Source organism: Paraburkholderia bryophila (genome assembly GCF_013409255.1).
Taxonomy (GTDB): Bacteria; Pseudomonadota; Gammaproteobacteria; order Burkholderiales; family Burkholderiaceae; genus Paraburkholderia.
Window position 1 is genome coordinate 4,365,202 of the sequence record NZ_JACCAS010000001.1, and the last position, 55,852, is coordinate 4,421,053.

Genomic DNA, 55,852 nt, shown 5'->3' on the forward strand with positions numbered 1-55,852 from the left:
GCGGTCACCTGGTGGGACGACTCGGTGTATCGCGACATGGGCACGCTGGTGCATGAGCATGGCGTATCGAGCTTCAAGCACTTCATGGCCTACAAGAACGCGATCATGGCCGACGACGAAGTGCTCGTGAACAGCTTCTCGCGTTCGCTCGAACTCGGCGCGCTGCCCACCGTGCATGCGGAGAATGGCGAGCTGGTGTTCCAGTTGCAGCGCCAGTTGCTGGCGAAGGGCTTCACGGGTCCGGAGGCGCATCCGCTGTCGCGTCCGCCGGAAGTGGAGGGCGAAGCGGCGAACCGGGCGATTCGTATCGCGCAAGTACTGGGCGTGCCGGTGTATATCGTGCACGTGTCCTCGAAAGACGCGGTCGACGCAATCGCGCGAGCGCGCAGCGAGGGCTTGCGCGTATTCGGCGAAGTGTTGCCGGGCCATCTGGTGATCGACGAAGCGGTGTATCGCGATCCCGACTGGACGCGTGCGGCGGCGCACGTCATGAGCCCGCCGTTCCGTTCCGCCGAGCATCGCGAAGCATTGTGGCACGGTCTGCAAGCGGGCCAGTTACACACTACCGCGACCGATCACTGCGTGTTCTGCGCGTCGCAGAAGGCGATGGGCCGCGAAGACTTCACGAAGATTCCAAACGGTTGCGGCGGCGTGGAAGATCGCATGGCGGTGCTCTGGCATCACGGCGTGAATAGCGGACGTCTCACGCCGAATGAATTCGTGCGTATCACGTCGACCAATGCCGCGCAGATCTTCAACCTCTATCCGCGTAAGGGCGCGGTGCAGGTCGGTGCGGATGCCGATCTCGTGGTGTGGGACCCGAACGCGAGCAAGACGATTTCGGTGAAGACGCATCATCAGAAGGTCGACTTCAATGTGTTCGAAGGCATGACCGTGCAGGGCGTCGCGATGCACACGCTGACGCGCGGCGCGCTCGCGTGGACCGATGGCGAGTTGCGCGCGGTGCGCGGCGCGGGGCGTTATCTGAAGCGGCCGCCGAATCCGGCTTACTTCGACGCGATCCGCGTGGCCAACAAACGCAAGGAGCCGCATCCGGTGGAGCGGTAGTCTTTCTGTAAGCCCACCAGGGGCAGTGCCGTGGTTTTCCACGGCACTGCCCTTTCTTTTGCCGCCGTGCGGTTAGTCGCCTTAGCCGCGTTAGCCGTGGCAGCACCCCTCCCGTGTTTTCCCCGATGGCGTCCTGCCCGCGTTCCATGATGCGATGCATGCCGTTCGTCCTATCTGCTATAACGTCGTATTCGACAATATGTCGGCGGTCACGGCTGTCGCCTTAGCACGTATGCGCATATTGATCGGAAACCTGATCCTTTGTAAAAGCATGAGCCCTTTGCTACAGTCCGCCCACTCTGCCGGGCGCAAGCGCGGCGGGCCCTGCCCAAGCATCACTGATGCAGCAAACCTGACGGAGCCACCTGATGAAGTCGAAGTCGATTCGTTCCATTCTGCTGATCGCGCTGTTTCAAGCCGTCGCCGTGACCTCGGCCTTCGCCGCCGATGAGCTCGCGCAGATCAAATCCGCCGGCGTGTTCAAGATCGGCACCGAAGGCACCTACGCGCCGTTCACATATCACGACGAGTCCGGCAAGCTGACCGGCTTCGACGTGGAGATCGGCACCGCGATCGCGCAGCGCCTGGGCGTCAAGCCGCAATTCGTGGAAGGTAAGTGGGACGGGTTGATCGCCGGTCTCGACGTGAACCGCTACGACGCGGTGATCAATGAAGTGGCCATTACCGACGCGCGCAAGGTCAAATACGATTTCTCGGACCCGTACATCACGTCGCACGCGGCGCTGATCGTGCAGTCGAATAACACGACGGTGAAGAATTTCGACGACCTGAAGGGCAAGAAGTCAGCTAATACACTGACCAGCAACTTCGGCAAGATCGCAGCGGCGCATGGCGCGGAAGTGATCCCCGTGCAGGGCTTCAATGAGTCGATCGATCTGCTGACCTCGGGCCGTGTGGATGCGACCGTCAACGATTCGCTGTCGTTCCTCGACTTCAAGAAGCACAAGCCGGACGCCAAGGTGAAGATCGTCGCGCTCGATACCGCGTCGGACAGCAGCGACAAATCCGCCGTGCTGATCCGAAAGGGTAGTCCGGAACTGGTGGCAGCGATCAACAAGGCTCTCGCCGACATGAAGAAAGACGGCACCTACGAGAAGATCTCGCAGAAGTACTTCGGCAAAGACGTTTCCAAGTAAGCCCCCACCGCGAGTCTGAATCATGCCGGCATGGTTGCATCTGATGGCGCATTCGCTGTGGCCCCTGCTGTATGCGGGGCTTGTGTTCACCGTGCCGCTGACGCTGGCGTCGTTTGCGATCGGTATCGTGCTCGCGTTCGTCGTCGCGCTGGTGCGGCTGTTCGGGCCGAAGTGGGCGGTGGCGATCGTGCGTTTTTACGTGTGGCTGTTTCGCGGCTCACCGTTGCTCGTGCAACTGTTCGTGATCTTCTACGGCTTGCCGAATGTGGGCATCGTGCTCGATCCGTTGACGGCGGCGATCATCGGCTTTTCGCTGAACGTGGGCGCGTATAACTCCGAAGTGATTCGCGGCGTGATCGAATCGATTCCGAAAGGACAGTGGGAAGCCGCCTATTCGATGGGGATGACGCGCAGTCAGGCACTGCGTCGCGCGATCCTGCCGCAAGCGGCGCGCGTGGCGCTGCCGCCGCTGTCGAATTCGTTTATCGCGCTGGTCAAAGACACGTCGCTGGCCGCGGTGCTGACGGTGCCCGAAGTGTTTCAGGCGGCGCAGCGGATCGCCTCGGTGACCTACGAACCGCTGATTCTCTATACCGAAGCGGCGCTGGTGTATCTGGTGTTCAGTTCGGTCTTGTCGTCGGCGCAAGTCAGGCTCGAACGCAAGTTCGGCCGTCACGCACTTTTCCAGGCAGGTAACTGATGATCCGACTGGAAAAAATCGACAAGTATTTCGGCGGCTTGCGCGTGCTGAATTCGGTGGATCTGAAACTCGAGCCGGGCAATGTCACGGCGCTGATCGGTCCATCTGGCAGCGGTAAAAGCACGCTGTTGCGCTGCGTGAATCTGCTGGAAATTCCTGAAGCGGGTTCGCTCGAACTGGGCGATCAGCGGCTCGAATTCAGTCGCGACAAAAAACCGTCGCGAGAAGCGGTGCTGACGATTCGCCGTCGCACCGGCATGGTGTTTCAGAACTTCCAGTTGTTTCCGCATCTGACGGTGCGGCAGAACGTGATGGAAGGTTTGCTGACCGTGCAGAAGTGGGACAAGGAAAAAGCGCGGGTGCGTGCCGATGAATTGCTGGAGAAGGTCGGCATTGCGCACAAGGCGGACGCGTGGCCGGCCACGCTCTCCGGCGGCCAGCAGCAGCGGGTGGCGATTGCGCGAGCGTTGGCGCCGTCGCCGGAAGTGCTGTTGTGCGACGAGCCGACCTCGGCGCTCGATCCGGGTCTCGCCGCCGAAGTGGTCGAAGTGCTCAAGCAACTCGCCACCGAAGGCATGACGATGCTGATGGCCACGCACGACCTGCGGCTCGCCGCGACGATCGCGCGCGACGTGGTGTTCCTGAATAACGGCGTGGTGAAAGAAGCGGGACCGTCGCGCGAGATCTTCATGCAGCCGCGTGAACCGGAAACGGCGCGTTTCGTGTCGACGTTGACGCACAGTCTGCCGGACTCGTGGACTGAACGAGGTTGAGTGCGAGGTTCAGAGACGGGCCAGACTCTTAAAGACGGCGCAACTATCGCAGGCTCGCTTTCCCGCTGAAAGAGAGTGGAGTGCAATTCGGTATTACAGACTGAGCACGACGTGTTTCGCGGGCAACAATCGCGGCCGATAAAAAAGGGGCGTCCGAAGTGAACCGAACGCCCCTTCAACGACACCAGCCATCAATTGCAAGCTAGCTATTTCACACGGCTACGTCTTGCGCCGCATCGTTCAATGCCGCGTCGAAGAAGCTTGCCTTCGCCTCCGCATTCGCGCGTGCATAGGCACGATTGACGCCGCTGATCACCGCGCGAATCGATGCGGTCACCAGATTGGCATCGATACCGACGCCGAACGCGCTACCTGCCACCTCCGCGCCGGCCATTTCGGCGACGGCCACCGCGCGTGCATCCGCGCCTTGCGTCAACGCGCGTTCTTCATAGTGCTGGATCCGCACCGGTGCGCCGATGGCGTGCATCAGCGCATCCAGCGGGCCATTGCCTTCGCCGCTCAACACGCGGCGCTCGCCGTTGATCTCGACCGTGAGCTTGATGTGTTCACGTCCGTCGCGCTCGGACAGGTTGTGGCCCATGTAATGAATCGGCGCGACGTTCTGGACATACTCTTCCTGGAACAACGCCCAAATTTGCGCGGGCGTGACTTCATGGCCGCTTTCGTCAGTAAAACGCTGCACCGCCGAGCTGAAATCCACCTGCAGGCGGCGCGGCAATACCACGCCGTAGCTCTGCTCGAGCAGATATGCAATGCCGCCTTTGCCCGACTGGCTATTCACGCGGATCACCGAGTCGTACGTACGGCCGAGATCGCTCGGATCGATCGGCATATACGGCACTTCCCACAACGCGTCCGGCTTCTGTACCGCGAGCCCCTTCTTGATCGCGTCCTGATGCGAACCGGAGAACGCGGTGAACACCAGATCGCCGACATACGGGTGACGCGGATGCACCGGCAACTGCGTGCATTCTTCCGCCGTGCGCGCGACTTCGTTGATGTTCGAGAAATCGAGCTCGGGATCGACGCCTTGCGTGTACAGATTCAACGCGAGCGTAACGAGGTCGACATTGCCGGTGCGTTCGCCATTACCGAACAGGCAGCCTTCGACGCGATCCGCGCCGGCCATGACCGCGAGTTCCGCCGCCGCGACCGCGGTGCCACGGTCGTTATGCGGGTGAACCGAGACGATCAGCGAATCGCGGCGCGCGAGATTGCGGTGCATCCATTCGATCTGGTCCGCGTAGACGTTCGGCGTGGCCATTTCGACGGTGGCGGGGAGGTTGACGATCGCCTTGTGGTCCGGCGTCGGTTGCCAGATGTCGAACACGGCGTCGCAGACTTCCTTCGCGAAGTCGAGTTCGGTGCCGCTGAAGACTTCCGGGCTGTATTGCAGCGTGAAGTGCGTTTCCGGCGATGCATCGGCGAAACGCTTCATCGTGCGTGCGGCCTTTTGCGCGAGTTCCTTCACGCCGCTCTTCTCGAGACCGAAGACGATCTTGCGGAATTCCGGCGCGGTCGCGTTGTACAGATGGACGATCGCACGCGGTACGCCACGCAAGGATTCGAAGGTGCGTTCGATCAGGTCGTCGCGGGCTTGCGTCAACACTTCGATGGTGACGTCGTCCGGAATATGGCCGCCTTCGATCAGCTCGCGCACGAAATTGAAGTCGGTCTGCGACGCGGACGGAAACGCGACTTCGATTTCCTTGAAGCCGATCTGTACCAGCGTCTTGAACATGCGCATCTTGCGCTGTGCGTTCATCGGCTCGAACAGCGCCTGATTGCCGTCGCGCAGGTCGGTGCTCATCCAGATCGGCGCGCGCGTGATGGTGCGCGACGGCCATTGGCGATCCGTCAAGTTGATCGGCTTGAACGAGCGGTATTTGGTAGCAGGGTTCTTCAACATTTTCATCATCCGAGGGTGAGACCAGATAGCTGGGAATCGACCGGACGACGAACAGATGCAACAACGCGCCGGTCGGAAACCGGGGCTGGGTCAGTTACTGGGGAATTGAGCGGTGCTTCGGGTGTAGCAGATTCAGATGGAAGCGCGCAGCAGCAGACCTAGCCCGGTAGAGGGGGCTAGTAGTAGCGATAGGATGGTCTGGGCGCGGTACATAGTGCGCAATAGGAACATATTATTGGGATGGCGTCAAGCGCCATCCCGCCTGCGGCTCGTGTGGACGCCGCTGCGGACGCCCTTGCTGGCGCCGCGGATTTATTGCGCCGGTTTTACGAAGCGCAAGGTCATGCGGTCCGATTCGCCGATGGCCGCGTATTTTGCCCGGTCGACATCGCCGCCCTCGTAGGTGGGTGGCAGCGACCAGACGCCGTGCGGATAGTCTTTCGTGTCGCGCGGATTGCTGTTCACTTCGCTGCGGCCGATCAACTGGAAGCCGGCCGCGCGCGCGTGTTCGATCACGTAGTCTTCGGTCACGTAGCCGCTATCGATGGTTTGTTGCAGCGAGGTGCCGGGCGCCGCGCGATGTTCTTCGACGCCGAGTATTCCGCCGGGTTTGAGCGCGGCGTAAAACGCGCGCAGGTTGACGTCGATCTGGCCGTCCTTGATCCAGTTGTGGATGTTGCGGAAGGTCAGCACGCGGTCGAAGCGAGCGTCCGCCGGAATGCCGGTGAACTCGCCGGCCTTCAGCTTGCCGACCACCACGTTGCCGTACACGGCGGGCGCGGCGGCGAATTTGCGCGCGAACGCGGCCCGGTTGGCTTGCGTTTCCGCCGATGGCACGGCTTGCGGGCCGTCGTATTCGGCCTCGTAGAGCTTGCCTTGGCCGCGTAGGTACGGCGCGAGGATTTCCGTGTACCAGCCGCCACCGGGCGCGATCTCCAGCACGGTTTGCGACGGCGTCAGTTCGAAGAACTGCAAGGTTTCTTGCGGATGACGGTAGAGGTCGCGCTGGCGAGCTTTGTCGCCGCGTTGCGGGCCGGCCACTGCGGCTTGCAGTTGCGCCGCGTTGGCTGGGGTGGCGGCCGGGTTCGATGCGGATGACGTTGCCGATGACGTCGACGTGGTCGGGCCGGCGCATGCCGCCATGAGCAGCGCGGCGCTGAGTGCCGCGAGCGTGCCAGACAGCGCGCGGGCTTTCGGATTGGGGTTGGCGTTCATGAGATCCATTATCGGGGCGTTCGCGCTGCGGGGAAATCGGCAATCGGAATAAAGATAGGCGCTTGCGGAATTTAGCGCTGGTGAAGTTACCGAATCCGAACCGGACAGCGGCGCGTATAAATAAAGGGATCAGCGTTGGCCGCGCGCTGGATTGCCGGATAGCTGGATCGGATACCGCGGACAGGATCAATTCTTTTCACTTTGCCGGAGGCAGCCATGAAACGAACGTCGAGGACATTGAAGGCAGTACGGATCTTGCTGTGCGCCGCTGCGTGCGGGATCGCTGCGCAGGCGGGCGCTCAGGGCCTGAGCGTGCAGGACGACGTCAACGCGCCACAAAACGGCTTGCGTCTGATGCCGAACGCCGCGCGCGGCAGCGAATACCCGACGCACGGCAACCAGCAGGCCGGCGAGATGAACCTGAATCCGACCGACCCACGCGCGCAACTGGTCAACGGCTTGCCGAACAACACGAATGCGGGCGGCTACGGTTCGCCGCTCGCGGGCGTGCGCACGTATGTCCAGCCGACGGCCATGCCGTCGATGCCGGCCAATTGAGGGTTCAGATGGAGAACGGCCGTGCCGCATCGCGCGCTGGAGCGCAGCGCATCTCCGCACGGGCCCGTTTGCCGACTCATTGAAGCTTTGCGCCTGTTAGAGGCCGAATACGATCCGCAGCGTGTCGTTCTGCACGATCACGGACACGCCGATCACCAGCAGGATCAGCGGCAGCAGTGCCGTGCCGTAACGCCGGATCGGCGCGCCGAGTAACGGATGTTCGACGAGCCACACCGCTCCGACGCACCACAGCCCGATCATCACGATAAACACCAGCGAGATGAACATGCCGTCAGCATACGAATGGCTGGCGTACAACGGCACGTAGACGGCGATGTTGTCCGAACCGTTGGCGACCGCCACGCAGGCGACCGTCCACCAGGATGAGCCACCGCGCACCGTGGCGGGCGGTGCGGATGCGCTTGCCGGGTTGGCGCTGGGCGGGCTCGCCGGAGTGGTTGGCGCAGTATTGCCCGGCCCAAACCGTTCCCATGCCTTGGCGAGCCCGACGCCGATCGGCAGGATGCCGAGCAGACCGACGTAACCGGTGGGCAAGCGCGTCAGCAGTGCCGCCAGCAGAATCGCCGCCACGATCAAGGCGAGCGAGCCGGCAAATTGCCCCACGATCACGCGACGCCGCTCACGTCCCGCTTCCGCGAGAAAGGCGAGCAACACGAACAGATTGTCGATGTTGGTGGCGGCGTAAGCCGCAATGGCGAGCAGGGCAAGGCTAAGCATGCGGGAAAGCCGGTCGATACGGGGTGAGGAAACCGGCCTGCGTCCCGTGAAGGACGCAGGCGGGAAAGAAAGCCGCGCGTCGCAACAGCGGCGGCCGGTCAACACGATGCCGATACGCGCCTACGAGGTCAAGGTTTTGAGGTGTCGCATACCGTTTTGCGCGAGGTTCACTTCTCCCGGACCGCGTGTCACACAGACAGTAGCGGCCGGCGTCGAGTGTCCGCCCCGTAAGCTACAATTGCCGACGGCTTGAAAAACGGAACATCAATGAAGATTCGGATTCTCTCCCTCGTCTGCGTCACGACCGCTGCCACTTTGCTGGCCGGCTGTGCCGTCTATAAGAACCCGAGCGCATGCGAGCAGTTGATGCGAAGCAAGCTGGCCGAAACCTCCACGGATAAGCTGAAGATCGATCACGCAGGCGCGGCAATCGACGGTACACGCGTGGTGGTCGAAGGGTCGATCGAACATGTGATGACGGCGTCGGAAGTGGCGGCCGCTACGCCGCCTGTCGTGCCGAAGGCGGTTGCGCCGGTTGCGGCTTCAGCGGGGCAGATGGCGCAGATGGCATCTGCGGCTTCGGGCGTGCAAGCGGTGTCGACGGCTTCGGCCGGATTGTCGGCTTCGACTCCTGTCGCGGCGGCAAATGCCTCCGGCGCATCGGAAACAGCGCCGGCAGCCGTGGCCGCAGCAGCCTCGAACGCCGACGCGCTTTCGCTCAAAAACGCCAAGCCGAAGAAGACGACAACGGCCGCCGCTGCCGAGTGCACATTCCATGGCGAGACGCTGGGTGTGTTCACCTGGCTGGCGCCTGCCAAGCTTGCCACGCCGCCTGCCGAAGCCGCCGAGGAGTAAATCTCTCCGGTGCGTTGGCGTGTCGTGACACTGGCGAGCGTGCCATCAGCCGGTGTCTCGGCCGAGCCGCCTCAGGATCGAGCCCGAGCCTCAGCCTCGATCCTCTAGCCAAACCGCAAATTCTCAACCAACGCTAAGCCCAAACAACTGAACCACCCTCAAGCCATCGCCTCCGCGCGATGGCTTTTCTTTTCCCGCATCAGTTTCCGCACACACTCGCTAAACGCCTGCGGCCGTCCCTCGAAGCAACGCTCCACCGCCCGCGTATCGATCAACTGCTGCCGCAACAACTCGCGTTCGTCGCGCGAGTCGATCATCCGAACTGCGGCGGCGATGTAATCCTCGACGCTGTCAGCCGTGGTCCATGACGGCATGCCTACCCGCTCGAACAGCGCGCCGTCGATCCGCTCGAACACCTCCGCACCGCGTTTGCAGACACCCGGCAAACCCAGCGTGAGCGCGTCGACGATGCCATTGGTGTTGCCGAACGGAAACGGGCTGAGAAACAGATCGGCGCGATTGACGCGCGCCAGATAGCTCGCGTAATCGTGAAAACCATGCACGACGGCGCGCGGCAGCGCCCGGCCGATCACGTCGCGGATTCGATCCAGTGGCAAACCTGCGGGCACGCCGCTCATGAAATGAAACTCGACCGGCGTCGCGGCGCGCGCGCCGATCTCGCGGCAAGCGTCGAGAAAGCCGGGATTCAGCTTCATCGCGCTGGCCGTGACGACGACCTCCAAAGTCTCGCGCGACGGCGGAATCCGCGCGACGATTTCCGGCAGCGACACCGAAGGGCGATACGGCTGGCCGTCCTTCGGCAGCTTCATCAGGCGCTCGCTAAAGCAGGCGGGGTCGCCGACGTAATCTTCTTCGACACTCACATAGTCGATCTTGTCGGAGTGCGTGGTGGCCGGGTGGCCCAGGCCGGCGATCTGCAGCGGCGCGACGCGCAGATTCGACATGAACACGCTCAGCACAAACATGCCCACGCTCGGCATATACAACACGTCCGCCTTTTCGGCCTCGGCAAAGTCGCGAATCGTCTTCAGGCATTCGCCGATGTATTCCGGCTGCTCCAGTTCAATGAAACGATCGAACACCGCGCGCCCGATGTCGTCGATCGCGTAACCGAAACCGAAGCCGACCACCTCGAAATGTTCGCGCGCCGCTTCCAGCGTACGCGAGTGCGTGCGGTAGATCGAATGAGCGCCGCCGAACCACTCCAGCACGACCAGCATCAACGGTTTCCTGCCGCTCCGCGTACGGTTTTTCGCCGAGGCTGAAGCCCGTGCCGGTTTTGCCGCCTCCGCCTCCGCCGGCAGGTCCGTCAGTCCCAGTTGAGCCAGTTTGCGGCGCACCAGTACGTTGATGTCCCGCTTGATCTCATGCCGCCGTGGCGAGTCCGCGTAGCTGCAGAACATGTAGGCGTTATGCAGTAGGGCGGTGGGCAAGTCGTCGAGGTCGTCGATCTGCCGCAGCTTGCCGGGCAGCCATTCGATCAGCGCTTCGCGTTTGACATGCGCGCTCGGCGAGCCCTTGAAAGTCGGCGCCAGCAGCACGAGTGCGAGACTGGCCGCGAGGGTTTTGTCGTAAGCCCACAGCGCGGCGAAGTCGATCTCCAGTTCGGACTCGGTCGAATAGAGCACGCACAGTTTCTCGACGAAGCCGTCGCCGGTAAGAAACTGCGTGTTTTCCGGGCCACGTGGGTTCAGGTGACGGCTTACCGGATCGGCGTTGCCGAACGGGGTGGTGGAGAACACCAGGCCGAGCCATTCGTGCAGCGTCAGAAACAATCTGAAGCACTCGGCGGGCAACTTGAAATCCGGGTCGACGAACAGCGCGGACGACGCGCTCGCGAGACGGCTGCAGAAGCGTTGGCGCTGCTCGCTGGGCGTGAGGTCGAACATGCCCGACGCCACGAAGCTGTGGTCCAGCTTGCCGCGCTTCTGCTGCAAAAGCGCCAGCGCGGCGACGAGTTGGATCGACGCCTTGACATGCTGACGCGTGTAGACGAGTTGCTCGAAGTGGTCGAGCGAAAAGGTGGCTTCTTCCATCGGGCTAATTTCTCGAAGTACGCATGACTAACTAAATCGAAGCGACGTTAGTCGAAGCCGAGGATTATCGCAGCCGACAAATATCAAATTGACCTGTCCCACGGATTCGAGAAGTTTCCGCATCTGAAAGCGCCGTCTCGATGCCGCGCGTAAGGCGAATCTGTCAGAACCGCCCCCAGGTTCAGAAAGCGTAATAAGGCCCCGGTCCCGCCGACGTCACGCGTGCCGAGATGGCGGTGTAGACACGTCGTCCGAAGAAGAACGGCAGGCCCCAGCCGAAGCCGCTGCCGGCCACGCCGGCCAGGTTGTCGAAAGCGTTGTTCGCCGAGGCGAACAGCACGTTTGAATTGCCGATTTCGAACGACACCGGGTTCGACGCGCCGTTCGTGCCGGAAATCGCGGCGCTGGCGGCCTGCGTTGCGCTAGGGCAATACCAGAAGCCACACTGCGGCAATTGCGTATTGCTGAAGAAGAGCCCGTTCGAGCCGCTGTCGATATAGCTTTGAGAGTACGTTTGTCCGGCGCTCGTGGTGACCACGAAGCCGGTCTGCGAATCGGCTTTGACGACGCTCGCGCCGCCGAGCGTGTTGTTCGCCTGGGTGTCGATCCCGAAGATCAGCGAGCCGGCGACGTTGGCCGCACCGCTGTCGGCGATGGCCGGCAGGTCGATCACGACGCCGTTGTTGTCGAGCGCGAAGCGGCTGACCGGGTTGGTCACCTGCTGAGCGAGGGCCTGAGCGCTCGCTACGCAGGCGCCGTTCGCGTCGCAACTGTAGTACCAGCGCGGCAAGGCGGCATTGACGCAGGCGGCGCCGCAGTCGGCCGCGAACAGGCCGACGCCGAGAATGCCGTTGGAGCGCAGGCTCGCGACCGTCAGCATGGCCGGGCCGGAGGCGGCGCAGTCGGTGGGGACGGTCGGCGCCGCCGGGTCGGAGATCAACTGGATCGGGATCGACGCGGCTAGCTGGCCGGCCATGCGCACGTCCGCGCTGCGCACCGCGCCCCACGCGTAGCCGCCGCCGAACACCGCGCACTCGCCGGCAATGCCGTCGCCCGATGCGATCGCCGCGAGCAGGAGGCTCGCCGGCAGCGCCGAGGCCAGAATCCGCAAGCCGTGCGAGCCGGTGTCGACCTGAATATTGTCGACGGTCGCGCAGTTGTCGGTGCCGGGCTGGCAGACGGTGACGCTCGTCGTCAGCATGTTGCGCGTCAGGCCCGGCGCGGTGGTGACGGCGATCGGCTGGACGTTGGGAAGGGTCGATTGCGGCACCGACGTGCTGGCGGCGGGCGTGGACGCGCTGGCCGGTGCGCTGGCGCCGAGCGGGGCAACTGCGCCCGTTTGGGTGGCGCTGGTCGGCGTGCTGCTGCCGCCACCTCCGCCGCCGCAACCCGCGAGCGCGGCGGAAACGAGGACCAGCGTGAGCAAAGAGAGGGACGGGGTCATGGTGCGAGAGGTCTCCGGCGCGTTGTTTTTTGTGAGTGCTGGCTTGGGGCTTCGGGCTTGGGGCTTGGGGCTTGATGCACGGCGGGCGGACACATCGCCCGCCACCGTCCATTACCGAAAGTCATCCGCCGCGACGCCGGCCGGCAATGCCGATGGCAGCCACGCCCGTCCCACATAGCCGCGCATGGGACCGCCGGACTCCACGATCACGTCCGGGCGGACCACGCGCGACGCGTGCAGATTGCCGCTCGCCGTCGACGCGGCGGCGCCGCTGCGGTACGACGCCGCGTACGGCCCCAGCAGCGCCTGCAGATCCGGCATGGTCGGGCCTTGCCACGCATAGGCGACGATCCGCCCGGTGCTGGTGGCGTACTCGTTGACGGTCGTCGTGCCGGCATCGGTCAGCGTGCGCAGGCGCAGCGCGCCGTTCAGCAGGGTTTGCGGCATGGCGCCGGTCGAATCGGCCTGGAGCGGCATCGCGCCGCCCAATTCGGCGTGCGCAGGGACATTCGCGCAGAGGAGGGGAAAAGCCAGCGCCGAGACGGTCAGGGCCTGACAAACACGCGTTTTTTGCATAGCAGTCGATCTCGCGATGGAAGCGCTCAAACTTTATTGAGACGTCCAATTCAAGATAACACTGAGGTTTCCTGATCTTCTTCTGGCGGGCGATTCGCTGGATCGAGCAGTCTCAAAATTGGCGTGCGAGACGAGCAAAAAAGGCCTTTAAAACAGGGATCTGACGCAGATGTCGGATACGTCTGACAACGATTTAGGAAACGTTGCGGATTGTTAAATATGCTGCATGGAAGCCGGTTGAAAACGATCGCGGCCGAGTTTTTTTCCGTGACAGAAAACGCTTCGCGAGCGTCGCAAAGACGTAGCGCGAACGTGCTGCCCCAGCGGCTCGACGAGACCGCGCACGCTGCTCATTTCTCAGGCAAACCCCAGTTTTTGCACACGACTCGCCGGGATCGGTAAAATGTTGGGTTGATCCACGGAAACTTGCCGTGGCGTAGCGGAAGGATTCCCCGAACATGACTGATCTTCGTCTTACCAAGCGGTTTGCAGTAATGCTGATGGCAGGCGGTCTGGTCGCCGGCTGCGGCACGTCGTCGCCGACCAAAATCGACTACAAGAGCGACTCGAAATCGAAGCAGGTGTCACTTGCCGTCCCGCCGAACATGATCGACGAGACGGCCGATCAGCGTTCGTTGCCTCCGCAAGGCGGCGAAACCTCGTTGTCCACGCTCAAGCAGGTTCAGGCGCAAGCCCCGTCGGCCAATACCACGGTGGTGGTGCCGCCGGTCACCGGCATGCACATCCAGCGCGACGGCACGGAAAGCTGGCTGGTGATCGACAACAAGTCGCCCGAGCAGGCCTGGGCGCAGATTCGCCGCTTCTGGCAGGAGCAGGGCTTTCTGCTGGTGGTCGACCAGCGAGACAAGGGCGTGATGGAAACCGACTGGAACGAAACCCACGCGCAGATCAACGACGGCCTGATCCGCAGCACGCTGTCCAAGGCCATGGGCAACAGCTACGTGAGTTCGGAGCGCAACAAGTACCGCACGCGCCTCGAAACGGCGCCGAACGGCGGCACGTATGTGTTCATCAGCCAGAAGGGGCTGCGCGAGGCGATCACCGGCACGAACAACGATTCGACCAAGTGGGAAGCCAAGCCGAACGATCCGGGCCTCGAGCAGGAATACCTGAAGCGGCTGATGGCGGCGCTGGCGCTGGCCGACTCGCGCAAATCGGGCGACACGCAAAGCGCGGATCTGTCGCCGGCCGGCACGCAAACCGCGCCGAACGCGGCTACCGCAGGCGCCAAATCGGCGGCAGCGGCCACCGCGGCGCAAAACGTCGCGCTGTCGGCGCAGCAGCCCATGCCGGACGCGGACACGCCGAACACGCAGGCGCAGTTCTCGTCGACCGAGCTCACGCTGGGCGAGCCGTACGACCGCGCGTGGTTGCGCGTGGGCCTCGCGCTGGATCGCAGCAACTTCACGGTTGACGACCGCGATGCGAGTCGTGGCCTGTACTTCGTGCGCTATGTCGATCCGAAAGATCTGACGTCGGCGGAGCAGGGCTTCTGGAGCCAGATTTTCCACGGCAAGAAGGAAAAGGTTGCCAAGCAGTATCTGGTGAACGTTCGCGCGGTCACGCCTAACCAGACTCGAGTAGCCGTGGTCAACGACAAGGGCGATGTCGATCAGACACCGCAGGCCAAGCAGATCATGAGTCTGATGGTCGACCAGTTGCACTGAGTCGTAGCTGCTGTGCCTGCCGCGAGTGGCGATAAGCCGCGATAAACCGCGGTAAGCCACGGCAGGCGGCCACAGCACTCCAAAAACCCGTCCGGAATTCGTCCCGGACGGGTTTTTTTTCGCCCGCGAATATTGCCGGGTACTCACCCACCGCCGGGCGAGTCCGCATCCGACACCGACCCGACGGTGGCCTGACGACGAGCACGTGTTTTGCTTGACTCCGACATGCCGGGATGAGCCGGCAATCAACCGGAGTTGGCCATGTTCGACGTGATTCCTTACTGGATGTGGGCGGCGAGCTTGCTCGTCCTGGCGCTTGTGTGCGGCGCAGCGTTGAACCCGCGTGAATTGCGGCCGCCGGCGGGGCTGCGTCTGCGACACAGTACGGCGCAACGTCCGAAGTGGCCTACCCATTGAGCGCCGACGTGCCGGCCGCGTATGAATCGAACGTATGCGGTCGCCATGTGCGGCCGCATGTAACGTGACGTTACCCCGGTGACGTAACTGCCGAAGCCTGCTTTGCCACCTTCCTCCGTCTCACCCTCTCGCCATAAATTCCAATAAAAATCAAACGCTTGCGAGATTTATCCGCTGACTTCCAGAAACTGGCACACAAGCTGCTTTTATAGATTCATGGGGCCGGATTGGTTGAGCCGACGTGGTTTTCCAAGCAGGGGTTCCAGACGATTCCAGCATCGGACGATGAACCGGTGCTGAGCCCGATGATGGCCTGCGCAACGCGCGCGCGGCCTCGGTGGCCCCGTCGCCTATCCTCGTAGGGCGACGGTTTCGCCCGCACTCCGAAAGAGTGCGGGCTATTTTTTTGGCGACGCGCAATACGTGGCCGATGAAGACGCAAACAACGAGACAACGCGACGAGCGCCGAACTTTGTTCTAGCCCGAGCCCATTCCTGAGCCCGAGCCCATTCCTACTCAGGTATCGGCGCGACGCGGCCCGACCCACGGCAGCCGCTTGATGACGCCGGTAGCGAGCGCGGTGCCGACCAGAATCACGCCGCAGCCTTCCAGCATGCCGGGCGACACGCTTTCGCCGAGAAACAGCGCGCCCCACAAGATGCCGAAAATCGGAATCACGAAGGTCACCGTGATGGCGCGCGCCGGTCCGGCCACCGCGATCAGATGGAAGAACAACATATACGCGACGCCGGTACATGCGACGCCCAACGCGATCACCGCGCCCCACGCATGCAGCGAGATCGGCGCGGCCGGCCAGTAGATCACCGCGAGCGGCAGCAGCACGATGGTGGCGCCGGTCATCGTGCCGGCGGCGACGGTGAGTGCATCGACGCCGGTCAGGTGGCGCTTGGTGTAGTTGGCGGCGATGCCGTACAGCAGCGTGGCGCCGAGCGCCGCGCCGGCCGCCAGCGCGGTGGTCAGCGGCGTGGCCGCCGAACTGCCCGGCGCGGCGATCTGGTCCCACACCAGCATCAACACGCCGAGAAAGCCGATCACGAGGCCGAGTGTGCGCAGTCCGCTCAGCCGGTCGCGCAACCAGACGAACGCGACCAGCGCGCCCCACAGCGGCGTGCTCGCATTGATCACCGACGTGACGCCGGCCGACAGCGTCAGCTCGGCGTACGCGAACAGGCAGAAGGGCGCCGCCGAATTCAGAATCCCGACCACCAGCAGCGGAAAGGCGCGCGTGCGCAGGATCGTCGCCGATTGCTGCAACGGCCGACGCGCGATCAGCACGATGATGAGGAAGGCCGCGCCGATGCCGACACGCAGCGCCATTAGCGGCGCGACGCCGAAATCGGCCACGCCGACGCGGATAAACAGAAAGGACGCGCCCCATAGGGCGGCGAGAATCAGCAACTGGAGCAGGTTTTTAGCATTCATCGAAGTGGCGCCGCGCGCGGTTGAGTCGAGACGCCAGCGCATCGTAGCAGCGCGATCGCGCGAAACGTTTCAGCCTGGAATGAAACGGCAAGATGCGGGAGAGTGGGGGGCGTCGGATAAAGGGGATCGTAAGCGCTGGAGCGGCGTATGCAAAACGAGCAATTCTCACGCTGATGTGAGAAAAATTACGATGGCGATGGCTGCGCGGATGGGGAGGTGCACGCGGGGTGGCGCGCATACGGCGAGATCGTGAATTATTTTGCGGTAGCGCCGAGTCGCGGAGTACGGGAATACGGAGGTACGGAATCACGGAAGTCGGCCGCAGGTAGGCAGCGGCCGACTGCCTTCCCATCTTCCTAATGCGGAATCATCCCCTGCAACACATTTTGCTGCAGCCACACCAACACCCCGAGCAGTACCGTCAACAGAATCGAATGCTTGAAGGTCCGCGCGAACACCACGCCTTCCTTGCCTTTGAGCTCGGTGGTCGCCACGCCGGTCGAGATGTTTTGCGGCGAGATCATCTTGCCCATCACGCCGCCCGACGAATTGGTCGCCGCCATCAGGATTGGATTGAGATTCAACTGATGCGCCGCCACCACCTGCAGGTTGCCGAACAGCGCGTTGCCCGATGTATCGCTACCCGACAGAAACACCGCGACCCAACCAAGGAACGCCGACACCAGTGGAAAGAACGCTCCGACCGACGCCGCGCCCAGACCGAGCGTGTAGGTCAGCCCCGAGTAGTTCATCAGATACGCGAGCCCGACGATGGTCGCCACCGTCAGGATCGCGATCCGCGTCTGCACCCAGGTGTCGGCGATCGCCTTGCCGAACTCGCTCGCGCTCAGCCCGACCACGAAAGCGGTGATGATCGCCGCGACCAGAATGGCGGTGCCGGTGGCCAGCGGCTGGAAGTCCCACACGGCGCTATACGGCGTGTTGTACAGGGTAATGAACACGGCCTTGTCGAGTCCGGGCCACGGCACCTTGACGTCGCCGATCAGGAAGATCTTCGCGATGGTCCAGATGATCACCACCACCGACACGATGATCCACGGATACCAGCCCTGGCCGCCGCCGATCTTGCCGCGCACCTCGCCGACCCGGTCGATGTTGATCGCGAACTTCGGATCCACCGCCGGCCGCCAGACGCGCAGGAACGCGATAGTCAGGATCAGCGACACCATCGACGACAACACGTCGGTCAGGCTGTAGTTCACGTAGTTCGACGCGACGAACTGGGTCAGCGCGAAGCTCGCGCCCGACACCAGCAGCACCGGCCACACGCGCAGCATGTTGCGAAAGCCGGCGTACACGCCGATCACATAGAAGGGCAGCAGGAACGCGAAGAACGGCAACTGGCGGCCGACCATCTTGGCGAGCGTATCGGCCGGCAGATGCGTGACCGCGCCGAGCACGGTGATCGGCACGCCCAACGCGCCGAACGCGACCGGCGCGGTGTTGAAGATCAGCGTGAAGGTGAGCGCTTCGAGCGTCGGAAAGCCGAGCAGGATCAGCAGCGAACTGGTGATCGCGACCGGCGTGCCGAAGCCGGAAATCCCTTCGAGCAGCGCGCCGAACGAGAAGCCGATCACCACCAGTACGACGCGCCGGTCGTTCGGCAGATTGTCGATCATCCACATGCGGAAGGCCGCGAAGCGCCCCGAGCGCTGCGAGATGTTGTACAGCAGGATCGCCGTGAACACGATCCACATGACCGGCCAGCAGGCGAACACGGCGCCGTTGGCGACCGAGTCGAAGGCGAGTCCCACCGGGAATTGCCAGACGAAGATCGCCACGATCAGACCGACGATCAGCCCCGCGAGCGACGCCTGCCAGGCCGGGCGTCGTGCCCAGCCGAGCAGGAGCAGCACCACGATGATCGGCAGCGCGGCGACCAGGAATGAGGGCAGCAAAGCGTTGCCGACCGGAGTGAGTAGTTGATGAAACATCGCGTCTCCTTCGTTGTTGTTCGGACTCGACGCGGGACCACACACTAAGGGGCGCGTCGTTAGGACGGATGGGCGCCGGAGGCAACGGTGAGGTCGGCCGGGGCGCTTATTTAAACGGGTACTGCGTGCGGTTCTACAGAAGCATAGAACTCGGCTGGGGCAGGTCAAGAGGGGAAACTACGGGCGCGGGACGAAGGCGGGGCAGCGTTGCGCGTCGCCTGACGGATCGGGCGACGCGTTGAGCATGACAGGGGTGTCGCGCGGCGCTTGAGACGGTCGCGCGAGCGTATCCGGTCGAGGGTTCACGAACGGAACCGGCGACCCGATACGCGAGCAGAAGCGGAGAAAGGGAGAAGCGGAGAAGACCGGCGCCAATCAGTGTCAATCAGCGCCAATCAGCACAAATCAATGCCAGTGGCCGTGCCCGCCGCCGCCCCAGCCGCCATGGCCGCCCCAGTAGCCGCCGAAACCGAAGCCGATCGACACCGACGGCCCATACCAGCCCGGATAGCCGCCGTAATAGGCCGGGTAGGCCGGATAGACCGGCGGCGCATAGTAGGCGGGATAAGCCGGCGCGACATAGACCGGCGGAGGCGGAACTACTGCGGTCGCGTAGGTGGCCGGCGGTACCTGCTGGGCCGCCCGCGCTTGTTGTGCCTGTTGTGCCTGCAGTTGCTGCTGTTGTTGTATTGCTGCGGGATCGTTTTGCGCCACGCCCAGATCCTGCTGGGTCGCGCCGGCGGGGACCGTCGCGTAGTACGGCGAGTAAGCGCCCGGATAATAGCCGTACGGGTAATAGCAACCGGACAGCGTCAGCACGCAGACGGCGCCGCCGAGGGCGATACCGGTTTGCGAAAGACTGGACAGGCGACGATAAAAACCGCGCGGCAGCCGTTGGCCGAACGCACGGAACGAATTGACGACGCGGGACTTCATGACGCGCTCCTGGTTATATCGAACGCCGGCCGGCGGCGTTATCCCATGAGCTTACGCCGCGTAGGATGCGTGCAGGATTGCAAAACCGTAACGGCTTATTTCAGGTCATTGCAAAGCATGGGCGAGGCGGCCGACCGGTGTCGCCGATGTCGGCCGCTCGCGCGAAACCGTTACTTGCCCACCTGATTACCGATGATGCCGCCCGCCGCCGCACCGCCCACCGTCGACAGCGCATTGCCGCCGATCGCCGCGCCCGCCGCGCCGCCCAAGCCCGCGCCGATGGCCGTATCGCGGCCTTGCCGACTCATGTCGTCACAGGCGGAAAGGCTGGCCACCACGGCGATAAGTGTGGCAAGCGCACTGATTTGTCGGATCGATTTCATGATGCTGACTCCCGTGGAAAGTGAGTTGTTCGTAATCCAGCGTTTCCCTTCTGTCAGCATGCGGCGTGCCTGGTGGTAAGCCGCTGAACGAACCGATCAACCAGAAAGCCAACGAAAAAACCAACAAAAAAGCCCGCGCAAAGGCGGGCTTCGGTGCTGCAGCACAAACTCGTGCGCTCAAGGGCGATGCAATCGCATCACCCGCCAAACGCTTCAACCGTTATTGACGCTGATAAATCTCCGCGCCCTTCTTCAAGAACTCGATCGACTTCACTTCCATGCCTTTCTTCAGCGCTTCGTCGTCGGTGACGCCTTGTTGCGCGGCGAATTCGCGGACGTCCTGCGTGATCTTCATCGAGCAGAAGTGCGGACCGCACATCGAACAGAAATGCGCGACCTTGGCCGAATCCTTCGGCAGCGTTTCGTCGTGGAATTCGCGCGCCTTGTCCGGGTCGAGGCCGAGATTGAACTGGTCTTCCCAACGGAATTCGAAGCGTGCCTTGGACAGTGCATTGTCACGCACCTGCGCGCCCGGATGGCCCTTCGCCAGATCGGCGGCGTGCGCGGCGAGCTTGTACGTGATGATGCCGGTCTTGACGTCGTCCTTGTTCGGCAAGCCGAGGTGTTCCTTCGGCGTGACGTAGCACAGCATGGCCGTGCCGAACCAGCCGATCATCGCCGCGCCGATACCCGACGTGATGTGATCGTAACCCGGTGCGATGTCGGTAGTGAGCGGTCCCAGCGTGTAGAACGGCGCTTCGTCGCACCATTCCAGTTGCAGGTCCATGTTCTCCTTGATCAACTGCATCGGCACATGGCCGGGGCCTTCGATCATGGTCTGCACGTCGTGCTTCCACGCGATCTGCGTGAGTTCGCCGAGCGTCTTCAGTTCGCCGAGCTGCGCTTCGTCGTTGGCGTCGTAGATCGAGCCGGGACGCAGGCCGTCGCCGAGCGAGAAGGCCACGTCATAGGCCTTCATGATTTCGCAGATGTCTTCGAAATGCTCGTACAGGAAGCTTTCCTTGTGGTGCGCCAGGCACCACTTCGCCATGATCGAGCCGCCGCGCGACACGATGCCGGTCATGCGCTTGGCGGTCATCGGCACGTATTGCAGACGCACGCCCGCGTGAATCGTGAAGTAGTCGACGCCTTGCTCGGCCTGTTCGATGAGCGTGTCGCGGAAGATTTCCCAGGTCAGATCTTCGGCCTTGCCGTTGACCTTTTCCAACGCCTGATAGATCGGCACCGTGCCGATCGGCACCGGCGAATTGCGGATGATCCACTCGCGCGTTTCATGAATGTGCTTGCCGGTGGACAGATCCATCACCGTATCGCCGCCCCAGCGGATCGCCCACGTCATCTTGTCGACTTCTTCGCCGATCGACGACGTCACGGCCGAATTGCCGATGTTCGCATTCACCTTCACGAGGAAGTTGCGGCCGATGATCATCGGCTCGCTTTCCGGGTGATTGATGTTGTTCGGGATGATCGCGCGGCCGCGGGCGATTTCTTCACGCACGAATTCCGGCGTGATCGCGGTGAGGCCGTTCGGACCGAACGCGCTCGCGCCGAACGCCTGGCCCGGGTGCTGGCGGCCCATCATCGCGGCGAGTTTTTCGCCGTTCGGGCCGCTCGTCTTCAGGCTTTCCAGATACTCGGCGCGGCGCTGGTTCTCGCGAATCGCGATGTATTCCATTTCCGGCGTGATGATGCCCTTGCGGGCGTAGTGCATCTGCGACACGTTCTGGCCGGCGATCGCGCGGCGCGGGGTGCGGTGCAGGCCCTGGAAGCGCAGTTCGGCGGTCGCGGTGTCGGCTGCGCGTTCGCGGCTGAAGTCGCTCGACAGACCCGTCAGCGCTTCGGTGTCGCCGCGCTCTTCGATCCACGCCTGACGCAGCGCGGGCAGACCGGCGCGAATGTCGATCTTGGCGTCCGGATCGGAGTAGGGGCCCGACGTGTCGTAGACATAGACCGGCGGATTCTTCTCGCCGCCGAAGCTGTCCGGCGTATCCGCTTGCGAGATTGCGCGCATCGGCACGCGGAGGTCGGGACGCGAGCCGGTCACGTAGATCTTGCGGGAATTCGGCAGCGGCGCGACAGCGGCTTCGTCGACGTGCGCGTCGGCGGAAAGGAATTTCGGGTTGGCGTTCATGCGTTTATCTCCTAGGTTGACCGGAGTTGGCGCTTGAATGCCTATTCCGGTCCCATGCCAATGCAATGTGGGGCGGCTAAGCAGGAGACGAGACGGAAGAAGTCGGAAATCGCGAGAGATGAAACAGTAGACCAGGTGCGAAATCCGTACGCTTCCCTGCGCTGGCATTATCCAGATCAGGTTCAAAGGGTATTTCTCACCCACGCAGCACGGACCTCCAACCTCCGTGCGACGCAGGACCCCCGCGTTAGCAGCGCACACGATACACCGGCCGGGCGCTGCTTGGCAACCTGTCTTGAAAAGTCGGATACCGGGTATCACTGCGGGTATCACTGCCGCCGGCCGCGACCTATTGTTCTAGAGATAAGCCTCACAGGCATGCTGCGGCGCAACGATTCGCGCCGCTGCGTGGCCGCTTCACAGCGTGAAGTCGTCGGCGGCTTCGGGTTGGAACAGGATCTTCTCGAGCTTCAGCACTTTCTCGGCGCCGCTCGGCGGCGTGAAGCGAATCTTCTCGCCGCGTTTGGCGCCGAGCAGCGCGAGACCGAGCGGCGAGAACACGTTCAGACGACCGCGCGCGAACTCGGCCTCAGGCGGATAGACGACGGTCCACGTCATCTGCTCGCCGCTGGTTTCGTCCACGAGAATGGCCTGCGAATTCATCGTGACGATGTTCGCGGGAATCTCGCGCGAGTCGACGATCACGGCGCGTTCGAGGACCTGGTCGAGCATGTCTTGCAGCCGGGCGTCGGCGCCGGGCGCGGCCGCGTGCTTCTCGAGACGGGCGACGTCGAGTTCGGTCAGGTAACAGGTTTTCGTCTTCTTCACGACGGGTACTCCAGTGCGATCTGCGGGTAAGGGAACGGCATGCGGAGGAGATCGGCCCGGCGCCCCACTACGCGGCTCGGGCAAGGGAGCGGGCTGCGTTAGATCGGGCGCCGGGCGGCGGAGAGCGGGAGAAGTCGGGGGAGTGTTCGGAGAAGCGTTCGACGAAGCATTCGGGCCGGCTCGCCGCTGCGCTGCGGAGCGAATTCCTTGCGCGCGCAACCGGTTGCGCGGCAAGGGCGCAAGCGGGTGTGGGCTCGGGAAATCGGAAAGCGCATGGAGTTGACCGGTAGAGTTCGGGATCGAATCGGTTCGGCGCCGCGGGTGCATCGAACGCGGCGCAATTGAAAGGAGAATGTTAGCACGGGGTCTTGCGTCGCTTCGTTCGACGCCGCGACGAGCCGTCTGCGTGGCGACGGATTCGGCTTTGCTTGGGTGTGTCATTCAAGGCCGCGCATGCCGGTGCCGTTAACGCGCCTGTCAGACGAGCCGTACTCAGCGTGACGAGTCGCGCTGCGCGGCCCGCCTGGGGTGATCGCGGGCGCCGATGTTGCGCTGCAGGTGAACGGTGGTGTGAGTTCGGCTTCGAGCGGCAGCGTGGCCACGCGCTTCGTCGAGAGCGACGGACGGCTCGCTTCGGCGACTCGCGACGGTCACTACAAGTTCGGCCGTGACGGCGGCGTGATGTCGTTGTCGCCGAAAAACGTCGCACCGGACACGCGCGTGACGGTGGTGATGAGTTACGACTGAGCCATTCGCGCTGAGCGGCCAGGCCAATAGAAATAAATTTGGAAAGACCTGTCATAAGCGGCCGGGCGGTTCGACAAACGTGCAGATCCTGATGGGAGCACGTCATGCAAACCGCCCGTACCCGCCGCGCTGGTTATCGGCTATTAACGCAGTCAGTAACGCAACTGTTCACTCGGCCGCTTGTGCAGCCGGAAACGCCGCCGCTTGTGCGGCCGACAACGCAGCCGCTAATGCAGCCGCCAACGCGTTCTTCAGCCCGCCTCTTCACGCGAGCCATCGCCTGCGTGGCCGCAGTCAGCCTGCTCGCGGCCAGCGGCCTCGCCAACGCGGCCGCCGCCGTCTGCAGCGCGCACAGCCCGGCGCACCGCGTGGCGCTCGTCGAGCTTTACAGTAGCGAAGGCTGCAATAGCTGCCCGCCCGCCGACAACTGGCTGAGCCAGTGGAAAAACAGCGGCGCGACGCAAAGCATCGTGCCGCTCGCGTTGCATGTGGATTACTGGAACAGTCTCGGCTGGACCGACCGTTTCTCGCAACATCGCTTCACCGAACGCCAGCAGACGCTGACGGATCTGGCCGGCGGCCACACCATCTATACGCCGGAAATCTTCGTGTCGGGCCGCGAGTTGCGTAGCTGGTCGCAACGTGACAGTTTCGATAGCCGCATCGGCAAGGTGGTCGCCGAACCGGCACAGGCGAACGTCGCCGTCGAACTGAATCCGCAGGCGCCGGGCGCCTTCAATGTCTCCGCGCAATTCACCAGCAAGGCCGCGGACGCGTCCGGGCAACTCAACGCCTACGTCGCCGTGTATGAAAACGCGCTGAGCTCGCACGTCGGCGCCGGCGAAAACAGCGGAGCCACCTTGCATCACGAGCGGGTGGTGCGGCAATGGATCGGTCCGGTGCCGCTGGTCGGGGGCAATGCGCAGATTCACCGCGCCGTTCGCGTCGACGCGAACGGCGCCGATGCCGGCGGCAGTGCCGATCGTTTCGGCGTGGTGGCTTTCGTCGAAAACGATGCGACCGGCGACGTGCTGCAAGTGGCCGAACTGGCCGCCTGCCAGTGAGCGCTGTCCGGCCGTTCAACGCAACGATCTTGAAGGGGACCAGGGTAAGCGCTATGGGACCCGAGTCGGCGCGACAGCGTTAACTCTAGATGACACGCCCACTCTGTTCGACAGGAGATTTTCATGGCAACCCCTCACGTACTGCGCGAGAGCGACCAACACCTCGCACCGCCCGCCGTACCGACCCCTGGCGCGATTCACCCGGTATGGGTGCGCGTCACGCATTGGCTCAACGCGCTCGCGGCGATCCTGATGATGCTGTCCGGCTGGCGCATCTACGACGCATCACCGATTTTTCCGGGGTTTCGCTTCCCGCCCGGCATCACGCTTGGCGGCTGGCTCGGCGGCGCGCTGCAATGGCATTTCGCGGCGATGTGGCTGCTGGTTTTCAACGGTCTGCTGTATCTCTCGCTGAATCTGGCGAGCGGGCGCTTCGTGCGCAAATTCCTGCCGGTGTCGCCGCGCGCGGTGCTGCACGACTTTGTCGCCGCGCTGACCGGCAAGCTCTCACACGCCGATCTGCGCGTCTACAACGCGGTGCAGAAATTCGCCTACCTGTTCGTGGTCTGCGATCTGATCGCGCTGGTGCTGTCGGGTCTCGCGATCTGGAAATCGGTGCAGTTTCCGCTGCTGCGCGACCTGATGGGCGGCTACGACAACGCCCGCATCGTTCACTTCTGCGCGATGTCGCTGATGGCGGCGTTCATCGCCGTGCATCTGGCGATGGTGGCGCTCGTACCGCGCTCGCTGCTGGCCATGCTGCGCGGCCGCTGAGTTTCCACTGAGCCTCCATCGAGCCTCCGCTGAGCCGCCGAAACCGAAAGTTATGGATATCGAATCATGAACAATCCCATTCGAAAACCCTCGCGGCCAATCGGCCACTCGCTCGACCGCGAGTCGATCCTGATCGACGCCCGCCGCGAACTCACCATGCCGTCGCGGCGCCTGTTCGGCCAGCGTCTGCTGACGCTCGGCGGCCTGTCGATGTTGACCGGCTGCTCGCTCGTCGACAACGACTCGGTCAATAAATTCCTGACCGCCGTGTCGCGCCTGAACGACCGCGCGCAGGCCGCGCTATTCGATCCGAAGCAGCTCGCGCCGACCTACACCGAAGCGCAGATCACGCGGCCGTTCCCGTTCAACGCGTTCTACGGTATCGACGACGTGCCCGAAGTGGACGGCTCCGATTACCAATTGAAGATCGGCGGCCTCGTCAAAGGCCAGCGCGCGTGGAGCTTGCCCGAGTTGTACGCGTTGCCGCACGCCGAGCAGATCACTCGGCACATCTGTGTGGAAGGGTGGAGCGCGATCGGCCGCTGGGGCGGCACGCCGTTCGGCGATTTTCTGCGGCGCATCGGCGCGGACACCAGCGCGAAGTACGTCGGCTTCAGATGCGCGGACGACTACTACGAAAGCATCGACATGCCGACCGCGCTGCATCCGCAGACGCTGCTCACGTTCGAGTACGACGGCGAGCGCCTGCCCGCGAAATACGGCTTCCCGATGAAGCTGCGCATGCCGACCAAGCTCGGCTACAAGAATCCGAAGCACATCGTCGAGATGTTCGTCACCAACACGTTCCCCGGCGGCTATTGGGTCGACCAGGGCTACAACTGGTTCGGAGGCTCCTGACGCACGCGGGTCGCGCGACGGGCGGCGAGCGGCATTGTCGCCAGGCTCCTCACGCACCCCCGGGCGGCAGAAGCTTCGGAAATACGCCGGCGATCAGACGATCAGAGCATGAGGGCAACAGGCGATCGGATCGACCGGTTTTGAATCATCCACAACAACGGAGTTATCCCATGAAAAAATTCGCAATCGCAGCAGTGGCTGTCGCTCTTCTGACCAGCGGCGGCGCCGCGTTCGCGCAAGCCAGCGGCGCGATGTCCAACGACGCCATGTCGAAAGACACGATGTCGAAGGATTCCATGTCCAAAGACACGATGAAGAAAGACACGATGAAAAAGGACACGATGAAGCACGACAAGATGAAGAAGAGCGGCGACGCGATGGGCATGAAGCACGAAGCGTCGGGCGCCATGGCCAACTGACGCATGCTGTCGATGCCGCCCGCATAGCGTGAACGAGGCGGCGCCGAAAGCGGTGCCAAAGCCGGGGAGAAATCCCCGGCTTTTTTTGTTGCAAGTACGCCAAAAAGTTACGATTCTTTCGACTGACGCGGTGGGCGCTTACTGCATAATGCGATGCGCGCCGAGCATTTGGCGCGTGTTCGCCGCGAATCGACTCCGTTCGAATGCCGCGGCGCTGTGGCCCTTTGGCCATTTATCGTCCTTCCGTTCCACCACATGTCCGCCAGCCTCGCCCGTCCGACCGCATCGCCGATGCGGTGTCCGCCATCCCGCCACCGGGTCTTCAGCGGGGGCATCGGACCTCAAGCGGTCGGGGCGGGTTGAACGCATGTCGCCGCAACTCCCTAATCGCTTTCCGCGCAGTTTCCCCATCCGCTTGCCGCAGTCGCGCAACGGCCAGATCGCGCTGGCGCTCGGCGTCGTCTATCTCGTGTGGGGCTCGACTTATCTCGCCGTGCATGTCGCCCTCGGCTCGTTTCCGCCGCTGCTGCTGTCGGGCATGCGCAATCTGTTTGCCGGCATCGGCCTTTTTATCTTCGCGGTGCGTCGCAAGCCGGCCTGGCCGAGCGTGGCCGAAATCCGCAATGCCGGGCTGGTCGGCACGATGCTGGTCGGTTTGTCGAGCGGCATGCTGGCGTTCGGGATGCGCACCGTCGGCACCGGCACCGCTGCAGTGATGGTGGCCACCGTGCCGCTGTTCGCCACGGTGATCGCCGCAGTGGCGGGGCGCAAGATCGGCCGGGGCGAGTGGTTCGCGGTCGGACTGGGGCTCGTCGGCATCGCGATTCTTAGCCACGGCGACAGCTCGCCGGGCTCGGCGGGCGGCAGTCTGGCCATTCTGTGCGGCGCACTGTTCTGGGCCGGCGGCGCGCATCTGGCCGGGCGGCTGAAGCTGCCCTCAGACCTGTTTCTGTCGACCTCGCTGCAGATCGGGCTGGGCGGCGCGATGTCGAGCATGGTCGCGTGGGTCTCCGGCGAGCGGATGCTCGACGTGCATTTTCTGCCGGTGCTGGCGTTCATCTACCTGATGCTGGTCGGCACGATGGCCGCGTATGTCGCGTATGGCTTTCTGATCCGGCACACCAGTCCGATCATTGCCAGCAGTTGTATGTACGTGAACCCGGTGGTCGCGGTGGCGCTCGGCGCGCTGCTGCTCGGTGAGCCGGTCACGCGTTCCACCGTGATCGCGACCGTGGTGATTCTGGCGAGCGTGGGGCTGTCGTTCTGGTTCGATTACAGGAAGAAGGGGCTCGCCGCTTGAGGCGGCCAAGGGCAGGCGAGGCTCGCAGCGTTGCGAGCCTGCCGTGATAGCACGACCTGGTAGCGCGGCGCGCGGCTGAGCAAAGCGCCGCCGCCGCATCCGAGCCTTAGCCTGAGTCCAAGCCTGCGCAAACCGCGCACTTAACTAACTAAAGCGCCGCCGCCACTTCCGCGCCTTCGCGGATCGCGCGCTTCGCATCCAGTTCACCCGCCAGTTTGGCGCCGCCGATCACGTAATAGCGCGGACCGCCAGTCTGCTTGGCGGCACCCTCCGCCGCCACCGGATGCAGATCGCGCAGCGAATCCTGCCCCGCGCACACCACGATCGTGTCCACCTCAAGCCATTCCTCCACACCGTCACGCTCGATCTTCAAACCGCGCGCGCTGATTTCCCGGTACGACACGCCGCCGAGCATCTTCACGCCGTTTCTCGCCAGCGTCGCGCGATGCACCCAGCCTGACGTCTTGCCGAGTCCCATGCCCAGCTTGCCGGCCTTGCGCTGCAACAACCAGATATCGCGCGGCGGCTGCGGCGTCGACGGCGCTTTCAGGCCGCCGCGTTCCCGCACCGCGAGATCCACGCCCCATTCGTCGAGCCACGCATCGCGCGGCGTCGGCAGCGGCTCGCCGGCGCGATGCAGCAGGAACTCGCTGACGTCGAAGCCGATGCCGCCCGCGCCGATCACCGCGACGCGGTGCCCGACCGGCGCGCCACGCAACACGTCCACATAAGACAGCACGTTCGGCCCGTCGATACCGCTAATCGCCGGCCGCCGCGGCACGATGCCGGTGGCGACGATCACGTCGTCGTAAGCGCCGGCCGCCAGCAGCGCGGCATCGACGCGTGTGTCGAGCCGCACGTCGACGCGATGTCGCTGCAACTGGCTCTGAAAGTAACGGATCGTCTCGCTGAACTCTTCCTTGCCGGGCACGCGCATCGCCAGATTGAACTGGCCGCCGATGCTTGCGCCCGCATCGAACAGCGTCACGCGATGCCCGCGCGCGGCCGCCACGGTCGCCGCCGACAATCCCGCCGGGCCCGCGCCGACCACCGCGACCGAACGCGCCGCCTGCGGACCCGCGACCGGACGATAGACCAGCTCGGTCTCGCGTCCCGCGCGCGGATTCACCAGACACGACGCGCGCTGGTTCTTGAACGTGTGATCGAGACAGGCCTGATTGCAGGCGATACAGGTGTTGATTTCGTGCGCGCGGCCTTCGGCGGTCTTCACGACGAACTCCGGATCGGCCAGCAGCGGCCGCGCCATCGACACCAGATCGCCGGCGCCCTGTTCGAGCAGCGCTTCGGCGACCTCGGGCGTATTGATGCGGTTCGACACGATCACCGGCACCTTGACCGAGGCCTTCAACCGCGCGCTGAGTTCGGCGAAGGCCGCGCGCGGCACCGACGTCACGATAGTCGGCACGCGCGCCTCATGCCAGCCGATGCCGGTATTGAACATCGTCACACCGGCCGCTTCGAGCGCCTGGGCGACCTGCACGGTCTCGTCCCACGTATTGCCGCCTTCCACCAGATCGATCAGCGAGAGCCGGTACACGACGATAAAGCGTTCGCCGCACGCCGCGCGCACCCGCTCGACGATCTCGCGCGCGAGCCGCAGGCGATTCTCGATGCTGCCGCCGTAACCGTCGGTGCGCTTGTTGGTGCGCGGGCACAGGAACTGATTGAGCAGATAGCCTTCGCTGCCCATGATCTCGACACCGTCGTAGCCCGCGCGTTGCGCGAGCCGGGCGCAGCGTGCGTAGTGGCGCACGGTCTTCGCGATGCCGGCCACGCTCAGCGCGCGCGGCTTGAACTTCGAGATCGGCGATTTGAGCGCGGAAGCCGACACCACGAACGGCTGGTACCCATAGCGACCCGCATGCAGGATCTGCAGCGCGATCTTGCCGCCTTCGGCATGCACGGCTTCGGTCAACTGCCGGTGATTGCGCAGATCGAACACCGAGTTCAAAGTGCCGCCGAACGGCAGCAGCCAGCCTTCGCGATTCGGCGAGATCCCGCCGGTGATGATCAGGCCCACGCCGCCTTTGGCGCGCTCGCGGAAATAGGCGGCCAGCTTCGGGTAATGCCAGAAGCGGTCTTCCATGCCGGTGTGCATCGAACCCATCACCACGCGGTTGCGCAAGCGGGTGAAGCCGAGGTCGAGTTCGGCGAGTAAGCGTTGGTAAGGCATGCGGGGGACCGTGTAAGTATGGGACGCGGACGAACGATACACCGCGCGCCGTACCAACCCTCCGAGGAAAAATTCTAATCCACGCAAATCGTTGCGCCGTAAGACATTCTTCCGTCGCCACGAGCCAACTCGACCCCCGCGGCACACGCATTGCTCGAAGCGAGCGTCCATCGACACGGACCGCGCCGCTCCCGAAACAGGCGCGTTGTGCGGCAGGGAAGGAGGGAGTGCTCCGTTTCGGAACGCCGTCCAGACACCATTCGAAGTAGCGATGAATGCGGTGTCGGACGTTCCGAGGTTCGAAGCGAAGCACCCGTAAATCAATGGGCCATGAGCCCCACATCGATATAGGTGAACACAATGAAAACAATCCGAACCATGGCGGCGATGGCTGCTGTTGCGTCCCTTCTGAGCGCCTGCGGTGGCGGCGGCACGAGCGACGTCGGCAAGGAACTCGGCATCACGAATCCGGAGATTCATTTCATTAACGCGAATCCCAGCAGTCCGGCACTCGACTTTCTCGTGAACGGCACCGCGCCTTCGGGGCAGACCAACGTCGCCTATAAAGGCGTGACCAATCTCACCAACATCGGCACGGGCTCGACCACGGTCGCCTACGCGGCGACCAGCACGACGACCGCGCTCGCCAGCGGCAATTTCCCGAACGTCGCGAACGGTCACGACTACACCGTGATCGCGTTGCCGAACGTGACCGCGCCGGACATCGGCCTGATCGACGATCCGTTCGACAAGGGCCTGCTGTCCAATAGCGCGCGTCTGCGCGGCTTCAACGCGTCGCAGAACGCGGGCAATCTCGATCTGTACCTGGTGCCGGCCGGCACGACCGACGTCAGCAGCCTCACGCCGACCATGACGGGTGTGCAGTACAAGAACGCCGTGCCGGCCAGCGGCCAGGATTCGATCTATGTGTCCGGCGGACAATACGAGCTGATCGCGACCGTGTCCGGCAGCAAGACGCCGATCTTCCAGTCGGCTGCGTTCTCGCTGTCGAACAACGCCGACTGGCTGGTCACGTCGGTGCCGATCGGCGGCACGCTCAGCCAGTTGCTGCCGGGGCAGATCCATCTGCTGATCGCGCAGAACGGCAATACCAGCACGCCGAGTCAGGAACTGACCAACACGCTGACGGGAATGTAAACACACCGCGCTCACAGGTGCGTGCAGCGCCTGTGAGCGGCGGACAGTCCTGGGGAGGACGGAGCGGCGATCCACGCGAGTGGGTCGCCGTTTTGTTTGTGCGGGCCGTCTGGGCACGCCTGCGCTGCCCATGAAAAAAGCCCGTCGCGAGATGACCCGCGATGGGCTTTCTGTTCCTGCAAAACACAGCGTAAGGCAGCGACTCGCGGCAGCGCCGCGAAAGCGCCGCCGCGTCGCCAGAAGCCCGGCTTACTTCGCCTGATCCGCCGAGTTCGTGATGGCGTTGCCGCCCTTCGAGATGTCCTGTCCGGCGCCGGCCATCGTGTTGCAACCTGCGAGCGCAGCGGTCCCTGCAATGAGAAGCAAAGCGATCAGTCGAGTCATGAAAGTTCTCCTTGTCGAGAATGCATCGGTTGACGTGCCCATGTTGTCCGGCACGTGCGACCGGGGCTTGTGTCAGATCGCCAGTCGATCCGGTCTGATTCCATGTTAAAAAAAAGGGTGGGGGCGGCGCTGTCAGTTGCATCGCGATTTTGTTGTAGGCGGGCTCCGGTGTTTGCGTCGGCGCACTCCTACACGCGCATTAACAACGCGCCGCCGCACGTTGCTAGACCGGCGTGCGCGTGGGCGTCGCCGGCGGCAGATCGATCGACGGTGTCGCGGTGCTGACGCTCGGCATCATCACGTCGATGTCGGTGCCGTTCGGCTCGCCGCGCCGGATGTCGAAACGCCCGCCGTGCGCGGCGACGCGCTGGCGCATGCCGAGCAGCCCATGCGTGTGGGTGCGCTTCAGATCGGCCGGCATGATGCCGACGCCGTTGTCGGCGATATGCAGGGCGACCTGGCCATCGCCGACCTCTAATGCAATCGACACCTTCGACGCCCGCGCGTACTTCGCGGCATTGGTCAGCGACTCCTGGGCGACGCGAAACAGCGCGATCTCGGTCTGCTCGTCGAGCTGGATATCGTCGGCGGGGAGATGCAGATCGAGTGTCCAGTTGTTGCGTTGCGCGGCTTCGTCGGCGAGTGTGCGCAGCGCGGTGACGAGCCCGAAATTGGCCAGCACGGTAGGCCGCATGTCTTCGATGATGCGGCGCTTGAGCGCAATACCCTGGTCGAGATTGGCGAGCGCGCGTTTGAGTTTGTCGGCGATCTCCGGCGCGCTGTCCTTCAGCTTGCGGTTGGCCCACGCCACGTCCATCTTGCTGGCGGTCAGAATCGCGCCGAGTTCGTCGTGCAGTTCGCGCGCGAGCTGGGTCTTTTCGTTTTCGCTGACCGCCTGTAAATGCCAGCCCAGCGCTTCGAGCTGACGGGTGCGTTCGCTGACGAGCTGGTCGAGTTCTTCCTGTTGCGTGATCAACTGACGTTGCACGCGCGCCTGGCGATCGATCTGAATGCCGAGATTGCGAAACAGCAGAATGAACAGCACGATGTTCAAGGCCGACAGACCGGCCGCGCACAGCGTGGAAATACGCTGATCGGCGCGGCTCGCGGCAAGCGCGTGCTGCGCGCGGCGTTCCTCGTTGTCGCGCAGCAGCGTGAGCGTGCTGTCCACCAGCGACGCGTCAGCCGGATTCGCCGCGCTCAGCGGCCCGCAAGCGGCCAGATCCAGCGGATGCGGCGCCGCACGTTGCAGCGCGGCCGCGCCCGCGCCGATGCGCGCTTCGATCAGCACCAGAATCTGCGTGAAGCTCGTGAGTTCGGCGTTGTCCGCTTTGCCACCGCGGTAGAAGCGGTTCAATTGCTGTTCGCTCTGGCGAATCCGCGTGGCGGTCGCGCAATAGGCTTGCGCGGTGGCGTCCTGCTTCGTCAGAAGAAAATCGCTTTGCTGCGCGCTCAGGTTGGAGAGCTGGCTGGCGAGCGTGCTCAGTTGCACGGTGACGTCGCGGGCGTCGAGCGCGGTTTCGTACTCGGCGGCAATGCGCTCGCGCGCGGTCTCCAGAATCACCAGGCCGCCCACGGTGATGACGATCGCAACCGTCATCGCGATGGCCCAGCTACGTTTGTGCATCCACTGACTCAGTCGCGTCGTGGCCGCTGGATCGCGCGGGGTCTGCAGGTTCGACGTGTTCTGTGCATTCGGCACATTCGGCTCCTCGGATGGGGCATCAGTGTAACGTCCACCGCCGTAACGCTGCCGTAATCCAATGTAAGCGGATTCTCACACGAAAACCGGCGTGCGTCGGAATGCGCCTTCGTGCCCCGATCGATAGCATGAGCCTTGATCGTTCATTCATTGTTTCGGGAGAAAGCCACCATGCTGAAATGGGCGTTGTTCTTCGCCGTCATCGCGATAATCGCCGGCCTGCTTGGCTTTACCGGCGTTGCTGCGGGTGCGGCCGCGATTGCAAAGTTCCTGTTTATCGTGTTCGTGATTCTGTGCGTGGTGTTCCTCGTGCTCGGCTTCGTGGTGACGAAAAAAATCGTCGATTAGCGCGGCTCGCACATCGAACGGAACCCCACTGAAAGGAGAGTTGCCATGCTTCACTACGCCATTGTCTTTTTCGTGATCGCGATCATCGCCGCCGTGTTCGGGTTTACCGGCATTGCGGCGGGCGCGGCGGAAATCGCCAAGATCCTGTTCTACATTTTCCTCGTCGTCTTCGTGGTCACGTTGTTGCTCGGCGTGTTCCGAACGTAGACGCGCAGCGATTCCTCTTTGACCGGCGCATCAGGCGCGATTCGTGCGGGATGCGTTGTTCCCCCCATACGGATTAAGGAGAAATTAAATGTCGAAATCACCAGGTGCCCAGAGCGCCGCCACTCAAACTCCGCCTAACCAGCCGTTCGTGATGGACCTGAAGAAGATTCGCGAGGACGCGCGCAAGCATATGTCCGACGGTCCGGTCACGCAGAGCTACGGCGCGGACCGCGAGACCGTGCTGAAGCTGCTCAACGATGCGCTGGCCACGGAAATCGTCTGTACTTTGCGTTATAAACGGCATCACTTCATGGCCAAGGGCATCAACTCGGAGGCTGTGGCGGCGGAGTTTGCCGAACATGCGGCCGAGGAGCAGGAGCACGCCGACCGCATCGCCGAGCGCATCGTTCAACTGGGCGGCGCGCCGGATTTTGCACCGGACGGCCTGAAGACGCGCTCGCATTCGGAATACAAGGAAGGCGACAATCTGACGGACATGATCAAGGAGAACCTGGTCGCCGAGCGGATTGCCATCGACACGTATCGCGAGATCGTTCGCTATCTCGGCGAGAAGGACGTGACGACGCGTCGTATGTTCGAAGACATTCTCGCGGTCGAAGAAGAGCATGCGGACGATATGGCGGATCTTCTCGAAGGACGGGAATAGGCGCGGATACGCTATGCCGGCGCGTGCCGGGCGCGGGTGGGTCTGGAAAGAAGCAATGTCCCGCGCCCGTTGCACGCAGCATCGATAGCATGAGCCGCCGGCTTTCGCATCGCTCTGCATGACCGGCGCGCCAGCGTGCCGGAGATCATTACAATGTCTGCTCTGGAGCGTTTCCACAGCAGGGACACCAAGCCGATGATTCGAGTGTTGATAGCCGACGATCATGCGATCGTCCGAGGGGGGTTCAGGCAGTTCGTCGCCGACGAGCCGGACATGTGCGTTGCGGCGGAAGCCGCCACCGGTGACGAAACCATCAGCCTCGTGCGCGAGCAGGCGTTCGACGTGGTGCTTCTCGACATCGCGATGCCGGATAAAAACGGCATCGACACGTTGCGCGTGATCAAGCAGGTGCGCCCTGAGCAGAACGTGCTGATTCTGTCGGGCTATCCGGAGAGCCAGTACGCGATCAATCTGCTGCGCGCCGGCGCGAACGGTTATTTGAACAAGGATTGCGGGCCGGAGGAGATCGTGCGGGCGATCCGCTCGGTGGCGCGCGGGCATCGTTATTTATCCGAGGCGGTCGCCGATACGCTCGCCGACAATCTCGACAAGCCCGCCGCGGGGCGGCCGCATGAAGCGCTCTCGGAGCGCGAGTTTCAGATTTTCTGCAAGCTCGCGGCCGGCCAGCTTCCTACTGAAATCGCGGAGGAATTGCATTTGTCCGTGAAGACCGTGAGCACCTATCGGGCGCGCGTGCTCGAGAAAATGCGTTTGGCGAACAATGCCGATCTGACTTATTACGCGATCAAGAACGGCCTGATCGAATAATGGACGATCGAGACCAGCCGATGAATAGCGAACCTAACCCTGTTGCCGAGTCAGCGAATCACACGCCGTTGCGCGTGCTGCTGATCGAGGATTCGCCGCTGATCCGCCGCAGCCTGGTGGAAGCGATCGACGCGTCGGGTTTGCTGCGCGTCTGCGCTTACGCCGATTCCGCCGATCAGGCGATCGCGTTGCTGACCGACGAGGCCTTCGACGCGGTGATCGTCGACCTGCAACTCAAGCAGGGTTCAGGCGTCCCGGTGCTGGCTTATTTGCAACGCGAGGGGCTGATCGACACGGTGTTCGCCGCAGTGCTGACCAATCACGCGTTGCCGGCTTACCGGGAGCGTTGCGAGCAATACGGCGTACGGCACTTTTACGACAAGTCGTTCGAGTTCGACCGGGTGATCGACGCGCTGCATGACTATGCGTACGCACGAGGCGGCAAGTGAGCGCCTCGCGCGGTTGGAGCGGCGGCTAAAAAAAGCCGCTAAAAATAGCGGCTAACGTTTCAAAGTTTCAACGGCTCAGCGCGTCAAAGCAGGCCCTGACGCTTCGCGCGAGCCGGCAGCGCCAGATGATTCCACGCCGCGAGCCCGGCGAACGCGAGTCCGGCCACGCTGACGCCGAGCCATCCGAACATCGGCCAGACGAAGGCGCCGACGCCGGAGCCGAACGCGCCACCAATGAAATACGCGACCATGTACACCGTATTCACGCGTGAGCGTGCATCGGGCTTGAGCGCGTAAATGCGCGACTGGTTCGAAATCTGCGCGGCCTGCACGCCAATGTCGAGAATGATCACGCCGACCACGAGCCCGGCGATACTCTTCGCCGACGCGCCAAATACCACGAACGAAATGGCCACCAGCGCGATCGATACGGTGATGATCGACTGCGGTCCGCGCTTGTCCGCGAACTTGCCGGCGAGCGGCGCGGCCATCGCGCCGGCCGCGCCGACGATCCCGAACAGCCCCGCGGCCTGCGGCCCGAGATGGAACGGCGCACCGGCCAGCAGCAAGGCCAGCACCGACCAGAAAATACTGAACGCGCCGAACATCGCCGCGCCGGTCAGCGACGCCTCGCGCAGCGCGCGATGCTCGACGATCAGATGCCACATCGACACCAGCAACTTGCCGTAGGGCAGCGTCGAAGTCGGCTGACTCTTCGGCAGACGCAGAATGATCACGACCGCCAGCACCAGCAACGCAACGACCGACACCGCGAACACCGCGCGCCATCCAAAGTATTCGGCGACGAGACCGGCGGCCGTTCGTGCCAGCAGAATCCCCAGCAGCAGACCGCTCATCACCGTGCCGACCGCGTGACCGCGCTCGGCCGGCGGCGCGAGTTCCGCGGCGAACGGCACGGCCTGTTGCGCGATGGTGGCGAGCACACCGATCGCCAGACTCGCGCCGATCAGCACCGTCAGCGTCGGCGCCGCAGCGGCCACGACCAGCGCGATACACATGCCGACGATTTGCAGCAGGATCAGCCGGCGTCGATCGAAACGGTCACCGAGCGGCGCCAGCAGCAGCATGCCGGCGGCGTAGCCGAGTTGCGTGACGGCCGGTACCGCGCCGACCCACGACGCGCCGGTCGGAAACGACTGGCGGAAATTGTCGAGCAGCGGCTGGTTGTAATAGATGTTCGCGACCGACACACCGGCGATGGTCGCGAGCAGAAACAGCAGACCGCGCAGCGACCGGTCGGCGGTAGCGGGAGAAGACGGGTTGGGTGTGGACATGAGAGGCGACGTTCGACGGACCGGCCCATGCGCGGTCCTTGAGCGTGCCGATCATACCGGAGCAGGGCGGATCGTGCTGACGGTGCCGACGACCGCGTGATGCGTTTGCCCCGCGCCGGGAAGGCGCGGGGTCGAGCGAATCAGTCGATCAACGCGCCTTCCGGTTCATAGAACGGATACGGCCCGTCGGAGGCCTCGACATACGCGTGATGCGTGACGATACCCGTCGCCGGATCGTAGCGATGCAACGCGTACGCGGGCGGCTCCATCGTAAACGCGGACGGCGCGTCGTCGCGTAGATCGAGCGTGACCTGATGCGCGGGCGCCGGCACTGCGGAGGCGATCGTGCCGCCGAAGCGCACGAACATCGGCCGATGCACATGGCCGCAGATCACCCGCTCCACATTCGGATAACGCGCGATCAACGCGGCGAGTTTGTCGGCCGCCGCCGGGTCGAGCCGCAATTCGTCCATATGGCCGATGCCGCACACGAACGGCGGATGATGCAACGCGACCACGGTCGGCTTGCCTTGCGCCGCGTCGAGTTGCGTTGCGAGCCACGCGAGCCGCGCATCGCACAGCAAGCCGGCGCTTTGACCCGGCACCATCGAATCGAGCGCGATCAGGCGCAGCGGGCCGAGATCCACCGCGTAGTGCACGAACTCGCCGCCGCTCTGCAATTCCGCGCGATCCGGAAATGCCGCGCGCAAGGCGGTGCGTTCGTCGTGATTGCCGACCAGCATGAAGTAGGGAATCTCGAGCGGTGCGAGCAGCGCTTTGAGGTACTCGTACTGTTCAGGATCGCCCTGGTCGACGAGGTCGCCGGTCATGATCACGGCATCGGGACGCGGTTCGAGCGCGTTGAGCGCGGCGACGCAGCGCGCCAGATGCGCGCCGGTATCGACGCGGCGGTAAGCGAGCGCGCCCGGCCGTTTGATATGCAGGTCGCTAATTTGAGCCAGCAGCATGGGGTAGTCCCTTTTTATAGCGCGCTAGTAGAGCAGCGCGATGTCGTCAAGATAGCGCAATCAGCGCGCCTTGCGCGATCGAGATGCCGACCGGCGTGCCGCGCGCCAATTCGACGCGGCCCGCGACGTCGATCAGCAACGCGTCCGGTGCGGCGCCGCCGATCGTCAGACGGGTGCGCTCGCCGAGAAACGCCGTGCTTTCAACGTGACCGCGCAATTGCGCGTTGGCCGGATCGGCGAGATACGCGTCTTCCGGCCGGAAGAAAATCTCGTGCGCGGCGTTGCCTAACGAGGAGGGCAGCGGCACCGCACCGCCGGTGGTCGTTAGCATGCCATCGCGGCGTTCGCCGGCCAGACGGTTGATCGTGCCGACGAACTGCGCGACCGTGCGATTCGCGGGCCGATAGTAGATGTCGCGCGGCGAACCGATCTGCTCGATGCGCCCCGCGCTCATCACGACGATACGGTCGCCGAGTTCCATCGCTTCGGCCTGATCGTGTGTTACGTAGACGGTCGTAATGCCCAACTCGCGCAACAGCGTGTTCATCTCGCTGCGCAAGGTGTCGCGCAAACGCGCGTCGAGGGCGGTGAGCGGTTCGTCGAGCAGCAGCACGCGCGGCTGCACCGCGAGCGCGCGGGCCAGCGCGACGCGCTGACGCTGGCCGCCGGACAACTGGTCGATCGGTTTGTCGGCGTGCGCGGTGAGACGCATCATCGCGAGTAATTCGTCGACGCGCTGGCGCGCGGTGTCCGCGGCCGTGCGCCGGATCTTCAGGCCATAGCCGATGTTGCCGCGCACCGTCAGGTTCGGGAACAGCGCGTAGCTCTGGAACACCATGCCGACCTGGCGTTTTTCGATCGGCAGCGCGGTGACGTCTTCGTCACCGAACGCGATGCGGCCACCTGCGTCCGGTGTTTCGAGACCCGCGATCATGCGCAGCGTCGTGGTCTTGCCGCAGCCGGACGGCCCGAGCAACACCAGCGTTTCACCCGCGCCGATCTGCAGATCGAGCGGTTCGAGTACGCGCGTGCCGCGAAACGTTTTCGCGCACTGCGCGAGCGTAATGGGAACGGAGGCGAGTTTCATGGCGTGGACGTGGGTGTTGACTTGATGATGGACTTCGATGCCGAGGCCGCGCTGCGTTTTTTCGCCGCGCTGCGCTGACCGGTCGCATCGACGCCGAGCCATTGCATCGCGACGAGCAGCGGCATCGTCATGATGAAAAACAGAATCGTGTACGCGCTGCCGATCTCGATGCGCAACGACGCGTAGGTGTCGGCGAGGCCGACCGGCAGCGTCTTGGTGTCGGGCGTGTGCAGCATCCAGGTGAGATTGAATTCGCCGATCGACAACGTCACGACCGCCAGCGCGCCGGCCACGATGCCCGGCCGCGCGTTCGGCAGCACGACCGTCACGAAGCGCTGCCAGAAGCTCGCGCCGAGACTCGCCGCGCCTTCTTCGAGCGTGCGCAGATCGCTGCTCGCGCAGACCGCGGCGACCGCGCGCACCATGAAGGGCAGCGTGAACACCACATGCCCGACCACGATGAAGGCCACGCTCATGCGGAACATCGTGAAGCCGCCGTAGACCACCAGCAGGGCGAGCGCGGACGCGAGACCGGGCAGCGCGATCGGCAGCACCAGAAATTCTTCGATGATCCGTGACAGCCGCGTCTTGCTGCGCGCGAGCACATAGCCGGCAGGCACGCCGGTCAGCAGCGTGATGAACAGGGTCGCCGCCGCGACTTCGAGCGACAGGAACACCGAGTCGTGATACTGCGTCCACACTTCGACGAGCCAGCGCAGTGTGAGTCCGCTCGACACGCCTTTGAAGTAGTTGACCGTCAGCCCCGCCATGATCGACATGATGACGGGCACGATCAGAAACGCGCACAGCAGCAGCGTAACGAGCCACTGGCCGGCCGCGAGCCAGCTTCTCGATGTCGGCAGCTTGAAGCGCGAGCGCGGTTTCACGGCTGGCTGTTGTAACGAAGCAGGGAGGGAGTTCATCGAAGACGCAGGGTCCGGTGATTGGGTTGCCCCGGGTTTGACGATGCCGCTCATGCGCTTGCCGCCACGGCCGAACCGCTCACGCTGCGCGCAAAGGCCAGTACCGCCCACGTGACGATGCCGAGCACGATCGAGAGGCCGGCCGCCGTCACCATGTTCGCGTTCAGCGTGAACTCGGTGTAGATGGTCATGGGCAGCACGTCGATGTCGGTGGCGAGCGTGAAGGCTGTGCCGAACGCGCCCATCGAAGTCGCGAAGCACACCGCGCCGGCCGCGATCAGACCCGGCGACAGCGCGGGCAGCACGATGTCGCGCGTAATCCGCCACGGCGACGCGCCGAGCGAACGCGCGGCTTCTTCGAGTGACGCGTCGAGCTTGGTGGCCGACGCCATCACCGTGACGATCACGCGCGGAATCGAGAAATACAGGTAGCCGAGAAACAGACCGCTCATCGAATACGCGAACACCCAGCGGTCGCCGGTGAGTTTGAGCGAGAGCGCGCCGATCAGCCCCTGGCGTCCCGCCAGCATGATCACCATGAAGCCGACCACCACGCCGGGAAACGCCAGCGGAAACGTGAGCAGCGCGAGCAGCGTGCGCTTGAGCGGAAACTCGCGGCGCGCCAGCAGCAAGCCGGCGATCACCGACAGCACGAGCGTCGCCGCCGTGACCGCCGCCGAGAGCAGCACCGTCGCGCCGAGGCTCGACATGTAGCGCGGGTTCGTCAGCATCGCGCGATAGGTGGCGAAGGCGTGACCGTCGCCGCTCAGTTGCGCGAGCGCGCCCATCGGCAACAGCCAGAACGCGATGAACACCGCCAGCGCCGGCGCGATCAACGCAATGCGCCAGCGCAGCGGGAACGTAATGTCGTTCAATGCATCACCTGGAGATAACGCTCGCCGAAGCTCGATTGCTTCTCCGCCATCTTGCCGAAATCCACCGGCTTGGCGCGTGCGTAGTCGGCGGCCGGCAGGAATTTGGCAGCCGTTTCCGGGCTCATCGCGCTGGCGCGGACCGGACGAAGATAAGCCTCCGCCCACAGCTTCTGGCCTTCGTCGGAGAGCACGAAATCGAGCACCTTCTTGCCGTTCGCTTCGTGCGGCGCGCCCTTCACGAGACTCATCACGTACGGCACCGAGATCGTGCCTTCCTTCGGAATCACGAACTCGACGTTCGCGTGATCCTTGTACTTGGCGCGGTAGGCGTCGAAGTCGTAGTCGAGCAGGATCGGAATTTCGCCGGACATCACGCGCGCGTAGGCGGTTTGCTTCGGCACGATCGGCGCGTTGGCCTTCAGCTTGCGGAACCAGTCGAGACCCGGTTCGAAGTTGTCGAGCGTGCCGCCGAGCGCCTGGTTCACCGCCACCGCGCCCGCATAGCCGACGAACGCGCTCGACGGATCGAGGTAGCCGATCATGCCTTTGTATTCAGGCTTGAGCAGGTCGGCCCACGAACGCGGCACCGGCTTGCCTTCGAGCGCGTCCTTATTGACGAAGAAGCCCAGCGTGCCCGAGTGGATCGCGAACCAGAAGCCTTGCGGGTCTTTCTCGTTGGCGGGAATGTCGTCCCAGTGCGCCGGCTTGTACGGCTGGATCACGCCCTTGTCCTTCGCCTGGAATGCCGACGACACGCCCAGGTAGACCACGTCGGCGACCGGGCTCTTCTGCTCGGCCATCAGTTGCGCGATCGACTGGCCGGAGTTCTTGTTGTCGAACGGTACGCGGATGCCGGTCTTTTGCTGGATCGCTTTGATCTGGCTCGCCCAGTCGGCCCATTCGGGCGGGCAGTTGTAGCAGATTGCGGTTTCGTCGGCTTGGGCTGCTTGCGGGGCGAGCGCGCCGAGGGCGGCGGTGATTAGCGCGCCAGCGGCGAGCGCGGTGGTGCTGGTGCGCGCGAGGCGGGACCAGAGCGGTTTGAGCGAGTTCAGTGAGGCGCGTGACTGGGGCGACATGAGCGACTTAAGCGACGAAGTGAAGCGTGCGGACGAGCGGATCACTGCGGGTCTCCTGGAGAGGACGAGAGCGGGTGGTTCGGGGTCGAGGTGCGTGAATCGAAAGACATGAATCGAATGACTTGAGTCGAAGGCCGTGAGTCGAAAGACGGGTCAGGCGAACGGTTTTTCCGCGGTGGCCGCCGATGCATGCGGCGACGACGTGGCATCGCGATTCGAAATCGCCGCGATGGTCGCGCCCTGGCGCAAGCTGTGCGGCAAGGTCAGCGTCAGCGAGGTTTCGTTCAACGCTTCGTACGCACCGCCGACGCGCGCCAGCAAGCGCTCCCACGCCGCGCAGCCGATTTCGCGATTCGGCGCGCAGATGCTGGCGAGCGGCGGCGACAGCAGATCGCCCACGGCGAGGCCGTCGAAGCCGAGAATCGACATGTCGTGCGGAATCTGCAGACGCGCGCGGCGCAGGCCGCGCATGACCACCATCGCGAGCAGGTCGTTGCTGCAGAACAGCGCGCTCGGGCGATTCGGCCCGCTGGTCAGATGCGCGAGCACCGACGGCGACAGTTCGTCGGCGTTGAAATCGACTTCGAGCGCGGGCGCGGGGGTGAGGCCGGCCTGCTGCATGGCTTGCGAGTAGCCCAGATGCCGTTGACGCGCGCGGTCGGACGCGGCCAGCGAACCGGCCAGCATCAGGATGCGGCGGTGGCCGTGAGCGATCAGCATGCGTACGCCGTCGTAAGCGGCGAGACGGTTGTCGACCGACACCGACGGACGGCGCACCGTGTCGTTATGCATCAGCACGTAGAGCAGGCCGTCGCGGTCGAGTTCGTCGAGCAGCGGGTGCGTGTCGGCGTCGGACACCGTCAGGATCAGGCCTTCCACGCGATGTTCGCGCAGCGTTTCGATCGCGTGGCGTTCGCGGTCGGCGTCGTACTGCGTGGTCATCAGCATGAGCCGGTAGCCCTGCGCCGACGCGAGTTCGTCGATGCCCTGCAGGCATTCGGCGAACACGGGATTGGCGAGCGTCGGCAGAATCACGCCGATCAGACGCGTGCGCTCGCCACGCAGTTGCCGGCCCAGCGGGCTGGGGCGGAAGTTGAGGGCGTCGATCGATTGACGCACTTTGTCGAGCGTGACGGGATTCACGGTGTGCGGCGCGTTGATCGCGCGCGAGACCGTGGCGATGGAGAAGCCAGCGTGCGCGGCGACATCTTTGATCGTCGGGGTCATGGGGTTCCGCTCGGTTGTAAACGTTTTCGTGAGCGGATTATCGGGAAGCTTTGTGACTTGCGGATGACTTCGAAATTCAGCGCGGCGGGGTGGGGAAGGGTGAGTGGACGTCAGGATTGCGCCGGTTTGGTGCGCTCGCCAGGCAATGGTAGAATTCGCGTCCACGTAAGATTCAACACCCTGCCGGGGTGATGAAATTGGTAAACATAGCGGACTTAAAATCCGCCGCCTCACGGCTTGCCGGTTCAAGTCCGGTCCCCGGCACCACGGGAAATCTCAGCGTTTCCCGTAGTTGATAAAAAACCTCTGCGCTCAGGGGTTTAGCCAGTTTCAAATCCCATCGTTGCTCAACGTTTCCCATTGACACCCATCAGGGTGGGCATCTTTTGGGACGATTCTGTTATGTGAGGACAATCGTTAGGACAGCGCCGGGCTATTCGCAACCAGTTCGCATAACTTCATTGCTGTTCAACTTCCTGCGTTGCCTGCGCGGTCTATTTCGTCATACATTACCGTCGTCCATCGCAATTGAGGGCTGGGTAATGCCTGCATCCTGCTATTTCACGCTTAACAATCAGAAAGTGTCCGCTCTAGTCTGCTCTGGATTCGGAGGAGTGGCTGCGTTTTCAGGCAATAGTCAGCACATCGACAACCCCTCCGATACCTCGGTTGTCGGAGCAGGACCAATCCCGAAGGGACGCTACTACATCATCACGCGCGAACCCGGCGGCCGGCTCGGACGGCTGCGTGACTTCGCTCTCGATATCTGGTCTAAGAGTGAGCGTGCTACGTGGTTCGCGCTGTACGGCGCCGACGGCAAGATTGACGATTGGACGTTCGTGAAGGGCGTGCGGCGCGGCAACTTCCGCCTGCATCCCACCGGCCGCTGGAATGTCAGCGATGGATGTATCACGCTCACATCGCAGGCGCAGTTTGATCGCCTCCGAGGCTACCTGCTATCTCAACCGGCCACGATGATCCCCGGTACGGATATCCCGTACTACGGAACGGTGGAAGTGCGATGAAAAGCATCTTGCGCATGGCTCTCGCGGCCTTGCTTACCCCGCTCGTATTCATCGGTCTTTCGCAGATTGGCCCTCTGGCGCGCTGGGTCGGTAGCGATGCGGCGTGGACGGCATTGGCGCCATTGTTTCGTCTGTTCCGAACAGCTGGCACTGAGGGTGAGGAAAATGTGTTGTTGGGCGCATTGCTTACCGCGAGCTTTATTATCGCTGCGATTATCGTCTGGATGGCGTCAGCTCTGATTCGACACTTCAGAACTCGGCAGGCTTCTCACTGATTCCAAGCTTGACTGAGGGGCCTAGGCTCCAGGGATATTGTCGATGCCAGAGCCATGCGAATGAAGTTATAGGTGAGTGAGCTTTCGTGGCGCTTTCTGGATCGCCTCCATGTACGCGGTGGCGATTTCCCTCATCTCTACCCATCCAACCGATCCACCAACGCAAACGGAATACTCTCCGCAAACAACTCCCGATCCCCCGTCGCACTCGTCTGCGTATTCAACTGCAACGCGAAGTTAAACCCAGGACTCCGCGTGCTAGTAGTGCGTTCCTTAACCTTCAACTCAATCGGCATCCACGAAGCCGGATCGTTCAGAATCCCATCCACCTTCGCATCGATCTGCTGATGTCCCGCCGCCGTCTCCGCCGGCGGCAACTGCTTCGACATCGCCGCCAGCAAATCGAGTTGTTTGGCCGCGCCTCGCTTAAGCCGGTACCGATGAAAGTAAGTCTGATTCGGGCGCCGGTTCGCCTTCACATCACCGAGATGCCGATCAAGCCGTTCCTCTGCAACCGCACGCGCGGGTGGTTGCTGTGGCGCCGGTCGACCATTCAGCTGCGCGTCCTGACGCTCAGCATCCTGTTCAGCAAGCGCCTGCTCGGCAAACAGATCGACCCACTGATCGCGGCTTGCATCGAGCGCGCGCGTGTAGGTCTCGGCGCTGGAATACTCCGTGTCGAACAGACACGCGCGATGCATCAGCGCGCCGTTCTCGCGCACGAGTTGCACTTTGGCGAGATGACTGTCGTCGGCGAAGGTCATGCTCGCTGACGGCGCGTCGAGCGAAACGAGGCCCACGCCCACACTCGAGTCATGCGCTCCGACTGACTTCGTCGCGCTAAGCGTGCCGCTCAACCGTCCGATCAGACGCGAACCGGCACCCACCCGATGCTGCTCGACTTGCACGCGACCGCTTTGCTCGTTGGAATCGAGCGTCTGTTTCGCGGTCTTCTCATAGCCGATCCCGACCGCTGCGCCCGCGCGAAACGGCGAGCCGACCTTGGGCACGCTCACCGACACACCGACATCGGCAGACGCACCGCGCTTGACCGTCCGCGCCACCGTATCGGTCCAACTGACGGACACATCGGGATCGTCGAAATAGTGCTCGGCGAGCCGGTTCCAGGTGCCACGCGCGCCGCCCGAATTCGCGCCGTGCGCCTGGGTCGTCTCGTCGAAAACATGATCGATGATGCCTTCGAGTTTCTCGCGCATCGCACCGTCGTCGTAGCCCGTGCCGTTCTGATTGACGCGCCGTGCCACGCGCAGCGACACGCCGCTCGGCTCGGACAACTCCTGCGAATGCAGCACGGCCTGGGTGGTCAGTCCCGCGCGCATCTGGGTCAGGCCGACGTCGACGTCATAGCCGACCAGCACGCCGACGCCCGCATGCCGCAGCTGCGTTTTGGCGGTGCCGACGAACATCTCGACGCCATGCGTGCCGCGGCTCAATTCGACCACGGCTTCACGCGTTTTCGACGCGCGCAGATCGAGGCGCGGCGCAATCGGCACGGCACCCGCGTGCAAGACCTTGCTGAGATTCGCTGACAACCCACGCGTGCTGACGCCGATGCGGCTACCGTCGGTCAGACGCAGCCGCGAACTCGATTGCAGATCGTGCGCGACGTCCTTGAGCGTTTGCCGGACCGCGCCGGCGCTCTCCGCATCGGCGGCCGGAGTGGGCGGCCGCGCCCGATCCTTCAGGGACGACACCTGGGTCCAGAACGGCGAATCCGCAGGGACCTTGGCGACCTTGCCCCATGACGCGAGCCGTTCCAGATTGAACGGCTGTTTCGCGATCGATTTGAACGGCTTGCTGCGCGCGAGCGTGTGCGGGTCGGTGTTGGCCCAACGCGCGGTCTCGGCGCGCAGGCGGTCGAGCGTGGCGGGCGATCCGACATCGCGCGGCTGCAGTTCCGCGCACAACTGCTGCGCGCGTTCGGTGACCTGATGCAACTGGCCGGCGTCGAGCTGGCCGTTTGGAAAACCGCCTGCTTCGAGCCAGACATGCAGCGCGGCGAGCTCGGCGATCGACTGCTCCGGACGCGCGTGCGACAACGCCGCCGCGGCGCGCATTTCCGGGCGCTCGCACAACGGCGTCAACGCCTGGCGCATGCCGTCTTCGAGTTTGGCCTGTTCGGCACCGACGGTCTTGCGCGGCACGCCTTGCGTGCCGAAGCGCAGCGCCGACAGCGGCGAACTGCGCTTGCCGACGAGCCGCGGAAAGAAACTCTTCCAGCGGTTTTCGCCGACCCGGTCGATGGTCTTCGCCGAGAACTTGTTCAGACGCTCGCGTGCCTGCGACAAATCGCTGCCGCGTCCGTCGTCGCGGAAGTTCTGACGCCACGCGAAGAACGCGCCTTTCTGATCGGCGTTCAACGCGCCGCGCCCTTGCGTGGTCAGTGTCGCTGCCGCGTCGTAGGCTTGCCAGGCGAGCCGTGTGTCGCCCAACGGCGTACCTGTTGCCGGTGCGGCGCGTGCGGCGACCGCCGCGGGCGCTGGATCCTGCGCGGGGCCCGCGCCGTGAAGTGGGGGATCGAGCGCGTCGGCGGCTTGCAGCATCATGCGTTGCGCGAGCTGGGTCGACGCGCTGCCGGGCGGCGGCTGGCCGCCGTGACGTAACTGGTTGAGCGCTTCGAAACCGGCATCGGTGCGCGCCAGCGTGCGCGCGACCTGCCATGCGCCGGCTTCGGCCGGCGTGCTCGAGCGGGCGGTTTGCATCCGCGCGAAGTCGAGGTGTTCGAGCGCGTCGAGCACGTCGTTGGCGCTGCGCGCGTCGCCGATCGTCGCGCCGTGCAAGGCCTGGGCGACGAGCGCGCCGCGGCTCGCCGGCAACGCGGCATCGGGGCCGCCTAATGCGCTTAGACGATGTGACAGCGTGGCCTGCGCGAGCAGATCGTTCGCAGGCGCGGGGAGTTGATGGCCGACGTACGCGCGCAATGCGGCTTCGCTGGCCATGGCGTCGAGCGGGATCGTCGATGCGGGTTGCGCGTGGGCGGCGGCAGGCGCGGCGTTGTGCGCGGCCGCCGCGATAGACGGACCCGAAGCAGCCGACGCCGAAGAAGCCGAAGAAGCAGAAGAAGCCGAAGAACCCGACGCAGAAGAACCCGAACCACCCGAAGCTCTCGCCGTCTTCCCAAGCGCCTGCCGGCTCTGCCGTTCGCTCTTAGCCAGCGGCGTGGCTGCCGCGCTCGACCCCGCCACCGGCTTAGCCGGATACCGCTCGCCGTTAGCCGTGAAATCCGCCGGCGCGAACGGCTTGCCGTGCCGGCTCGCTTGCGACAGGGCGGTGCTGACATCGAATTTGCTCGCCCGTAACCGCGCACCGGTTCGCGATAGCGTATTACCGAGCCGGCCCAGCAGCGTATCGTCGACCAGCGGCCCCGCTTGCGGCGCGCCGGCAGGCATCGCGGCAGGTGCTTCGCCGGGCCGATGAACCGGCGCTGCGGTCGCTTCGGTCGCTTCGGCTGCTTCGGTTTCCGGCGTGCGGGGCACGCGCGGCGGTACGGCATGGATGTCGGACATGGCGAGTGGCGTTCAACGAGCGGCAGTTGAACCCACGGTAGGCAGCACGTATGACACCCCCAGGCAGCGTGCGAAGCAACGTCACCGCACGCGAAGTAGCCCCACGCCGGCCGAAGCCTCCAGCGCTTCGAGATCGACGCTGATCCGCAACGCGAGCCGCTGCGCGCCGTGCTGCCGCGCACGTTGCAGCGCGCGTTCGAGCAGCGGCCGCACGGTGCCCGAATCGTCGCCGCTACGCAAACGCACCATCGCCTCCAGACGCAACAGCTCGGGCACATACCAAAGCTCGCCGGTTCGCTCGCTGCGTGTCACGGCGTCGCGCAACGTCGCGCCGAGCGTCGCCGCGAATTCGGGCGCGCCATGCAGCGCGATACGCGGCAACAGCGTGGCGATGAACGCGATGTCGGGCACCTGCACGCGTTCGCGCGCAATGCGTTTCGCCGCGCCGCCGATCAACCTCAGCGCGGCTTCTTCGTCGCCGCGCCGGGCGTCGAGCCACAGCTGGAAATCGAGTCCGACGCGCAGCCAGCGTTTGACGCCCGCCGCACGCGCTCGCGTCACGAGTGCGGCGGCGCAGGACTCGGTCAGCGCGATGTCGTCGTCGAGCGCGGCGAGCGCGCAGGCGAGGCTGAGCGCGATGCAGCACGCGAGCGGTTCGCTCTCGTCGGCGGGGTCGCGGATCGTGACGCGCAGCGGGGCGGCCGTCTGCGGTTCGCCGACCAGCCACAGCGTGACGGCATGAATTGCCCGCGCCACCAGATGCAGCGACAGCCCATAACTGGTGGCGACCGCATTGGCCTCGCGGCTCATCTCTTCGTCGACGCCGTCGGCTTCGTCATTGAGGCCGACCACCGGCGCGAGCAGGCGGAGCGCGGTGTCGAAGTCGCCGCCGTACGCCGTGACGATGCCCTCGATCCGCCGCGCGTTGATGCTCACCACCGGACTGTGTGCGATGGGCGCAATCTCGCTGAACTGGCCGGATAGCCACCGGCAATGCTTGATCTCGCCGACGTCGAGCGCGCACATCACGAGGCAGAACAGCGCGCGCAACCGGTACGGCGTATCGGCGCAGATGTTGGCGAGGTCGTAGGTGCGCTGCCAGCTCTCGACGATCTCCGCCGACGCGCTGCGTTTGAGCGTCAGCGCTCGCGCGAGCACGGCGCGCAGCCGCATCTCGTCTCGGATGCGCCGCATCGACACGCTGTCCACCCGCGCCAGCACCGCACGCACCCAGCCGATGTATTCGTCGACGAGCGCGAGCGCGGCCCAGATCGGTGCGGTGTTGTCGAGCAACTCGGTGCACAACTCCACCTTGTCGACGGAGACGGCCCACTCCAGCGCGGCGCGCAGCGCGTCGATATCGTAGCGGCTGTGCGCGGTGGCCATGGCGACGCCCGCGCCGAACCGGCGCGCCATGTCGCGAGCCACAAACTGCGCATGATGCAGGCCGGCCTCGGCGCTTTCGCGATTACGCTCCAGCGCGTCGAGCGCGAAACGGCGCACGGCGGGCGGCAGGCGCAGCCGCAACGTGCCGTCGCAATCGACCGCATTCACGAGCCCCGCGTCCATCAACGTATGAAGCTGGTGTTCCAGTTGATGCCCTTCGGGCGGCTCGAAACCGTAATCGCTGCCGAACGCGCTGAGCATTTCGTAGGCGGCGTCGTGCGAAAACGCCGTGGCGAAAATGCCGAGCCGGCGCAGCATTGTGCGAGTCGGCGCTTCGAGCGCCGCGTAGGACAGATCGAGCATGACGTGGACGATTGCCGCACGCGGCAGCACGATGCGGCGGCCGCCGCTGCGATGGGTCATGACCGTGTCGAGTTCGCGCGCGAACGCCACGATGGCATCTTCCGGCGGCATGCCGCTGCGCACCTGGCCGGCGATGGTCGCCGCCGCCAGTTCGAGCGCGAACGGCACGCCGTCGACGCGCCGGCAAATCAGCGCGGCGGCCGCGAACGTGGCCGGCGCGAGCTGGCTCACATCGGCCAGCGGCGCGTGCGACCCCGCCGCTTTCAGACAGTGCGCCAGCCGGGTGAAGAGGAGCCGCAACGCGTCGTAGTCGAGCGTGGCGGGCGTCTCGTCGGTCTGTTCGGGCGGCACGCGCAACGCGGCCACCGGCACCGCTGCTTCGCCGCCGATGAAAAGCGGCGACTCGCACGTTGCAATCACGTGCAGGCCCGTGGTGTTCGTGACCAGCGTATCGATCAGGGCCGCCGCCGCTTCGCTCAGATGATCGCAGTGATCGACGATCAGCAGCAGGCGCCGCTCGCCGATCTGCGCGGCCAGATTGGCCGAGGTGGTCAGGTCGCCGGCGGGCTCCAGGCCGAGCGCTGCACCGATCGCGTTGGCCACGCGGTCGGGTTGCGCGAGCGAAGCGAGTGCCGCGCAGAAATCGCCGTCGGGAAATTGCGGGCCGAGGTGGCTCGCGGCTTCGATAGCCAGACGCGTTTTACCGACGCCGGAGGCGCCCGTCAGCGTCACGATGCGGCGCGTGGGCACCAGCGCGAGCAGTTCCGATAGTTCGGCATGACGGCCGATGAACGGCGACGGATCGATGCTCTGCGAACGCAGCGAAGCGCTCGCGCTGGTTGGCATCAGCGCGGGGAAAGCTGGCGTGGACGGTGCGGCGGGAGCGGCGGGAGCGGCGGCCAGGCGCGACGCCCGCGGGGCGTCCCACGCCGCGGCGGGGGACGATGCGGAACGCGTGCCGGATGGTGTGCCGAGTTGCCCGCCGAGTTGCGTACCGAGTTGCGTACCGAGTGGTGCGCCCAATCGTGCACCGAATTGAGCACCATAGGCGAAGCCCGACGATACCCGCGACCCAGACGCGCCGAACGTCGCGCCATAGGTGGACGCTGAGCTCGACGCGAGCGTTGCCGCGGCCGACGGGCCTGCCGCCTCGCTCGCCGCAAACGAGTTGGCGAGCGACGCCGCAATGCTCCCCGCATTCGCGGCCGCGAGATCGAGTCCGGCGTCGGGCGTGTCGAGCACGCGGATTTCGCCCGCGAAGCGATAACCGCGACCGGCCACGGTGACGATCAGATCGCGGGCGTCGTCGAGGGCGCGGCGAATCGCGGAAATTTGCGCCTGCACGGTGTTCGCGTCGATCGTGCTGCCCGGCCAGACGAGTTCACGCAACTCGGCGGTCGACACCACGCGGCCGCGGGCCTCGAGCAGGGCCGCCAGCATGGCGAACGGGCGCGTGCCGAGTTCGATGACGGCGCCGTCGGATATCAGCAGGCCCACGTCGCGTGCGAGCCAGAATCGCGAAAATGCGATGACCTGACCAGTGAGCCGCGGTAGCGACATGATGGGTCTCCGGCGTAGTAGTGTTTCGGTCCACCGGCGAGGGGTACTCGCAAGGCATGCGTAACGAATTACCGCGATGCGGCCATTCGTCAGACCTTTGTATTATCGCCTGAGAAGTGAACAATTGCCTGTATTGCGAACACTTCTTCGAATTCGCGGTGCGATCGTTCGACCGGTCCAACCGTGTCAGGCATCCTCGAGACTCCATTGCATGGTGTTGCGCAGCCACGCGGCGCCTTCGCTGGCCGGTTCCGGCGGCACGGGCGCGGGCCGCGTCAGCGCGAACAGATAACTGTCGGCTGCGGCAAGGCCGCGATTCGGGCGAGGTTCGTGGTTGGTCAGCAGCGCTTCCTTGACGAAGCCGAGCCGCTCCATCGAACTGTGCGCCGCGCCGTCCACGGCGCAGCACGCGAATACACGGTACACGCCGGGCTGTTCGATCAGCCAGTCGATCAATTCCTGCAGCGCCAGCACGCCGGCCCGGCGTCGCCGCGCGCCGCCATGGCGGCTGATGATGACGCCGATTTCCACGCGCGGCAGCGTCGGTTTCAATTCGATCAGCGCGGTCAGCCGGCCGGTCTCCTTGCATTCGAGCGTGTAGCGAATCAGGCTGCCGTCGTCCCAGCCGCGCAGCGCCTCGGCGATGAAACCGTCCGTCTGGCTCACGCCGGTCTGGCGCAACACGGGCAGGTCGCGCATCGTGTCGGCGTCGCCGAGCATCTGGTCGAACAGGGCGGGGGCGTCGGCGGGGGTCAATGGGCGCAGCCGCAGAAGCGGCGTGTCGATACTGTCGAGCGGGGTGAGGCGCATGAGTCGGACTCCGATTGAGCGACGAGTCCCCGCAGTGTGCCGTTGGCGTGTGACTCGTACACGACCGGCCGCGAACCGGCGTCAAGAGGTGCGAACACGGGGAGGTGGCGAAGGCGTGGCGAGCTACGCGAGTGCGACGCGAAGATTAGGCGAGCATTAAGTGAGCACTAGGCGAGCACTAGGCGAGCACTAGGCGAGCACCTGGCGAGCACCTGGCGAGTGCCGACGGCGCGTGCCGAGTCGGCCCGGCGGTGGTCGATGCCGCATTGCGCTTCGCATCCGCGCACACGAGTTCGCATCGCGTCGGCAGACTTCGCACGCGGGTTGTAAGGTCGATCAGGACGCCCGTTCGATGCCGTTGTCCTGTGCCTCGCTCGTGCGGCGCACATTCACACCAGGAGCCCGCACCATGCCGAATTCCCCCTCGATCGGACGTTCCAGCGGCGCGCTGCCGCTCGGCGAATCCCATACCTCTCCGGCGCCCGCAGCGGACAGCGGTCAGGCGGTCGGCGGCGCGCCGCACGCCGGTCCGCAAGTGGATGCCAAGCTGAACGCGCTGGCCGGCAACGGCGGCAATGCATCGACGGCGGCGGCGGGCAAGGGCACGCGCGCGTCGTTCGCGGCCAAGGTGTCTTCGGCCGCTACCTCCGCTGTAGCCGCAATGCCTCAGAAGCTCGCGGCCGGCATGCAGGGTCGCGCCGGCCGCATGGGCGCGTTTTCCCAAGGCATGGCCAATACGGCGAACGGCGCGACCGGGATGGCAGAAGCGGGCTTGAACGTGCTCGGCGGCGTGATGCAACTGGAGCAGGCGGCGGTCAACCAGATCGCGGAATTGATGAAGCAGGGCGCACGCAATATCGAGGAGGCGTCGAAGGGTTGACGTGCGTGTCGGGGTCCGCTGCGTGCGCCACCAGGCACGCAGCCCGAACATCAGGGCCGAGGCCCGAACACTGGGCCGCAGCAGGAACACTAAGGCCGCGGCGAGAACACTAAGCTCGCAGCTAAAACACTAAGCCCGCAGCCAGAAAAACTCTCCTGAAGCGATTCCCTCGAACATCTCGTCGCTCGATTCCACGATGTTTTGCCGCCAGTAGCGGCCGTGCTCCGCGTAGTGCGCGAGCAGATCGGCGAGCGCGTTGCCGTCGAGGTCGTCGGCGAACGGCAGCCGCAACACCAACACGACGCCGCCGGTGTCCGTGTCGAGCCCCAGTTGCGCCTGGTCCTGCGCATAGATCAGCAGGTTGGCCTCGAGCATCAGACGGAACACGACGAGCGTGCGCCCGGCGGTGACCGTGCCGAAATGAAAGTTCGCATACATCGCGTCGAGGTCGCGCTCGAAGTAGTCGAGCCGCACATCGAAGCCTTCAACTTCGATTGAGCGTGAGCGCAGCACATGGTCCGCGTCGCCGAGACCGACGACCGCGCACAGATCCGTGATCAGGCTGGTGTAACGCTCGCTACTCATCCTCGTACCTTGCTTGGCGGTTGCGCGCTTGGCTCAACCGGATGCCCCGGCAAGCCGCGTCGCGGCGCCGGCGAAAAAACGAAAAAACGAAAAAACGAAAAAACGAAAAAACGAAAAAACGAAAGAGCACATAAGACACGGCCGGCGCCCGTCGGAAACGAAAACGGGACCGGCCGCATGCGAACCGCCGCCGTCGGCGAGCGGCCCGCGTCAGCGACGCTTAGCTGCCGCGCGACGCATCCTTGACGTTGCTCGCACCGCTCTTCGCAATGTTCGCCACCGATGAATACATGCTCTGCTCAACTTGCATCTGGGCAGACTGCATCGTCATCTGGTCCATTTCCTGCGTGAGACCAGCCATCATTCCGCCTGCGCTTCCTACGGACATAAGAACCTCCAGTGACTAGGGATAAAGAGTGGGAGTGGCCTACATCGAGACCTGCCGTCGCGTCGGCTGCTCATAAGAGCCACGCCGCCGCGACAAGCGCGTTGCCCGTCGCGCCGGCCGCTGCTGCGCCGGTGCGTCGGTGAGCCATTGCGTCGCCGTGTCAGGCGTGCGCGCCGGCCTGTTTTTCCTGCAGCCGCGCAATCACGCGCGACGCAGCGAGAAAGCCGCGATACAGCTTGGCCAGATTGTTGCGATCGAGGTCGGTGGCGCCCTGCGTGTCGCTGATCCGCTGCGCGGTCGCTTCGAGCGACTGGCGAATTGCGTCCACTGTCGGCGCGCCGGCCGGATCGGCCAGGGTCTTCTGCAAATCGTTGAATTCGCCGGCGTGGGCTTCGAGCTGCTCGTACATGTCGATCTCCTGATTGAACGGGGCAAGGGCGGTTAACGGGTCAGCTCGGGGTCAGCTTGCCGGACCGTGGGGTTGAGCCGATGGCAATGTCGCGGGGTTCGGCAGCGGCACGACGCCGGCCGCGCTGCGGGTGACGGTGTCGTTGTCGACGATCGCGGTGTTGGTGGTGTTTGTTGCGTTCGCGACGTTGGCGGTGTTGTTCGGGTTGGCCTTGCCGTTCAGCGCCGCGTTGGCATTGGCGCTTTTATTGACGCTCGCGTTGGCGTTGCCATTCGCGCTCGCATTCACATTGACATTCGCCGTCGCCGCCGCCACGCCGCCCGCATTCGCCTCGCTGTCCGACGCGGCCGGGTCGACGGCGTAAATATGTTTGACGCCGTCCGGTGTCTGCGCATAGCGGACGTCGTCGGAGGAAATCATTTCGGAATACGCCGCGGGCGCTGCGCCACCCGCGGCGACGTTGCCGTTTTCCGCCACCTGCACCACGATGTTTTTCACGTTCGGATCCAGATCGGCGCGCACTCGTGCTAGCGCGGCGTCGAGATCGGCGCGGCTGCTGACGGCGCCGGTAATCGCGAAGTTGCCGTCGCCGAGATAGCGGACATGCGCGCCCGCCACGCCCAGCGAATCCTCGATGCTGCGCGCGTCGTTCTGCGCGACGTCGTAGTTGCGTGCCATGCCGCTCGGCGCGATGCGCGCCAACAGAGTGCGCACGGCGTCGTCGTCGGCGGGGCTCGTGACCATGCCGGTCACCACCACCGTGCTGCCGACCGCATGCGCCTGCAAGCCGCTCAGATGGGCCGCGGCCAGCGCCTCGCTAACGCGTTGCGCGCGGTCGTCGGCATTGCGCGGCAGGGCGGCGCGGCTCATCTGCGTGGTGGTCAGCAGCGAGCCCGCGACGATCACGATACCCAGCACGAAGCACGCCGCCACAGCGCCCACGTAACGGCGCCGCTTCTTGCGTTCGGCCGCGAAACGCGCTTCGGCGGGACGCGCCAGCAACATCGACAGCAGGTCGAGGTCGGACGGCCATGCCGCGTCGTCCGCGCCGATGCACAGGATCATGTCGTCGAATTGCATCGGCACGAAGTCCACCAGCAGCACCACTTCCTCGCCGGCAAGCGGCGCGGCGGCCTGGCCGTCCGCGGTCTGCGCCGACTGCGCTGCTGAGACGGCGGCGGCGACGCGCTGCGCGCTGACCACGCCGCTCGCGTCGACGTG

Annotated in this window: 53 protein-coding genes, 1 tRNA gene and 1 riboswitch (2 of these 55 running past the window's edge); of the genes, 25 read left to right on the plus strand and 29 right to left on the minus strand. The window is 64.3% G+C overall.

What is annotated here, in order from left to right; genetic code table 11:
• From hydA to GGD40_RS19640, 4 genes are all read left to right on the plus strand, one after another.
• Positions 1-1,068, plus strand: the 3' portion of a protein-coding gene (gene hydA / locus GGD40_RS19625) for a dihydropyrimidinase (protein ID WP_035546744.1). It extends 384 nt beyond the left edge of the window; 1,068 of the gene's 1,452 nt are visible here — the last part of the coding sequence; the start codon falls outside the window, past its left edge; it ends in the stop codon at positions 1,066-1,068.
• A gap of 368 nt (positions 1,069-1,436) precedes the next feature.
• Positions 1,437-2,225: an amino acid ABC transporter substrate-binding protein gene (locus GGD40_RS19630; protein ID WP_179744610.1), complete on the plus strand. Its 789-nt coding sequence runs from the start codon at positions 1,437-1,439 to the stop codon at positions 2,223-2,225.
• 22 nt (positions 2,226-2,247) lie between these two features.
• On the plus strand, positions 2,248-2,925 hold the full coding sequence (locus tag GGD40_RS19635; RefSeq protein ID WP_035546740.1) for an amino acid ABC transporter permease: 678 nt from the start codon (positions 2,248-2,250) through the stop codon (positions 2,923-2,925).
• Positions 2,925-3,698, plus strand: coding sequence for an amino acid ABC transporter ATP-binding protein (locus GGD40_RS19640; RefSeq protein ID WP_179703708.1), 774 nt, complete (start codon positions 2,925-2,927; stop codon positions 3,696-3,698). Before GGD40_RS19635 ends, GGD40_RS19640 begins: the two co-directional genes overlap by 1 nt.
• A 211-nt stretch (positions 3,699-3,909) precedes the next feature.
• Here GGD40_RS19640 and leuA read toward each other — a convergent pair whose 3' ends face one another.
• Positions 3,910-5,628 (minus strand): 2-isopropylmalate synthase, encoded by a 1,719-nt coding sequence (gene leuA, locus GGD40_RS19645; RefSeq protein ID WP_179744611.1) that lies wholly within the window; start codon positions 5,626-5,628, stop codon positions 3,910-3,912.
• 312 nt (positions 5,629-5,940) lie between these two features.
• Positions 5,941-6,852: a class I SAM-dependent methyltransferase gene (locus GGD40_RS19650; protein ID WP_179744612.1), complete on the minus strand. Its 912-nt coding sequence runs from the start codon at positions 6,850-6,852 to the stop codon at positions 5,941-5,943.
• A 207-nt stretch (positions 6,853-7,059) separates the two neighbouring features.
• Between GGD40_RS19650 and GGD40_RS19655 the strand changes: the two genes are divergently transcribed.
• Positions 7,060-7,401 carry a hypothetical protein gene (locus tag GGD40_RS19655; protein ID WP_035546730.1) on the plus strand — a complete coding sequence of 114 codons (342 nt, stop codon included), beginning with the start codon at positions 7,060-7,062 and terminating at the stop codon, positions 7,399-7,401.
• Positions 7,402-7,497: 96 nt separating this feature from the next.
• On the opposite strand, the gene GGD40_RS19660 is transcribed toward GGD40_RS19655, so the two are convergent.
• Positions 7,498-8,139, minus strand: a complete 642-nt coding sequence (locus tag GGD40_RS19660) for a cadmium resistance transporter (RefSeq protein ID WP_179744613.1) — start codon at positions 8,137-8,139, stop codon at positions 7,498-7,500.
• Between the two features lie 267 nt (positions 8,140-8,406).
• Here GGD40_RS19660 and GGD40_RS19665 point away from each other — a divergent pair, with 267 nt between their 5' ends.
• Positions 8,407-8,994 (plus strand): hypothetical protein, encoded by a 588-nt coding sequence (locus GGD40_RS19665; protein WP_179744614.1) that lies wholly within the window; start codon positions 8,407-8,409, stop codon positions 8,992-8,994.
• Between the two features lie 158 nt (positions 8,995-9,152).
• Here GGD40_RS19665 and GGD40_RS19670 read toward each other — a convergent pair whose 3' ends face one another.
• The 3 genes from GGD40_RS19670 to GGD40_RS19680 form a co-directional block, all read right to left on the minus strand.
• A complete protein-coding gene (locus GGD40_RS19670) occupies positions 9,153-11,051 on the minus strand; it encodes a glycosyl transferase family 1 (RefSeq protein ID WP_179744615.1) in 1,899 nt (632 codons plus the stop codon).
• Between the two features lie 181 nt (positions 11,052-11,232).
• Positions 11,233-12,495 carry a DUF3443 domain-containing protein gene (locus tag GGD40_RS19675; RefSeq protein ID WP_179744616.1) on the minus strand — a complete coding sequence of 421 codons (1,263 nt, stop codon included), beginning with the start codon at positions 12,493-12,495 and terminating at the stop codon, positions 11,233-11,235.
• Between the two features lie 111 nt (positions 12,496-12,606).
• Positions 12,607-13,071, minus strand: coding sequence for a DUF2844 domain-containing protein (locus GGD40_RS19680; protein ID WP_179703714.1), 465 nt, complete (start codon positions 13,069-13,071; stop codon positions 12,607-12,609).
• A gap of 458 nt (positions 13,072-13,529) precedes the next feature.
• On the opposite strand from GGD40_RS19680, the gene bamC reads away from it, so the two are divergent.
• Together bamC and GGD40_RS19690 are read left to right on the plus strand one after the other, a co-directional pair.
• Entirely contained in the window at positions 13,530-14,759 is a 1,230-nt protein-coding gene (gene bamC / locus GGD40_RS19685) for an outer membrane protein assembly factor BamC (protein WP_179703715.1), read from the plus strand.
• Positions 14,760-15,020: 261 nt separating this feature from the next.
• Positions 15,021-15,176, plus strand: a complete 156-nt coding sequence (locus GGD40_RS19690; RefSeq protein ID WP_179744617.1) for a hypothetical protein — start codon at positions 15,021-15,023, stop codon at positions 15,174-15,176.
• A 516-nt stretch (positions 15,177-15,692) separates the two neighbouring features.
• Here the strand turns inward: GGD40_RS19690 and GGD40_RS19695 are convergent.
• The 4 genes from GGD40_RS19695 to GGD40_RS19710 all read right to left on the minus strand — a co-directional run bounded on the left by GGD40_RS19695 (position 15,693) and on the right by GGD40_RS19710 (position 19,893).
• Positions 15,693-16,619: a DMT family transporter gene (locus GGD40_RS19695; protein ID WP_257030440.1), complete on the minus strand. Its 927-nt coding sequence runs from the start codon at positions 16,617-16,619 to the stop codon at positions 15,693-15,695.
• A 356-nt stretch (positions 16,620-16,975) separates the two neighbouring features.
• Positions 16,976-18,574 carry an L-lactate permease gene (locus tag GGD40_RS19700; RefSeq protein WP_179744619.1) on the minus strand — a complete coding sequence of 533 codons (1,599 nt, stop codon included), beginning with the start codon at positions 18,572-18,574 and terminating at the stop codon, positions 16,976-16,978.
• Between the two features lie 405 nt (positions 18,575-18,979).
• Positions 18,980-19,510 carry a hypothetical protein gene (locus GGD40_RS19705; RefSeq protein ID WP_179744620.1) on the minus strand — a complete coding sequence of 177 codons (531 nt, stop codon included), beginning with the start codon at positions 19,508-19,510 and terminating at the stop codon, positions 18,980-18,982.
• Positions 19,511-19,680: 170 nt separating this feature from the next.
• Complete coding sequence (locus GGD40_RS19710; protein ID WP_179708563.1) at positions 19,681-19,893, minus strand: glycine zipper 2TM domain-containing protein; 213 nt, start codon at positions 19,891-19,893, stop codon at positions 19,681-19,683.
• 65 nt (positions 19,894-19,958) lie between these two features.
• On the opposite strand from GGD40_RS19710, the gene GGD40_RS19715 reads away from it, so the two are divergent.
• Positions 19,959-20,120 (plus strand): hypothetical protein, encoded by a 162-nt coding sequence (locus GGD40_RS19715; protein WP_179744621.1) that lies wholly within the window; start codon positions 19,959-19,961, stop codon positions 20,118-20,120.
• Here GGD40_RS19715 and thiC read toward each other — a convergent pair.
• Both thiC and GGD40_RS19725 read right to left on the minus strand, forming a co-directional pair.
• A complete protein-coding gene (gene thiC, locus GGD40_RS19720; RefSeq protein WP_179744622.1) occupies positions 20,114-22,045 on the minus strand; it encodes a phosphomethylpyrimidine synthase ThiC in 1,932 nt (643 codons plus the stop codon). The two genes, GGD40_RS19715 and thiC, sit on opposite strands and share 7 nt — an antisense overlap.
• A 135-nt stretch (positions 22,046-22,180) precedes the next feature.
• A riboswitch (TPP riboswitch) is annotated at positions 22,181-22,299 on the minus strand.
• Positions 22,300-22,462: 163 nt separating this feature from the next.
• Complete coding sequence (locus GGD40_RS19725; RefSeq protein WP_179703721.1) at positions 22,463-22,873, minus strand: GreA/GreB family elongation factor; 411 nt, start codon at positions 22,871-22,873, stop codon at positions 22,463-22,465.
• 570 nt (positions 22,874-23,443) lie between these two features.
• Between GGD40_RS19725 and GGD40_RS19730 the strand changes: the two genes are divergently transcribed.
• The 6 genes from GGD40_RS19730 to GGD40_RS19755 all read left to right on the plus strand — a co-directional run bounded on the left by GGD40_RS19730 (position 23,444) and on the right by GGD40_RS19755 (position 28,035).
• Positions 23,444-23,620, plus strand: a complete 177-nt coding sequence (locus GGD40_RS19730; RefSeq protein ID WP_179744623.1) for a hypothetical protein — start codon at positions 23,444-23,446, stop codon at positions 23,618-23,620.
• A gap of 230 nt (positions 23,621-23,850) precedes the next feature.
• On the plus strand, positions 23,851-24,684 hold the full coding sequence (locus GGD40_RS19735) for a DUF1223 domain-containing protein (RefSeq protein WP_179744624.1): 834 nt from the start codon (positions 23,851-23,853) through the stop codon (positions 24,682-24,684).
• 123 nt (positions 24,685-24,807) lie between these two features.
• A complete protein-coding gene (locus GGD40_RS19740; RefSeq protein ID WP_179744625.1) occupies positions 24,808-25,458 on the plus strand; it encodes a cytochrome b/b6 domain-containing protein in 651 nt (216 codons plus the stop codon).
• 66 nt (positions 25,459-25,524) lie between these two features.
• On the plus strand, positions 25,525-26,316 hold the full coding sequence (locus GGD40_RS19745) for a molybdopterin-dependent oxidoreductase (RefSeq protein WP_179744626.1): 792 nt from the start codon (positions 25,525-25,527) through the stop codon (positions 26,314-26,316).
• A 170-nt stretch (positions 26,317-26,486) separates the two neighbouring features.
• Entirely contained in the window at positions 26,487-26,735 is a 249-nt protein-coding gene (locus GGD40_RS19750) for a pentapeptide MXKDX repeat protein (protein ID WP_179703726.1), read from the plus strand.
• Positions 26,736-27,102: 367 nt separating this feature from the next.
• A complete protein-coding gene (locus tag GGD40_RS19755; RefSeq protein WP_176059707.1) occupies positions 27,103-28,035 on the plus strand; it encodes an EamA family transporter in 933 nt (310 codons plus the stop codon).
• Positions 28,036-28,183: 148 nt separating this feature from the next.
• On the opposite strand, the gene GGD40_RS19760 is transcribed toward GGD40_RS19755, so the two are convergent.
• Positions 28,184-30,229, minus strand: a complete 2,046-nt coding sequence (locus GGD40_RS19760; RefSeq protein ID WP_179744627.1) for an NADPH-dependent 2,4-dienoyl-CoA reductase — start codon at positions 30,227-30,229, stop codon at positions 28,184-28,186.
• 360 nt (positions 30,230-30,589) lie between these two features.
• Between GGD40_RS19760 and GGD40_RS19765 the strand changes: the two genes are divergently transcribed.
• Positions 30,590-31,387, plus strand: coding sequence for a DUF4397 domain-containing protein (locus GGD40_RS19765; protein WP_179703727.1), 798 nt, complete (start codon positions 30,590-30,592; stop codon positions 31,385-31,387).
• A 249-nt stretch (positions 31,388-31,636) separates the two neighbouring features.
• On the opposite strand, the gene GGD40_RS19770 is transcribed toward GGD40_RS19765, so the two are convergent.
• Both GGD40_RS19770 and GGD40_RS19775 read right to left on the minus strand, forming a co-directional pair.
• The gene (locus GGD40_RS19770) at positions 31,637-31,771 is read right to left on the minus strand and encodes an entericidin A/B family lipoprotein (protein ID WP_035546684.1); all 135 of its coding nucleotides are present in this window, start codon (positions 31,769-31,771) and stop codon (positions 31,637-31,639) included.
• 223 nt (positions 31,772-31,994) lie between these two features.
• Complete coding sequence (locus GGD40_RS19775; RefSeq protein WP_373565302.1) at positions 31,995-33,473, minus strand: sensor histidine kinase; 1,479 nt, start codon at positions 33,471-33,473, stop codon at positions 31,995-31,997.
• Positions 33,474-33,644: 171 nt separating this feature from the next.
• Here GGD40_RS19775 and GGD40_RS19780 point away from each other — a divergent pair, with 171 nt between their 5' ends.
• From GGD40_RS19780 to GGD40_RS19800, 5 genes are all read left to right on the plus strand, one after another.
• The gene (locus GGD40_RS19780; protein ID WP_179703728.1) at positions 33,645-33,821 is read left to right on the plus strand and encodes a DUF1328 domain-containing protein; all 177 of its coding nucleotides are present in this window, start codon (positions 33,645-33,647) and stop codon (positions 33,819-33,821) included.
• Positions 33,822-33,866: 45 nt separating this feature from the next.
• Positions 33,867-34,028 (plus strand): DUF1328 domain-containing protein, encoded by a 162-nt coding sequence (locus GGD40_RS19785; RefSeq protein WP_006052455.1) that lies wholly within the window; start codon positions 33,867-33,869, stop codon positions 34,026-34,028.
• A gap of 88 nt (positions 34,029-34,116) precedes the next feature.
• Positions 34,117-34,695, plus strand: coding sequence for a ferritin-like domain-containing protein (locus GGD40_RS19790; RefSeq protein ID WP_035546680.1), 579 nt, complete (start codon positions 34,117-34,119; stop codon positions 34,693-34,695).
• A 195-nt stretch (positions 34,696-34,890) separates the two neighbouring features.
• The gene (locus tag GGD40_RS19795; protein WP_179744980.1) at positions 34,891-35,523 is read left to right on the plus strand and encodes a response regulator; all 633 of its coding nucleotides are present in this window, start codon (positions 34,891-34,893) and stop codon (positions 35,521-35,523) included.
• Between the two features lie 20 nt (positions 35,524-35,543).
• Complete coding sequence (locus tag GGD40_RS19800) at positions 35,544-35,972, plus strand: response regulator (protein ID WP_179703729.1); 429 nt, start codon at positions 35,544-35,546, stop codon at positions 35,970-35,972.
• Positions 35,973-36,055: 83 nt separating this feature from the next.
• On the opposite strand, the gene GGD40_RS19805 is transcribed toward GGD40_RS19800, so the two are convergent.
• The 7 genes from GGD40_RS19805 to GGD40_RS19835 form a co-directional block, all read right to left on the minus strand.
• Entirely contained in the window at positions 36,056-37,267 is a 1,212-nt protein-coding gene (locus tag GGD40_RS19805) for an MFS transporter (RefSeq protein ID WP_179744628.1), read from the minus strand.
• A gap of 140 nt (positions 37,268-37,407) precedes the next feature.
• Positions 37,408-38,235 (minus strand): phosphodiesterase, encoded by an 828-nt coding sequence (locus GGD40_RS19810; RefSeq protein ID WP_179744629.1) that lies wholly within the window; start codon positions 38,233-38,235, stop codon positions 37,408-37,410.
• Between the two features lie 46 nt (positions 38,236-38,281).
• Positions 38,282-39,322 (minus strand): ABC transporter ATP-binding protein, encoded by a 1,041-nt coding sequence (locus GGD40_RS19815; RefSeq protein WP_179703731.1) that lies wholly within the window; start codon positions 39,320-39,322, stop codon positions 38,282-38,284.
• On the minus strand, positions 39,319-40,245 hold the full coding sequence (locus GGD40_RS19820) for an ABC transporter permease (protein ID WP_179744630.1): 927 nt from the start codon (positions 40,243-40,245) through the stop codon (positions 39,319-39,321). Before GGD40_RS19820 ends, GGD40_RS19815 begins: the two co-directional genes overlap by 4 nt.
• Before the next feature lie 50 nt (positions 40,246-40,295).
• On the minus strand, positions 40,296-41,120 hold the full coding sequence (locus GGD40_RS19825) for an ABC transporter permease (RefSeq protein WP_035546666.1): 825 nt from the start codon (positions 41,118-41,120) through the stop codon (positions 40,296-40,298).
• Positions 41,117-42,196, minus strand: a complete 1,080-nt coding sequence (locus GGD40_RS19830) for an ABC transporter substrate-binding protein (protein WP_179744631.1) — start codon at positions 42,194-42,196, stop codon at positions 41,117-41,119. Before GGD40_RS19830 ends, GGD40_RS19825 begins: the two co-directional genes overlap by 4 nt.
• Before the next feature lie 153 nt (positions 42,197-42,349).
• Positions 42,350-43,423, minus strand: a complete 1,074-nt coding sequence (locus GGD40_RS19835) for a LacI family DNA-binding transcriptional regulator (RefSeq protein WP_179744632.1) — start codon at positions 43,421-43,423, stop codon at positions 42,350-42,352.
• A gap of 182 nt (positions 43,424-43,605) precedes the next feature.
• Here GGD40_RS19835 and GGD40_RS19840 point away from each other — a divergent pair.
• From GGD40_RS19840 to GGD40_RS19850, 3 genes are all read left to right on the plus strand, one after another.
• Positions 43,606-43,690, plus strand: a tRNA-Leu gene (locus tag GGD40_RS19840).
• Between the two features lie 275 nt (positions 43,691-43,965).
• On the plus strand, positions 43,966-44,448 hold the full coding sequence (locus GGD40_RS19845) for a DUF2778 domain-containing protein (RefSeq protein WP_179744981.1): 483 nt from the start codon (positions 43,966-43,968) through the stop codon (positions 44,446-44,448).
• Entirely contained in the window at positions 44,445-44,723 is a 279-nt protein-coding gene (locus tag GGD40_RS19850; RefSeq protein ID WP_179744633.1) for a hypothetical protein, read from the plus strand. The genes GGD40_RS19845 and GGD40_RS19850 overlap by 4 nt, the downstream gene beginning before the upstream one ends.
• A gap of 137 nt (positions 44,724-44,860) precedes the next feature.
• Here GGD40_RS19850 and GGD40_RS19855 read toward each other — a convergent pair whose 3' ends face one another.
• The 3 genes from GGD40_RS19855 to GGD40_RS19865 form a co-directional block, all read right to left on the minus strand.
• Positions 44,861-48,250 carry an autotransporter gene (locus GGD40_RS19855; protein ID WP_179744634.1) on the minus strand — a complete coding sequence of 1,130 codons (3,390 nt, stop codon included), beginning with the start codon at positions 48,248-48,250 and terminating at the stop codon, positions 44,861-44,863.
• An 81-nt stretch (positions 48,251-48,331) separates the two neighbouring features.
• A complete protein-coding gene (locus GGD40_RS19860) occupies positions 48,332-51,559 on the minus strand; it encodes a winged helix-turn-helix domain-containing protein (protein WP_179744635.1) in 3,228 nt (1,075 codons plus the stop codon).
• Positions 51,560-51,745: 186 nt separating this feature from the next.
• Entirely contained in the window at positions 51,746-52,369 is a 624-nt protein-coding gene (locus tag GGD40_RS19865; protein ID WP_179744636.1) for a GNAT family N-acetyltransferase, read from the minus strand.
• Between the two features lie 409 nt (positions 52,370-52,778).
• Between GGD40_RS19865 and GGD40_RS19870 the strand changes: the two genes are divergently transcribed.
• The gene (locus GGD40_RS19870; RefSeq protein ID WP_179744637.1) at positions 52,779-53,249 is read left to right on the plus strand and encodes a hypothetical protein; all 471 of its coding nucleotides are present in this window, start codon (positions 52,779-52,781) and stop codon (positions 53,247-53,249) included.
• A gap of 129 nt (positions 53,250-53,378) precedes the next feature.
• On the opposite strand, the gene GGD40_RS19875 is transcribed toward GGD40_RS19870, so the two are convergent.
• From GGD40_RS19875 to GGD40_RS19890, 4 genes are all read right to left on the minus strand, one after another.
• Positions 53,379-53,834, minus strand: a complete 456-nt coding sequence (locus GGD40_RS19875; RefSeq protein ID WP_134962469.1) for a CesT family type III secretion system chaperone — start codon at positions 53,832-53,834, stop codon at positions 53,379-53,381.
• Positions 53,835-54,054: 220 nt separating this feature from the next.
• Positions 54,055-54,222, minus strand: coding sequence for a hypothetical protein (locus tag GGD40_RS19880; protein WP_179703748.1), 168 nt, complete (start codon positions 54,220-54,222; stop codon positions 54,055-54,057).
• Positions 54,223-54,382: 160 nt separating this feature from the next.
• Positions 54,383-54,631 carry a type III secretion protein gene (locus tag GGD40_RS19885; RefSeq protein WP_179744638.1) on the minus strand — a complete coding sequence of 83 codons (249 nt, stop codon included), beginning with the start codon at positions 54,629-54,631 and terminating at the stop codon, positions 54,383-54,385.
• A 51-nt stretch (positions 54,632-54,682) separates the two neighbouring features.
• Positions 54,683-55,852, minus strand: the 3' portion of a protein-coding gene (locus GGD40_RS19890; RefSeq protein ID WP_179744639.1) for a type III secretion protein. It continues 135 nt past the right edge of the window; only the last 1,170 of its 1,305 coding nucleotides appear in the window; the start codon falls outside the window, past its right edge — the gene reads right to left on this strand; its stop codon occupies positions 54,683-54,685.

Bases quoted from the DNA above. Each gene is read 5' to 3' on its own strand.
- GGD40_RS19630 (WP_179744610.1), top strand. From the start codon at position 1,437: ATGAAGTCGAAGTCGATTCGTTCCATTCTGCTGATCGCGCTGTTTCAA.
- GGD40_RS19635 (WP_035546740.1), top strand. From the start codon at position 2,248: ATGCCGGCATGGTTGCATCTGATGGCGCATTCGCTGTGGCCCCTGCTG.
- GGD40_RS19640 (WP_179703708.1), top strand. From the start codon at position 2,925: ATGATCCGACTGGAAAAAATCGACAAGTATTTCGGCGGCTTGCGCGTG.
- leuA (WP_179744611.1), bottom strand. From the start codon at position 5,628: ATGTTGAAGAACCCTGCTACCAAATACCGCTCGTTCAAGCCGATCAAC.
- GGD40_RS19650 (WP_179744612.1), bottom strand. From the start codon at position 6,852: ATGGATCTCATGAACGCCAACCCCAATCCGAAAGCCCGCGCGCTGTCT.
- GGD40_RS19655 (WP_035546730.1), top strand. From the start codon at position 7,060: ATGAAACGAACGTCGAGGACATTGAAGGCAGTACGGATCTTGCTGTGC.
- GGD40_RS19660 (WP_179744613.1), bottom strand. From the start codon at position 8,139: ATGCTTAGCCTTGCCCTGCTCGCCATTGCGGCTTACGCCGCCACCAAC.
- GGD40_RS19665 (WP_179744614.1), top strand. From the start codon at position 8,407: ATGAAGATTCGGATTCTCTCCCTCGTCTGCGTCACGACCGCTGCCACT.
- GGD40_RS19670 (WP_179744615.1), bottom strand. From the start codon at position 11,051: ATGGAAGAAGCCACCTTTTCGCTCGACCACTTCGAGCAACTCGTCTAC.
- GGD40_RS19675 (WP_179744616.1), bottom strand. From the start codon at position 12,495: ATGACCCCGTCCCTCTCTTTGCTCACGCTGGTCCTCGTTTCCGCCGCG.
- GGD40_RS19680 (WP_179703714.1), bottom strand. From the start codon at position 13,071: ATGCAAAAAACGCGTGTTTGTCAGGCCCTGACCGTCTCGGCGCTGGCT.
- bamC (WP_179703715.1), top strand. From the start codon at position 13,530: ATGACTGATCTTCGTCTTACCAAGCGGTTTGCAGTAATGCTGATGGCA.
- GGD40_RS19690 (WP_179744617.1), top strand. From the start codon at position 15,021: ATGTTCGACGTGATTCCTTACTGGATGTGGGCGGCGAGCTTGCTCGTC.
- GGD40_RS19695 (WP_257030440.1), bottom strand. From the start codon at position 16,619: ATGAATGCTAAAAACCTGCTCCAGTTGCTGATTCTCGCCGCCCTATGG.
- GGD40_RS19700 (WP_179744619.1), bottom strand. From the start codon at position 18,574: ATGTTTCATCAACTACTCACTCCGGTCGGCAACGCTTTGCTGCCCTCA.
- GGD40_RS19705 (WP_179744620.1), bottom strand. From the start codon at position 19,510: ATGAAGTCCCGCGTCGTCAATTCGTTCCGTGCGTTCGGCCAACGGCTG.
- GGD40_RS19710 (WP_179708563.1), bottom strand. From the start codon at position 19,893: ATGAAATCGATCCGACAAATCAGTGCGCTTGCCACACTTATCGCCGTG.
- thiC (WP_179744622.1), bottom strand. From the start codon at position 22,045: ATGAACGCCAACCCGAAATTCCTTTCCGCCGACGCGCACGTCGACGAA.
- GGD40_RS19735 (WP_179744624.1), top strand. From the start codon at position 23,851: ATGCAGCCGCCAACGCGTTCTTCAGCCCGCCTCTTCACGCGAGCCATC.
- GGD40_RS19740 (WP_179744625.1), top strand. From the start codon at position 24,808: ATGGCAACCCCTCACGTACTGCGCGAGAGCGACCAACACCTCGCACCG.
- GGD40_RS19745 (WP_179744626.1), top strand. From the start codon at position 25,525: ATGAACAATCCCATTCGAAAACCCTCGCGGCCAATCGGCCACTCGCTC.
- GGD40_RS19750 (WP_179703726.1), top strand. From the start codon at position 26,487: ATGAAAAAATTCGCAATCGCAGCAGTGGCTGTCGCTCTTCTGACCAGC.
- GGD40_RS19755 (WP_176059707.1), top strand. From the start codon at position 27,103: ATGTCGCCGCAACTCCCTAATCGCTTTCCGCGCAGTTTCCCCATCCGC.
- GGD40_RS19760 (WP_179744627.1), bottom strand. From the start codon at position 30,229: ATGCCTTACCAACGCTTACTCGCCGAACTCGACCTCGGCTTCACCCGC.
- GGD40_RS19765 (WP_179703727.1), top strand. From the start codon at position 30,590: ATGAAAACAATCCGAACCATGGCGGCGATGGCTGCTGTTGCGTCCCTT.
- GGD40_RS19770 (WP_035546684.1), bottom strand. From the start codon at position 31,771: ATGACTCGACTGATCGCTTTGCTTCTCATTGCAGGGACCGCTGCGCTC.
- GGD40_RS19780 (WP_179703728.1), top strand. From the start codon at position 33,645: ATGCTGAAATGGGCGTTGTTCTTCGCCGTCATCGCGATAATCGCCGGC.
- GGD40_RS19785 (WP_006052455.1), top strand. From the start codon at position 33,867: ATGCTTCACTACGCCATTGTCTTTTTCGTGATCGCGATCATCGCCGCC.
- GGD40_RS19790 (WP_035546680.1), top strand. From the start codon at position 34,117: ATGTCGAAATCACCAGGTGCCCAGAGCGCCGCCACTCAAACTCCGCCT.
- GGD40_RS19795 (WP_179744980.1), top strand. From the start codon at position 34,891: ATGATTCGAGTGTTGATAGCCGACGATCATGCGATCGTCCGAGGGGGG.
- GGD40_RS19800 (WP_179703729.1), top strand. From the start codon at position 35,544: ATGAATAGCGAACCTAACCCTGTTGCCGAGTCAGCGAATCACACGCCG.
- GGD40_RS19805 (WP_179744628.1), bottom strand. From the start codon at position 37,267: ATGTCCACACCCAACCCGTCTTCTCCCGCTACCGCCGACCGGTCGCTG.
- GGD40_RS19810 (WP_179744629.1), bottom strand. From the start codon at position 38,235: ATGCTGCTGGCTCAAATTAGCGACCTGCATATCAAACGGCCGGGCGCG.
- GGD40_RS19815 (WP_179703731.1), bottom strand. From the start codon at position 39,322: ATGAAACTCGCCTCCGTTCCCATTACGCTCGCGCAGTGCGCGAAAACG.
- GGD40_RS19820 (WP_179744630.1), bottom strand. From the start codon at position 40,245: ATGAACTCCCTCCCTGCTTCGTTACAACAGCCAGCCGTGAAACCGCGC.
- GGD40_RS19830 (WP_179744631.1), bottom strand. From the start codon at position 42,196: ATGTCGCCCCAGTCACGCGCCTCACTGAACTCGCTCAAACCGCTCTGG.
- GGD40_RS19835 (WP_179744632.1), bottom strand. From the start codon at position 43,423: ATGACCCCGACGATCAAAGATGTCGCCGCGCACGCTGGCTTCTCCATC.
- GGD40_RS19845 (WP_179744981.1), top strand. From the start codon at position 43,966: ATGCCTGCATCCTGCTATTTCACGCTTAACAATCAGAAAGTGTCCGCT.
- GGD40_RS19850 (WP_179744633.1), top strand. From the start codon at position 44,445: ATGAAAAGCATCTTGCGCATGGCTCTCGCGGCCTTGCTTACCCCGCTC.
- GGD40_RS19855 (WP_179744634.1), bottom strand. From the start codon at position 48,250: ATGTCCGACATCCATGCCGTACCGCCGCGCGTGCCCCGCACGCCGGAA.
- GGD40_RS19860 (WP_179744635.1), bottom strand. From the start codon at position 51,559: ATGTCGCTACCGCGGCTCACTGGTCAGGTCATCGCATTTTCGCGATTC.
- GGD40_RS19865 (WP_179744636.1), bottom strand. From the start codon at position 52,369: ATGCGCCTCACCCCGCTCGACAGTATCGACACGCCGCTTCTGCGGCTG.
- GGD40_RS19870 (WP_179744637.1), top strand. From the start codon at position 52,779: ATGCCGAATTCCCCCTCGATCGGACGTTCCAGCGGCGCGCTGCCGCTC.
- GGD40_RS19875 (WP_134962469.1), bottom strand. From the start codon at position 53,834: ATGAGTAGCGAGCGTTACACCAGCCTGATCACGGATCTGTGCGCGGTC.
- GGD40_RS19880 (WP_179703748.1), bottom strand. From the start codon at position 54,222: ATGTCCGTAGGAAGCGCAGGCGGAATGATGGCTGGTCTCACGCAGGAA.
- GGD40_RS19885 (WP_179744638.1), bottom strand. From the start codon at position 54,631: ATGTACGAGCAGCTCGAAGCCCACGCCGGCGAATTCAACGATTTGCAG.